This is a genomic window from Micromonospora chokoriensis (assembly GCF_000718555.1).
GTDB classification, from domain to species: domain Bacteria; phylum Actinomycetota; class Actinomycetes; order Mycobacteriales; family Micromonosporaceae; genus Micromonospora; species Micromonospora chokoriensis_B.
In genome coordinates, this window is the sequence record NZ_JOAN01000021.1 from 57,339 (window position 1) to 111,134 (window position 53,796).

The following is a 53,796-nucleotide window of genomic DNA, read 5'->3' on the forward strand; positions in this document are numbered from 1 at the left end:
TGTTCGTCTCCAACTGCGCGACGCTGCTCGCCCCGATGATCAGGCTGGTCATCCGCGGGTCACGCAGCGCCCAGGCCAGCGCGAGCTGAGCGAGGGACTGGCCGCGCCGCTCGGCGACCGCGCCGAGCCCGCGGATGGTGGCCATCTTCTCCTCGCTGAGGTCGCTCTCGTTGAGGAAGACGCTGGTGCGGACCCGCGAGTCGGCCGGGATGCCACCCAGGTAACGGTCGGTCAGCAGGCCCTGGGCCAACGGGCTGTACGCGATGCAGCCCGCGCCGACCTGCTCCAGCGTGTCGAGCAGGCCGTCGGACTCGGTCCAGCGGTTGAGCATCGAGTACGACGGCTGGTTGATCAGCAGCGGCGTACCCAGCTCGCGCAGGATCGCGGCGGCCCTCGCGGTCTGCTCCGAGTTGTAGTTCGAGATGCCGACGTAGAGCGCCTTGCCGGAGCGGACGATGGCGTCGAGCGCCCCCATCGTCTCCTCCAACGGGGTGTCCGGGTCGAACCGGTGCGAGTAGAAGATGTCGACGTAATCCAGCCCCATCCGGCCCAGCGACTGGTCCAGCGACGAGATCAGGTTCTTGCGCGAGCCCCACTCGCCGTACGGGCCGGGCCACATCAGGTACCCGGCCTTGCTGGAGATGACCAGCTCGTCCCGGTACGGCTTAAGGTCGGTGGCGAGCATCCGGCCGAAGTTCTCCTCCGCCGAGCCGGGCGGCGGGCCGTAGTTGTTGGCCAGGTCGAAGTGGGTGACACCCAGGTCGAAGGCGCGTCGCACGATGTCGCGCTGCCGTTCGAACGGGCGGTCCGGGCCGAAGTTGTGCCACAGCCCGAGCGAGACGGCGGGCAGCCGCAAACCACTGCGCCCGCTGCGCCGGTAGGTCATGGTGTCGTAGCGGTCATCCGAGGCGAGATAGGTCACGATCATGAGCCTAGCCCCGGCCGGCGGTGCCGAGGATCGGGCGTGAAAACCAGGACATCGGGGTAGTTTCGACACCAAGCGTCACGTTCGCCACGCCGACCGGAGAGTGAGCACTGTGGACGACATCACCGCACTGATCCTGGACGACCACGCCGCCTTCCGGCGCGGCTTCGCCCGCCTCGACGACGCCCGCGACGAGCAGGAACTCCTCGCCATCTGGGACGCCCTGGCCCTGCACCTGGACATCCACGCCGAGGCCGAGGAAGCGATCCTCTACCCGCACCTGGTCAAGCACGGCGACGACGGCGAGGACGAGACCGCCGACGCGATCGGCGACCACAACAAGATCCGCGATGCGATCGCCGAGGCGAAGCTGCACCCGGTCGGCTCGACGCAGTGGTGGGAGGCGGTCGGCACGGCCCGCCGGGAGAACAGTGAGCACCTGGCCGAGGAGGAGGACGAGGCGCTGCCCGACTTCCGCCGGCACGCCAGCACCGAACTCCGCGCCGAGCTGGGCCAACGCTGGCTGACCTTCTACGGCGAGCACAAGTTCGGCCGCAACCTCCCGTTCCGCGACAAGGACCCGCAGCAGTACGTCGCCGACCACCGCTGAGAAGCCCGTCGATGCTCGGGGCACCCCTGCGAAGGTGAGCTAGCGTGGGTCGGGTGACTGCGCCTACCCCGGTAATCCCGGTTCCACCGGCCGACCTGCCCGGCACGCTCGGCGCGCTACGGGCGGCCGGTCACCAGTACCGCACCGTCAAGCAGGAACTCCGCGACAACCTCCTCGCCCGGATGCGCTCCGGCGAGACCCGTTTCCCCGGCATCGTCGGCTACGACGACACCGTGCTGCCCGAGGTCGAGCGGGCACTGCTCGCCGGGCACGACATGGTGCTGCTCGGCGAGCGCGGCCAGGGCAAGACCCGGCTGATCCGCTCGCTTGGCGCGTTGCTCGACGAGTGGACCCCCGTCCTGCCCGGCTCGGTGCTCAACGAGCACCCGCTGCACCCGCTCACCCCGGCGTCCCGCGCCGAGGTCGCCGAGGCCGGCGACGACCTGCCGATCGGCTGGCTGCACCGGTCGATGCGGTACGGCGAGAAGTTGGCCACCCCGGACACCAGCGTCGGCGACCTGATCGGTGACGTCGACCCGATCCGGATCGCCCAGGGTCGTACCCTCGGTGACCCGGAGACCATCCACTTCGGGTTGGTGCCGCGCACCAACCGGGGCATCTTCGCCGTCAACGAGCTGCCCGACCTTGCCGAACGCATCCAGGTGGCGCTGCTCAACGTGCTGGAGGAGCGGGACATCCAGGTGCGCGGCTACCAGCTGCGCCTGCCACTGGACCTGCTCCTGGTGGCCAGCGCCAACCCGGAGGACTACACCAACCGGGGCCGGATCATCACCCCTCTCAAGGACCGGTTCGGCGCGGAGATCCGCACCCACTACCCGGTCGACCTGGAGCTGGAGCTGGCGCTGATCCGCCAGGAGGCCGACCTGGTCGCCGAGGTGCCGGAGCACGTGCTGGAGGTGCTGGCCCGCTTCGCCCGCGCCGTGCGGGAGTCGCCGTCGGTGGACCCGCGCTCGGGTGTCTCCGCCCGCTTCGCCATCGCCGCCGCCGAGACGGTCGCCGGTGCCGCGCTGCGTCGCGCCGGCCTGCTCGCCGCCACCGACACCCCGGGGGTACGCCCCGAGGCCGCGGTCGCCCGCGTCGGCGACGCGGTGTCGGTGACCAGCACGTTGCGCGGCAAGGTCGAGTTCGAGAGCGGTGAGGAGGGTCGGGAGACCGAGATCCTCGCCCACCTGCTGCGTACCGCGACCGCCGAGACGTTCCGGGCTCACCTCGCCGGGCTGGACCTGTCCGGGTTCACCGCCCTGGTCGAGGATGGCGCGGCGATCGAGACCGGCGAGCTGGTCAGCGCCGCCGAGCTGCTCCGCCAGGTCGGCACCGTGCCCGGGTTGGCGAAGGTCCTCGACCGGCTCGACCTGGGCGACGCGCCGACGTCGGAGGAGGCCGCCGCGGCCGTCGAGTTCGTGCTGGAAGGGCTGCACCTGACCCGCCGGCTCGGCAAGGACGTCACCGACTCGGGGCGCACCGTCTACGGCGGCCGGGGCTGATCGTGGCCGGCAACCGGTTCCGGTACGGGCAGTGGAATGGCGGGCCCGACCCGCTCGCACCCCCGTACGACGTGCGTGAGGCGGTGGACGCGGTCGGCGCCGAGGTGCTGGCCGGCGGCAGCCTGCGGCAGGCGCTGCGCGACCTGCTGCGCCGTGGCCCGCAGGGGCGGGGTGGCCTGGACGACCTGGCCGCTCGGGCTCGGCGGTTGCGCCGGGAGGCGCTGCGCCGGGGTGACCTGGACGGCGCGGTGACCAGGGCGCAGGCCCTGCTCGACCAGGCCCTCGCCGCCGAGCGGGACGAGCTGCGGGGTCGCGACGACGACGACGCGCGGTTCGCCGAGTCGGTGCTGGACAATCTGCCCCGTTCGACCGCGCGGGCGGTGCAGGAGCTGTCCGGCTACCAGTGGGCCAGCGACGACGCCCGCCGCTCGTACCAGCAGATCCTCGACCAACTCCGCGACGACGTGCTCGGTCAGCGCTTCGCCGGGCTGCGCGACGCGGTGCGAGCCTCCGCCGACCCGGCCGCTCAGCGGCGGCTCGCCGAGATGATGGGCGACCTCAACGACCTGCTGGCCCGGCATGGTCGCGCGGAGGACACCACCGACGCGTTCGCCGAGTTCATGCGCCGACACGGCGATTTCTTCCCGGAGCAGCCGAAGAGCGTCGACGAGTTGATCGACGTGCTGGCCCGCCGTGCGGCGGCCGGTGAGCGGCTGATGAACTCGCTCTCCGAGCGGCAGCGCGCCGAGCTGGCCGGCCTCATGCAGCAGTCGCTCGGCGACCGTCTCGCGGGGGAGCTGTCCGCGCTCGACGCGAACCTGCGGGCGCTGCGACCCGACCTGCGCTGGGGGCGGGGCGAGCGGGTCCGCGGCGAACAACCGCTTGACTACGCCGATGCTGCCGGCGCGCTGGGTGAGATCGGCGAGCTGGACGACCTGCTGGACCAGCTCGACCAGGAACACCCCGGGGCGACCCTCGACGACGTGGACGTCGACGCGGTGGCCCGCACGCTGGGCCGGGACGCGGCCGACGACGTTCGCCGACTGCGCGATCTGGAGCGGGAGCTGCGCCGCCAGGGTTGGGTGAGCCGGGACGCGGAAGGGCTCACGCTGAGCCCGAAGGCGCTGCGCCGGCTCGGCGGGACCGCGCTGCGGCGGGTCTTCGCCGAGCTGACCGCTGGGCCGCGCGGCCAGCACGACCTGCGCTCAGCCGGCGCGGCGGGCGAGGTCAGCGGCGCGTCCAGACCCTGGGAGTACGGCGACGAGCAGCCGTTGGACGTGGTCCGGACACTCACTCGGGCGGTCAGTCGGGCCGGGCCGACGGTTCCGGTGCAGCTTGCGGTGGACGACTTCGAGGTGGTGGAGACCGAGAAGCGGGCCTCGGCCGCGGTGGTGCTCTGCGTCGACCTGTCGTACTCGATGATCTCTCAGGGTCGTTGGGGGCCGATGAAGCAGACGGCGCTGGCGCTGGCACACCTGATGGAGACGCGCTTCCCGCAGGACGCCTTGCAGATCGTGGGTTTCGGCCGGGAGGCGATGACGCTCACCCAGTTGGAGTTGGCGGCCGTGGAGCCGGACGGAGAGCAGGGCACCAACCTCCAGCACGCGCTGCGGTTGGCGGGCCGGCACCTGCGCCGGCACCCGGACGCCGAGCCGATCGTGCTTGTGGTCACCGACGGCGAGCCGACCGCCCACCTGGACCCGGACGACGGGGAGGCGCTGTTCCACTGGCCGCCGCTGCCGGAGACGATCGAGGCGACGGTCCGTGAGGTGGACCGGCTCAGCCGCTACGGCGCCACGCTCAACCTGTTCATGCTCGGCGACGACCCGGGCCTGCGGCGCTTCGTCGACGCGGTGGCCCGCCGCAGCCGGGGCCGGATGTTCACCCCCGACACCGACGACCTGGGCGAGTACGTGGTCAGCGACTACCTCCGCTCCCGCCAATCCCGCCGCTAACGTCCCGTCGGGCGGGTTGACTGGGGGGATGGAGAGCGGGGGATTGCTGCGGGAGGCTTACGGTGCCCTGTTCGCGGAGGTCGACGCTGGTGGGTTCGGTCCGGCTCCGCAGGGGCAGCTCACCGCCGAGCAGATCGTCGCGCACCTGGTGGCCAACGACGAGTTGATGATCCAGGCCACCGAGGCGTTGCTGGCCGGGTCGCCGTTCGCGTACTACGAGTTGGAAGAGGACATCCACCGTCCGCAGCTCGACGCGCTCGCCGCGGAGCAGGGCGGTCTTCGTGGCCTGACCGCGCTGCTGCACGACACCAGCGACCGGCTGTGCGGGCTGGTCGACCAGCTCGGCCTGGCGGCGGAGGCCCCGGTCGAGACGCACCTGCGCGAGGGTTTCGACCTCATCGTCGACGAGCCGCTGCCCTGGTCCCGCACCCTCGACCTGCACGCCCGGGTGCACCTGCCCAAGCACCAGGCCCAACTGCACGGCCTCCGGTCCTGAGCGACACCGATCGGCCGGTCGGCGCCGCAGGTCTTGCCCAATCGAGCGTGATGTCTGTGAGTCATCACGATGACCCACAGACATCACGCTCGCACTAGTGCTGCCCACCCCGCCCCAAGCCCTCCGCCGATCTTGCATTTTCTGTCCCGACAGAAGTGGCATAAGAGGGCAAGTCGGCAACAGTAAGTGCAAGATCGCGGGGCGGGGCGGCTGGGCGGGGGTGGAAGGTGCGGCGGTAGGTGGACGGGGCTACGCCGATGCGTTGGTGGAGTTGCTGGCGCAGGGCGGCGGTGGTGCCGAAACCACTGCGGTGGGCGATCTGGTCGACGGTGAGGTCGGTCGTCTCCAGCAGCAGCCTCGCGTGGTCGGTGCGCTGTTGCAGGAGCCACTGGGCCGGGCTCAGGCCGGTCTCCGACCGGAAGCGCCGGGTGAAGGTGCGCACGCTCATCCGGGCCTGCTCGGCCAGGTCGCGCAGCGCGATCGGCTCGTGCAGCCGCTGCCGTGCCCACTCCCGAGCGCCCGCGGTGCTGGTGTCGGTGGCCTTCGGCACCGGCTGCTCGATGTACTGCGCCTGGCCGCCGTCGCGCCACGGCGGCATCACGCAGCGGCGGGCCGCCCGGTTGGCCACCTCGCTGCCGTGGTCGAGACGGATGACGTGTAGGCAGAGATCGATGCCGGCGGCGACTCCGGCCGAGGTGAGCACCCGGTCGTCGGCGATGAAGAGCACACCCGGGTCGAGGTCCACCCGGGCGTGCAGGTGACGGAACCGCTCGGCGTACGCCCAGTGGGTGGTTGCCCGCCGCCCGTCGAGCAGCCCGGCGGCGGCCAGCACGAACGCGCCGGTGCAGATCGACATGATCCGGGCGCCCCGCTCGTACGCCGCGCGCAGCGCCTCGGTCACCTCCGGCTCGGCGGTGCCCGAGGTCAACGCAGTGCCGTCGTGGATGCCCGGCACGATCACCGTGTCGGCGGTGTCGAGCAGCTCCAGACCGTGGTCGGGGAGCACCTGGAAGCCGGCGGTGCTGCGGACTGGCTGCCCGCCCGGGGTGCACACCCGGACGTCGTAGAAGGGTGTGCCGTCGGCGGCCCGGGCGGTGCTGAAGACCTGGGACGGGGTGCCGAGGTCCAGGCCGACCACCTGGTGCAGGGCGAGTACGGCGATCCGGTGCGGGCCAGCGCTCATGGCCCGATTATTGCGCATGATGGCTTTCCGGCCACTCGTCGCCGCGATCGGCCCGGCCCAGACTTGTCGCGTGACCAAGAACCGCCGCCTGCATCCCGCCTGGCTGGTCGCCGCCGTCGCCTTCGTGGCGCTGGTCGGCGCGGCTGGCTTCCGCGCCACCCCGTCGGTGCTGCTGCACCCGCTGCACGAGGAGTTCGGCTGGCCGCTGGCCACGATCTCCGCGGCCGTCTCGGTCAACCTGCTGCTCTACGGGCTCACCGCGCCGTTCGCGGCCGCCCTGATGGACCGGTTCGGCATCCGTCGGGTGGTCTCGGTGGCGCTGCTGCTGGTCGCCGCGGGCAGCGGGTTGACGGTCTTCATGACCGCCAGCTGGCAGCTCCTGCTCTGCTGGGGTGTGCTGGTGGGGCTGGGCACCGGCTCGATGGCGCTGGCATTCGTGGCCACCGTCACCGGACGCTGGTTCGTCCACCGACGAGGCCTGGTCACCGGAGTGCTGACCGCTGGCGGCGCGGCCGGACAACTCGTGTTCCTGCCACTGATCGCCATCCTGGTACGCGATCACGGCTGGCGTACCGCCGCACTCGTCGTGGCGGTGGCGGCGCTGGCGGTCGTACCCCTGGTGGTGTGGCTGTTGCGCGAGCACCCGGCAGATCTCGGCCTGCCCGCCTACGGCGCGACCGAGGTCGTCGCGGCGCCGGCGGCGACCGGCGGCGCGGCGACCCGGGCGCTCGGCGCGCTGGCGACCGCGGCCCGGACCCGACCGTTCTGGCTGCTCGCCGGAGGGTTCGCGATCTGCGGGGCGACCACCAACGGCCTGGTCGGTACGCACTTCGTGCCGGCCGCGCACGACCACGGCATGGCACAGACCACCGCGGCCGGGCTGCTTGCCCTGGTGGGGCTCTTCGACATCGTCGGCACGATCGCCTCCGGCTGGCTCACCGACCGGGTGGACAGCCGGTTGCTGCTCGGCGTGTACTACGCGCTGCGCGGGTTGTCCCTGCTGGTGCTGCCGAGCCTGTTCGCCGGCACCGCTGAGCCGAGCATGCTGGTGTTCATCGTCTTCTACGGCCTGGACTGGGTGGCCACCGTGCCGCCCACGGTGGCGCTGTGCCGGGAGTACTTCGGTGCCGCCGGGGCGGTGGTGTTCGGTTGGGTGTTCGCCGCGCACCAACTCGGCGCGGCGGTCGCCGCCACCGGGGCGGGGCTGGTCCGGGACCGGCTGGGCGACTACGCGATGGCCTGGTACGTGGCCGGCGCGCTGTCGATCGGCGCCGCCGGGCTGTCGCTGCTGCTGCGTCGGCGGCCGGGCCGAGCAGTGCCGGAGGCCGTGCTGCTCGCCGCGACGGCGCCCAAGGCGTGGAGCTTCCGGGGCTGAACCGCGACGCGTCGGCCGGTCAGCCCAGCGTCCACTGTTGCGACGGCCGGCCGTCGCAGGGTCGCTGCCGGATGTCGTCGCCGGCCTCGACGCCGTCGTCGTCGACCTGGGCGCACTTGTTGCTGTGCGCGGCGACGAGCAGCGCCGCGCCGGTACCGGCCCCGCCGAGCCGCCACTGCTGGTTGACCTCGCCGTGGCAGGGGAACTGCTGCAACCGTGCGCCGTCGTCCCGACTGCCACCCTCGACGTCGAGGCACTGCCCGGACGCGGCGTTGGTCAACGACAGCACGTCCGCGCCGGCCGGGTTGAGCACCCACTGCTGCTCCGGGCCGCCGGTGCACACGGCCAACTCGGCCTCGGCCTTCTCGCCGTCGCCGTCGAGACCCAGGCAGAGGCCCGAGGCGGCACGCAGCGACCGGGGCCCGGTGGGCGGGGCGGCCGGCGTGCTGGCCGACGGGGTCGGCGACGGCTCGGCCGGTGCGCTCGGGCTCGGCTCGCCGACCGGGTCACTGGGCTGGGCCGCGCCCGACGGCGTCCCGACCGCCGCCGGCACGGCCGGCTCGTCGTCACCGTCGAGCAGCCCGGTGGCGAAGACGACCCCCAGGAGTACGCCGACGACCCCGACCGCCACCGCGACGCGCAGCAGCGGATCGGCCAGCGGGCCGGAGCGTGATGCCCGGTGACCGCCATAGACGGTGCCGGCGGAATCGGGGCGTTCCTCGGGCGGCATAGGCGTCATCCTCACCCACGACATCGCGTCGGAGCCAGTCCGGCCGTGCGCACCCGCCGTTGGGGAGCCGTCGGGCATGCCACCGCGCGGGAAACTGCCAGCGTCGACATCCCACGGTTTTCAAGAGGTGAGCGTAAGGTGATCACATGCGCGCTGAGCGTGTGGATCACCCGATTGGCCATGATCAAGCGGTGGACACGCTGCGGCGGTCGTACGCCGCGGTGCCCACGGGCGAGCCTGTCCGGCTCGCCAAACGCACCTCCAACCTGTTCCGCCCCCGGTCTGCTCCCCGGGCTCCGGGGCTCGACGTAAGTGGCCTGAACGGCGTGCTGTCGGTCGACCCGACCGGCCGCACTGCCGACGTGCAGGGCATGTGCACCTATGAGGACCTGGTCGACGCGGTGCTGCCGCACGGGCTGATGCCGCTCGTGGTGCCGCAGCTGCGCACCATCACGCTGGGCGGCGCGGTGACCGGCCTCGGCATCGAGTCGACCTCGTTCCGCAACGGCCTGCCGCACGAGTCGGTGCGGGAGTTGGACGTGCTCACCGGCTCCGGCGAGATCGTCACCGCCCGCCCCGACGGCGAGCATGCCGACCTGTTCACCGCGTTCCCCAACTCGCTGGGCAGCCTCGGTTACGCCACCCGGCTGCGCATCGAGCTGCAACCGGTCGGCCGGTACGTGGCGTTGCGCAACGTCCGGTTCACCCAACTGGAGGCGCTCACCGACGCGATCGCGGAGGTGACCGCGACCCGGTCCTGGGCCGGCGAGCGGGTCGACGCGATGGACGGGGTGATGTTCAGCCCTGGCGAGGCGTACCTGGTGTTCGCCACGTTCACCGACGGGGCCGACCCGCCCAGCGACTACACCGGTCAGGCGATCTACTACCGGTCGCTGCGCCAGCGCACCCGCGACGTGCTCACCGCGTACGACTATCTGTGGCGCTGGGACACCGACTGGTTCTGGTGTTCGGCGGCGTTCGGCGCGCAGCACCCGGTCGTGCGCAGGCTCTGGCCGGCGCGTTACCGGCGCAGCGACTTCTACCACCGACTGGTCCGGCTGGAGCACCGACACCAGGTGGCGGCCCGGATCGACCGGCTGCGTGGGCAACCGGCCCGGGAGCGGGTCGTGCAGGACGTGGAGATCCCGTTGAACCAGACCGCCGACTTCCTGCGCTGGTTCGCCGGCGCGGTGGGGATGAACCCGGTCTGGCTGTGCCCGCTGCGACTGCGTGAGCCGGCGGGCCCTGGTTCGGCACGGTCCTGGCCGCTGTATCCACTCCGGCCAGGGCAGGACTACGTCAACATTGGGTTCTGGGGGAGCGTGCCGATCGCGGCGGGCGCCGCCGACGGCGACGTCAACCGCATGATCGAACGCAGGGTGTCGGAGTCGGGCGGGCACAAGTCGCTCTACTCCGACGCGTACTACGACCGGGACGCCTTCGATCGCCTCTACGGCGGCGACACGTGGCGCGCGGTGAAAGACCGCTACGACCCGGACCACCGGCTGACGGGACTGTACGAAAAGGCGGTAGCACGAGCATGAGCCTGACCGACAGAGATCAGGGGGCGGCGAGCGTTCCCGCCACCCCGCCGGCGGGGGGCCGGCACACGGGTCCGACCGTCGCGGATGTCGTCCGCGCGGTCACCACGGGGCCGTTGCCGGTGCGGATCACCGGGTACGACGGCAGCGCCGTCGGCCCGTCCGACGCCGGCATCACCCTGGCGATCCGTTCCGAGCGTGGGCTGTCGTACCTCCTCACCGCACCCGGCGACCTGGGCATGGCCCGGGCGTACGTCAGTGGTGACCTGGCGTTGCAGGGGGTGCACCCGGGCGACCCGTACGAGGCGTTGCGGGTGCTCAAGGACGAGCTGCGGTTGCGCCCACCGTCGCTGGCCGAGGGGTTGGCGCTGGTCCGTGGGCTGGGCTGGGAACGGCTGATGCCGCCGCCGGCACCGCCGCAGGAGGCGCAGCCCCGGTGGAAGCGGGTGGTGAACGGGCTGCGGCACTCGCGGGTTCGGGACAGCACGGCCATCTCGCACCACTACGACGTCTCCAACGCCTTCTACGAGAAGGTGCTCGGCCCGTCGATGACGTACACCTGCGCGGTTTTCGGCTCTCCGGACGACACGCTGGAGCAGGCTCAGGCGGCGAAGTACGACCTGGTCGCCGGCAAGCTGGCGCTCAAGAAGGGGATGCGGCTGCTGGATGTCGGCTGCGGCTGGGGTGGCATGGTGCGGCACGCGGCGCGCGAGTACGGCGTAAAGGCGCTCGGGGTGACCCTGTCGAAGGCGCAGGCGCAGTGGGCGCAGGCCGCGATCGAGCGGGAGGGGTTGACCGAGCTGGCCGAGGTGCGACACCTGGACTACCGGGACGCGCCGGCCGAGCAGTTCGACGCCATCTCCTCGATCGGGTTGACCGAGCACATCGGGGTGCGCAACTACCCGGCGTACTTCGGGGCGTTGCGCAGTCGGCTGCGGCAGGGCGGGCGCCTGCTCAACCACTGCATCACCCGGGCGGACAATCGGGCGCCGCACCGCTCCGGCGCGTTCATCGACAGGTACGTCTTCCCGGACGGTGAGCTGGCCGGGCCGGGCCGGTTGATCAGCGAGGTGCACGATGCCGGGTTCGAGGTGCACCACGAGGAGAACCTGCGCCAGCACTACGCGCTGACGCTTGCCGCCTGGTGTCGCAACCTGGTCGAGCAGTGGGACTTCTGCGTCGCGGAGGTGGGTGCGGGCACCGCACGGGTGTGGGGGCTGTACATGGCCGGGTCGCGGATGGCGTTCGAGCGCAACGGCATCCAACTGCACCAGGTGTTGGCGACCCACAACGGCCCGGACGGCGTGAACGGCTACCCGTTGCGACCGGACTGGTTGCCCTGATCACTTGCTGACCGTCGCCTGAGGCCGCGTCGAGAAAGTCGGCGCGGCTTCTCGCGAAGCGATTGACAAACAAATTTTGTACGTACAAACTGGTTTTGCCATGAGAGACGTCCTGTACCTGGAGCAGATCGAGCAGGCCGAAGTCCTGCTCAAGCCGCAGCGCGTCGAGGTGCTGCGGCAACTGGCCGAACCGCGCACCTGCACCGAGGTCGCGGCCCGACTCGACCAGACGCCACAACGCGTCTACTACCACGTCAAGCAGCTCGTCGCGGCTGGCCTCGTCGAGCTGGTCAACGAACGCAAGGTCCGCGGCATCACCGAAGGCATCTACCAGGCCGCCGCCCGGTCCTACTGGCTGTCCCCGCGGCTCGTCGGCCGGATCGGGCTGCGCCGGGCCCGCGACGAGCTGAGCCTGGGCTACCTGCTCGACCTGATGGAGGAGGTCCAGGCCGACATCGCCGGCCTGGACCGGGCGGCGCCCGAGCTGCCCTCGATCGGGGTCTCCGGCGAGATCCGAGTGCCGGCCGAGCAGCGCCAACAGTTCCTGCACGACCTGCAAACCGCACTTCAGGACTTGTTCACCCGCTACGGCGGCAGCGAAGGCGATGCCTTCAAGCTGGCCGTCGCCTGCTATCCGAAAGGGAACGACAATGAGTGAACCGATGAAGGTGCAGGCCCGTCTCTCCGCGCCGGTCGGGCGGGTTCGCCAGGCCCTGACCGACCCGGCCGAGCTGCGTCTCTGGCTGGCCGAGCACGCCGAGGTCGAGCTGCCCCAGCGGTACGAGTTCTGGGGCCGCTACACGCCCGAGGGCGATGCCCCGCACCAGCGCCTGCTGCACGCCGACGACGACACGCTGCGCTTCGGCTGGCTGCTCGACGGGGTGGAGACCACCACCGAGTTCCAGCTCACCGCCGAGGGCACCGACAGCACCGTGCTGACGCTGACCCAGAGCCACTTCGACTTCGCCGAGGCGATGAGCGGCTCCAGCATCCGGGGCGTGCTCCAGACGTACTGGGCGCTGGCCATCGCCAACCTGGCCGCCCACCTGGAGGGCAAGCCGCTGCTGCCCCGCACCGACTTCACCTCCGCCGACCTGCGCGGTGAGCTGGTCATCGCCGCCCCCGCCGACAAGGTGTGGGAGTCACTGACCGACTCCGAGCAGGCCAGCGCCTGGTTCGGCTACCCGATCGGCATCGAGCCCTGGGTTGGCGGCCGGTACGCCATGGGCGGGTTCGACGCCGGCTACGCGGCCAAGGTCGTCGACCTGGAGCCCGGTCGGAAGATGTCCGTCGACTGGGGGCCGACCGGCGTGACGAGCTGGGAGCTGGCCGAATCCGGTGGCCGCACCACGCTGACCTTCGTGCAGAGCGGCTTCGACGAGGCCAACCCGCCGTACGCGGCCTGGAGTGGGTCGGTTGCCGGGCTGTTCGAGCTGCGCCGCTACCACGAGGTGGCGAACTGGCAGCCGATCTGGCTCCCCGCCGAGATCCCCGGCCTGGAGCCCGCACCGACGAGCTGAGGTCGCCATCCTCGCGTTGATCGTCTCGCCTTGATCGTGCTCGATCATGGATGTAGTGGCCTCGTTCGCCCCGGAGGCCACTACATCCGGATCGAGCACGATCTTGCGGTTGCGGGACGGGCCGCAGTGATTCGCTGGTGGGATCTGGTGACTTTTCGCGGTTGAGTGGGTACTGGCGGGCGATGTTCTTCATCTTTGGTCTGCGCACCAAGGTCGACCGGTCCGGTGTCGTGCAGCAGGTCTGCCGCCACTGCGGCAACCAGGCCGCACAGGTGATCACCCGCCGCTCGACGAAATTCACCCTCTTCTTCATCCCCCTCATACCGATCCGCACCAGGTACGCGCAGCAGTGCACGTTCTGCGCGGCGGAGTATGAGATCTCCAAGTCCGACGCCGAGCGCCTCCCGGTCGGCTGATCCGACGATGGAACGCTTCCTCTGCTGGCTGATCCGCCGACCAGCGTCCTCGGTCGACGTGGCCGTGCACACCGTTGCCCGCCCACCCTGCACCCCCGGACGGCGCAGACGCCGCCGCGCACGCCGCCCCCTGGCCGGCACCACACTGCCCCGCTCACCCTGGAACCGCTCCGCCGGCCGCTGACCCGAGCCGCGAGCCGGGGTAGGCCGGGAGCCGGATCCGGCGTGCACTTTCGGCCCTGGCGGCGTTTCTGGGCGCTGGTTAGGCTTTCGGGGCTTGCCGTGGACCGGTCCTCCCGAGGGTGCACGCACGACGAAAGAGCCGGAGCGACCGTGTCCCGACAGGACGGAAAGCAGGCTGCGGGGTCGCTCAACCCCGTTGGTGCCTTCCTCGCGGCTGCGGTCATCCTGCTGGAGGCGGGTTGGCTGGTCGCCGGCTTGCCCGGCGCCGCGCTGGTAAGTGATCTCGGCGCGATGCTTGTCGCCGGCTGGGCGACGCTCGCGTGCATCGGGGCGGCCCGCCGGCATCCGGCGCCGCTGCGCCGGTTCTGGACGCTGCTCGCCGTCACCATGGCGCTCGCCGCGTTCGGTCGGTCGATCTGGACGGTGCAGCGGCTCGTCGGCGGGGACCTGCCGCACACGCCGGTGGTCGGGGTGGTCTTCACCGCCGGCATCCTCACCGGCACTGCCGCGCTGCTCAGCTCGCCGTCCGCACCACGCAGCGCGGTCGGGCGGGCCCGTACGTTGCTGGACGGGGTGATCGTCGCCCTGGCCCTGGTGCCGATCGGTTGGGTGCTGGTCTTCCGTGGGGTCGCCGCCGCCGAGCTGGCCGACCCGGCGCGCACGTTGGGGCTGCTCTACCCGATGTTCGACCTGATGCAGCTCACCATCCTGGTCGCGGTGTCCGGCCCGGCCCGGCCGATGTGGCGGCCGATGAGCATCCTCGCGGCGAGCCTCACCCTGCGGGTCGTCGCCGACGTCGTCTACGTGTCGTTGGTGGCCCGCGCCGACTACACCGCCGGTCACCCGATCGACCTGTGTTGGCCGTTGAGCTACCTGTTGATCGGGCTGGCCACCCGGAACCCGCCGCCGTCGGCCTGCGACGGCACCGACGACATCGCCGAGTCGCCGTTGCCGCCCTGGTGGCGGGTGGCGCTGCCGTACCTGCCGGTGGGTGGGGCGATCATCGCGGTGGTGCTGGCCCGCCGGCCCACCGGGCAGACTCCGCACCTGGTGTTCGTGACCATGATGGCGTTGCTCGCGGCCCTCGCCGTGCGTCAGGGGTTGGCCGCCAACGAGAACCTCCGGTTGGTGGCCCGGCTGCGCCGGCTCGCGTACGGCGACCAGCTCACCGGGCTGCCCAACCGGCTGCTGTTCAACCGGCGGTTGCGGGTGGCCCTGCGCGACGGGCGACCGGTGGCGGTGCTGCTGCTCGACCTGGACGGGTTCAAGCAGGTCAACGACCGCTTCGGGCATGCCACCGGGGACGCCCTGCTGACCGGGCTCGCGGCCCGGATGCGGGTTGCCGTGGACGGCGACGGCACCATCGCCCGGCTCGGCGGCGACGAGTTCGCGGTGCTTGTCGACGGTGAGCGGCCGGTGGCGCCCGAGCGGCTCGCCGAGCGGTTGCTGGACGCGTTGCGGCCCTCCGACGACGAGGAGGACGTGGGCGTGCACCCGTCGGCGAGCATCGGCATCGCCGAGTTCGGCCCGCAGCACGCCACCCACTCCGATCTGCTGCGCGACGCCGACATCGCCATGTACGCGGCGAAGGCGGCCGGGAAGTCCGCGTACCGGACGTGCACGCCGACGCTGCGCGAGTCGGCCGTCTCCCGCGCTGAGTTGATCGCCGATCTGCGTCGGGCGGTCGACGAGGACCAGCTGCGCCTGGAGTTCCAACCCATCGTCGACCTGGCCACCGGCGCGGTACGCAGCGCCGAGGCGTTGGTGCGCTGGCGGCACCCCCGGCTGGGGATGTTGCCGCCGGCGAAGTTCCTGCCGCTGGCCGAGGAGACCGGGCTGATCCTGCCGATCGACCGGTGGGTGATCCATGAGGCGTGCCGGGCGGCGGCGACCTGGCGGTGCCGGGTGCCGGAGGCGACCGTCGCGGTGAACATCGCCGCCGCGCACCTGCGTCGGCCGGACCTGATCGCCACGGTCACCGCGGCGACCAGCGCGGCCGGGCTGGCACCGCGAGCGTTGACCCTGGAGTTGACCGAGTCGGCGCTGATCGAGGGCACCGAGGCGGTGCTGGAGCGGCTGCACCAGCTCCGGGAGCTGGGCATCCGGATCGCCATCGACGACTTCGGCACCGGCTACTCGTCGCTGAGCTACCTGCACCGCATCCCGGCCACCGAGCTGAAGATCGACAGGTCGTTCGTGTCCCGACTGGGCACCGACGACCGGGCGTACGCCACCGTGGAGATGGTCACCCGACTGGCCGGCGCGTTCGACCTGGCGGTGGTCGCCGAGGGCGTGGAGACCGAGCGCCAGCACCAGGCGGTCACTGCGATCGGCTGCCCACGCGGCCAGGGCTATCTGTACGGGCGGCCGGACGGCCCCGCCATGGTGGGCCAGAATCGGAGTTGACTCTCACGTAGCGGCAGGCGGGAGCCTGGTTCCCGGAAGGGAGGGGAACCATGGCGTACACGGTGGGTCAGGTGGCGAAGGTGGCCGGCGTGACGGTGCGGACGCTGCACCACTACGACGAGATCGGGCTGCTCTCGCCCAGCGGGCGGACCTCGGCCGGTTACCGCCGCTACGACGACGCGGACCTGCAACGGCTGCAACTCGTCCTGTACTACCGGGAGCTGGGTTTCCCGCTTGAGGAGATCACCGCGATCATCGACGACCCGGCGGCCGATCCGGCCGCGCACCTGCGCCGCCAGCACGATCTGCTGACGGTACGGCTGAAGCGGTTGCAGGAGATGGTCACGGCGATCGAGTTCGCGATGGAGGCGAGCAAGATGAACATCCAACTCACGCCGGAGGAGCGGTTCGAGGTCTTCGGTGACTTCGACCCGGAGGAGCACCAGGCCGAGGCCGAGCAGCGGTGGGGCGACACCGACGCGTACCGGGAGTCGAACCGGCGGGTCGCCCGCTACAGCAAGGAAGACTGGCTGCGTAACAAGGCGGAGAACGAGGAGTGGGGTCGGCGGATGGTCGCCGTCATGGCCTCGGGGGCGTCGGCGGACAGCCCGGAGGCGATGGAGTTGGCCGAGGAGCACCGGCAGCTGATCAGCCGCTGGTTCTACGAGTGCTCGTACGAGATGCAGACCGGGTTGGCCGACATGTACCTGGCCGACGAGCGGTTCACCGCGTACTTCGAGAACATCGCCGAAGGGCTCGCCGCGTATCTACACGAGGCGATCCACGCCAACGCGATCAGCCGCGCGTGAGTCGGTGCGGTCCGGCTACTCTGGCCGGACCGCACCGCCCCCGGGGAGATGACCGTGCAGAAACCGAAGCTGATCGTCACTGGTGCCGTCCTCGCCGTGGCGGTCGCCGCCGGGGTGTGGGCGTTCGTGGCCTTCGGGGACGAGCCCGAGCCGGGTCGTCCGGCGGCGTCGGCGGGCCCGACCGACCCGGTCGGTGTGCTGAAGGCCGCCGCCGGGAAGGTCGACCAGCAGACCTACAAGCTGACGTTGAGCAGCGGCGGGACGACGGGCGGGGACGGCACTGTGGTGCTCTGGGACCCGAGGGCGAAGCGTGGTGTGGAGACCACCTCCCTGAAGGTCCCGAGCGGCGAGGTGAAGATCGAACGGCTCACCACCGGGCCGGACGTCTACGTGCGGATCAGCGCACCGGACCGGCGCGTCCCGGTCTGGGACGGCAAGACCTGGTGGCATGTCGGCGCTCCGGGTGCACCGCCGGCCAAGCAGGGCCTGGACAACACCAAGCTGGCCGGCACGCTCAGCACGGCGACCGCCGTCCGGCAGACCGCCACCCGGGAGTACGCGGGCACGCTGGACCTGCGCCAGAGCAGCGCGGTGTTGGGCAGCGGGGTCGGCAATGTGCTCGGTGACCGGGCCGGCGCGGTGCCGTTCACCGCTGCCGTCGACGAGCAGGGTCGGCTGGTCCGCTACCGCATCGAGTTGGCCAGCGAGCAGTCGCAGACCGCACAGCTCGACCTGACGTACTCGGATTTCGGGCTGTCGGTGTCGGCGGACCCGCCGGCGGCCGACCTGGTCGGCGAGGACCCGCCGGCGAACATCCCGGGCGCCTGACGTCGGCTCACTCCTCGACCGCCCCGTCGACGGGGGTGACCAGGAAGTCGTAGACCGTACGGGCCATCCGTCGGACCGTCTCGTCGCCGGTGGCCATCGGCCCGGCGGTGAGGAACGCGACGGCGGTCTCGGTGCCGGGGATCAGGTAGTAGCCGACGTCGTGGGAGGCGTCCGGCAGGTCGCCGGTCTTGTGGGCCACCGGCACCCCGGGGGGCAACGCCGCCGGGATCTTCGTGTTCAGGGTCTGCTCCCGCATGAACCCGATCATCAGGTCGCGGGAGGCGGGGGTGAGGATCTCGCCGTCCCAGACCGCGCCGAGCAGGGACACCACGTCGTCCGGGCTGGTGTAGTTCTCCTCGCCGCGTTGCGCCGCCGCGCTGTCGAGCATCCGGCGGGCCAGGATGGTGGAGCGCTGGTTCATCGAGTCGATCAGCGCGTTGACCGGGGCGAACCCACCCAGGTAGGTGATCAGCACGTTCGCGGCCACGTTGTCGCTGTACTTGATCAGGTACTGGGCGAGCCGGTGCAGGGTGACCACCTGCGGGAACGTCTCGAACTGCAGTTGACCGGTGCCGCCGACCACGTCCTGGGGCGTGACCAGCACCCCGTCGTCGAGGGCGACCTGTCCACAGTCGACCCGGCGCAGCAGCTCGACCAGGATCCATAGTTTGATCACGCTGGCCGCCTTGGGACGCAGCGAGCCGTTGACGGCGATCTGCTGGTCGCCGTAGCGGCCGGACAGGTCGCGGACGGTGACACCGGCCGGGTTGAGGCTCGCGTCGGCGACCACCCGGGCGAGCTGCCCGCTGAGTGGGAAGAGCCGGGCCCCGGCGACCGGGTCGGTGGGCGGCTGCGGGCTGGTGACCACCACACCGGTAAGGGTCGTCGGCGGGCGGTGCCGTTGGATCACCTCAAGCGTGCCCTCGCTGCGCCCGACCAGCGGCACCCGGTAGCGGTAGGCCGTGCCTCCGACGACGACAGCACCGCTGGCCACCCCGGCGGCTACCTGCATGTTCGGGTCGGCGACCCGACCGGTGTCGCCGTCGCAGGCGCGGTAGCGCACGGTGTGCCCGAGCGAGTCCACCGCGAACGCCCCACCGGGGAACGACAGCCAGGAGACCTCGCTCGTCGGCGGGCGCTCCGGCGTCGGTTCCACCCCGGGCTCGTGGCTCTCCGCGGCGGGCTCGCGGCCCGGGCCGTCCGCGGTGGCCGGCCCGGTCGTCGCGACCACCGCGAGCGCGACCGCCGCCGACAGCCACTTCAGGGGTACGCGGGCAGAGTTCCCCAGCAGGGAAGATGAGCGCCTCTTGTCGCTTTTTCTCACGTTTGCACGATATGAAGCGCTGGTGGCGGGTGAGGCCGGCGGGAACCGTGTCACCCGTCTGGGCGGGGATGTCCTGACGAGCGTGATGACACACAGGCATCACGATGACTCACAGACATCATGCTCATCAGCAACCTCGACGCTAGGAGGTCCACCATGTTGATCATCGCAGGCAGCTTGCGTGTCGAACCGGCCACCCGCGACGCCTACCTGTCCGACTGCGGCCCGGTCATCGCGCGGGCCCGCGCCACCGCCGGCTGCCTCGACTTCCTGCTGGCGGCGGACCCGTTGGAGCCCGACCGGATCCACGTCTACGAACGCTGGGAGTCCGCCGAGCAGTTGGCCGCGTTCCGTGGCTCCGGGCCGGACGACGTGCAGGAAGCGGCCATCCTCGACGCCGACGTGCAGCGCTACCTGATCGCCAGCGTCGAGGCGCCCTGACCCGGCACGATCCGGCAGCGGTCACTGACCCGGCGCGAGCCGGCAGCGGTCACGCCGGTGGTTCCGGGCCGGTGGGCAGGCCGGGCGCCATCCGGCGGATCGAGGCGAAGGTGGGTGTCAGGGCGTCGTACAGCTCGGCGAAGAGCGGCAGCAGCGCCGCGTAGGTGGCGGCGGCGGCCGGGTCCGGGCGGACCGTCTCCTCGATCCGCACCAGGTCGGCGGCGACGTCGATGCTGGGGATCAGCCCGAGCGCCTGCATGCCGAGCAGCGCCGCGCCGAAGCTCGACCCCTCGTGCGCGGCCGGGAAGCTGACCGGCAGGCCGAGGGCGTCGGCGAGCATCTGCCGCCACAGGCCGCTGCGGGCGAAGCCGCCACCGGCGCGGACCTCGCGGACCTCGTTGCCGGCGGCGCGCACCGAGCTGAGCACCAGCGCGAGCTGCTGGCAGACGCCCTCCAGCGCGGCCCGCACCAGATGCTCGCGGCGGTGCCCGTGGGTCAACCCCACGTACGCGCCGCGCGGCAGGGCGCTCCAGTGCGGTGCCCGTTCACTGTGCAGGTACGGCAGCATGATGAGCCCGCCCGAGCCGACCGGCGCGCGGGCCGCCAGGGCGACCAGGTCCTCCTCGGCGTGCTCGCCCAGATCCGGGGCGAGCGCCGCGCCGGCCCACTTGAGGACGATCCCGCCGTTGTTGATCGCGCCACCGACCGCCCAGCGCTGCTCGGTCAGCGCGTAGCAGAACACCCCTCCGAGCGGGTCCACGCCGGGCCGCTCGACCATCACCCGCATCGCGCCGCTGGTGCCGATCGAGCAGGCCACCATGCCGGGGTGCACCGCGCCGAGGCCGAGGTTCGCCAGCGGCCCGTCGCCCGCGCCGACCACCACCGGGGTGCGCTCCGGCAGGCCGGTCTCGGCAGCGACCTGCGGGGTGAGGCCGGGCAGCACGGCGGTGGTGGCGACCAGTTGTGGAAGCTGCTCCTCGGTGATGCCGGCGATGGTCAGCGCCTCGTGGTCCCACTCCAGCTTGTGGATGTCGAGCAGGCCGGTGGCCGAGGCGATCGAGTGGTCGACGACAAGCGCGTCGCAGAGCCGCAGCAGCACCCAGTCCTTGATGCCCACCCAGTGCGCCACCCGCTCGAAGAGCATCGGCTCCTGCTCGGCGAACCAGAGCAGCTTGGGCAGCGGCGACATCGGGTGCATCGGCGTGCCGGTACGCCGGTGCAGGGCCAGCCCCGACGGCACCGCCCGCAACCGCTCGGCCTGTCGGGTCGACCGCGAGTCGGCCCAGGTCACCGAGGGGGTGAGCGGATTACCGTCCCGATCCAGCCCGATCAGGCTGTGCATGGCGGAGCTGAACGACAGCCCGGCCACCGGCTGCACCAGCTCGGCCACGACCACGCTGATCGTCTTGAGCACCGCCTGGAGGATGAGGTGCGGGTCCTGCTCGGCGTAGCCGGGTTGCGGGTTGTCCAGCGGGTAGCCGACCGCGTGGCTGCCGAGCTGCCGCCCCTCGGTGTCGTACGCGATGGCTTTGGTGCTTGTGGTGCCGATGTCGACCCCGATCACGACCCCATGCAGGGTGACTGCCGGCACGACCGCCACCCCCTCGGAGAACATGAACCGCCGCGATCAGTATCCCCCTATCGTGCTGGTTGCTCCACCGATCGGACAGTTCGCCCGATTCGGCGTGTCCGGCCGCCGCGCCGCGACTGTTAAACCGTGTGACACCCCCAGATTGGTGGCCTGCGCGGCGAAGGAGTCGGCGTGGCAAAGACTGAATCGACGGGTTCCACTTGGCGGTACCGGTGGGCGCACCGGCAGAACGTGCGGCGGGTCAGCACCTACCGCGGCGCTGAGGCGGCGTGGCAGCGACGCGACGACGAGTTACGGCGGCTACGTGCCCTGGCCGCCGACTTCCAGGGCTCGGCGGCGGCCGGTGCCGGCCTGCCGTTGGAGTTGGCCGCCGACGAGGTGGTGCTCTGGGCGCTGCCCGCCGCGCAGTTGGTCGAGGTACGGCACACCACTGTGCTGCCCGCACCGGACCTCACGGTCGCCCCGCGCACTGGTCCGCTGCGCCCGCGCCGCCCGGACGGCGTACGCGTCACCGACGCCGGCATGGCCCTGATCACCAGCCGTCGGCTCGTGCTGCTCGGCGGGCGGGGCCGGCGCGACTGGGCGTACGGCCGAATGACCGGCCTGGCCCACGACCCGGCGGCGCCGGTCACCCTGATCCAGGTGCTGGACCGGCGGCGTACCTCCGGGTTGTTGCTGCCCACCGACGCCGCGCCGGATTTCCGGTTCAAGCTGACGCTGGCCTTCGCCGACGCGATCGAGCAGCGCGCCGCGGTCCTCGCCCAGCTCGACGAGCTGATCGCCGAGCACGCCCAGCTCAAGCCGTTCCGGCCGGCCGCAGCCACCCCCGGGCAGGCCCGGCTGTCGTCGTTCGTGCCCGGTGGCCGGCGGACCATCGCGGTAGCGGCGGCCATCGCGCTGCTGGTGCCGGCGGCGCTTATCGAGTCGAACCCGTCCGACCCGACGGGCGGCGCGGAGGTCGCCGCCGCCGCCACCCCGGCACCCACCGCCAGCGTGGCGCCCGCGCTGATCCGCCCGGCCGGCCCACCGCTCGGGCCGAAGACCTCGCCGTCGAAACCGGCGAAGTCACCACGGCCGTCGCCCAGCACGACCCAGGGCCCGCGCTGCGGGGCGCCGGAGAACCCGCTGGGGTACGACTTCTGTGGCGGTACGCGGATCCGCAAGCCGGCTGCCGAGGTGTGCGACTGGTTCGACTGCGTACCGCAGTTCTGGGCGGGTCGCGGTTACCTCGTGCAGTGCCGCGACGGGTCGATAAGCCTGGCCGGCGGCCGGTCCGACGCGTGCGTCGAACACGAGGGCGTGCGGCGGACCGTCACGAAGTGACCGATTCGGGGGCTAAAGTCCGCTTTGATCGGCCAGAATGATCGAGTGGAGATCCGGTCTGACGATGGCGCTCGGGTGCGGATACGCCCCGTCGGCTACCAGCCCGGCATCGACCCGCCCGACGACCCCGACGGCGTGGTGCCCGGCTGGCACGACTGGCTGCTCATCGAGGTGGACGCCCGCACCGCCGACGGTCAGACCTGGTCGCACCATTACCCGAGCCTGATGGTGGAGGAGGCCCGCGCGCTCGGCGGCTGGCTGCACGGGCAGGCCAACGCCGCCCTCGGGCTGAGCGCGCCGCCGGCCATGGTCCGGTTCACCGAACCCAACCTGGCCCTGCGCAGCCGGGTGCTGCGCCGCCGCCGGCTGGAGCTGATCGTGGAGTTCTCCGCCGAGTCGCTGCCACCGTGGATGCGCCGCCCGTCCAGCGCGATCTACCCGCTCATCCTCACCGTCTCGGCGGACGCCCTGGCCACCGCCGCCGAACACTGGGCCGAGCACTGCGAGGCGTACCCACCGCGTACCCAATCGCGGTTTCCGGTCCGGGATCCGATGACGGACCGCCGCCGGGCCGGCTGACCATCTGCAACTCTCTCCTTCCGGGCACAACGGGACACATCGATCGCGGTCGCGTTGCCTGTCACGTACGTGAGCGGTTGTACCGCGTGTGACCGTGACCTCTGTGGCCTGTGCCCCCTGGCGGATCGCCTGGGCCGAACGCGAGAACGAGCGCCGGCAGCGCGCGTACCGCGACGCCACCGACGCCTGGCAACGCCGCAACGACCACCTGGCCCGGCTCCGCATCGAAGCCGCCAGCTTCCTCGGGTGTACGCAGCCCCGCACCGGCCTGCCCGTGCAGCTCGACGACGACGAACTCGTCTTCCGCGTCCTCCCCGTCGCCCAGCTCGTCGAGGCCGAGGCGCGGCACATCCCCGGGCTGCCCACCCCCGGCCTATCTGACTTCGCCGAGACCGCGGATCCGGTGTTGCCGACGGGCCTGCGGGTCGTCGACACCGGGATGGCCGTCGTGACCAGCCGACGAGTGGCCTTCGGCGGCGGTGAGCACCGGCGCGAGTGGCGGTACGCGGACCTGGTCGGCCCCGCCCACCACCCCGACGTGCCGGTCACCCTGCTGCCCGACCGTGGTCGACTTGCTGGGCTGCTCGTCCCGGCCGGCGCGGTGGTGAACTTCCGGTTCTACCTCACCCTCGCGGTTGCCGGGGATCGTGCTGCCGTTGTCGCCCAGGTCGACGCCCTGCTGGACGCTCATCGGGGTGCTCGGCCTGCTTTGCTGCCGCTGGTGGAACCCGACGAGGCGCCGCTGACGGCGGTACGCCCCGACCGGCGGGCGCTCGGCGCTGCCGCCGCCGCTGCCGTGGTGTTCGTGACGCTGGGCCCGGGCGCTCTGGGGCCCGGCGCTCTGGGGCCCGGTGCGTGGGGTCCTCGCGGGCCGGTGCCCTCGGCGGAGATCGTCGCCATGGACGTGCCGAGGGTTGTCCTCGTTCCGGTGCCTCCCGTCGGGCCGGTGGCACCCAAGTCGCGGGCCAGAGCGGTCGACCGTGCCGCAGCGAGCTGGCCGTATGCGCCGCCTGTGCAGCGGTCGGCTCCGGCAGCTTCTACAGTGGTGGAAGCTGCTGTTGCGGTGGCCCTGCCGCCGGCCGCAACGCCGTCGGTTGCCCCGGCACCGTCGGTCAGTTCGGTGCCGACGCCGGGGCCGGTCCCCAGCACCGACCCCCCTGCGTCAGCCGTCCCGACGCCGCCTGTCGCGTCGGCTTCGCCGACCCCGACCCCGACTGCGACCTCTACGCCTTCGCCTGATCCGGGGCTGCTGGCGGTCTGCCTGGATCCTCTTCAGCTTCCGTTGCTGGACCCGCTGCTCTGCCCGTCGCCGACACCCTGATCGGCGTCTGTGTCGGCGCGGCGTCTGTGCCGGCTCCTCAGTTCGTGGCGCTGAGCCTTAGTTCGTGGCGCTGAAGTTGGGGACGGTCAGGGTGCCGTCCTCGGCGAGGGTGAAGCCCGGGTTCCAGGCGATCTCCCAGAGGTGACCGTCCGGGTCGGCGAAGTAGCCGGCGTAGCCGCCGTAGAAGGTCTCCCGGGCAGGCGTGGTTACCTCGCCGCCGGCCTTGATTGCCGTGGCGATTACCTCGTCTACCTCCGCTCGCGAGCGGACGTTCTGGGCCAAAGTCATCGCGCCGGAACCCGGACCTTCGATGCCGGCGTCGGCGGCGAGCTTGTCGCGGCCCCAGAGGACGAGGGCCAGGCCGCCGGCCTGGAAGAAGACCGTCTCCTCGACCTCCTGGCCTTGCCAGCCGAGCTGCTCGTAGAACGCCTTCGCGCGGGCTACGTCCGCGACTCCCAGAGTGATCAGGCTGATCCGCTGCTCCATGGCCTTCAACCTAACGCCAGGAGCTCGTTTGCACCCGTCACCCCATAGCATTGATGCTATGTGGCGGAGGTGGAGCGATGAGTGATCGCCTGGACTGGAACGACCTGCGTGAGCGCCGGATGGCGGAGCCGGGAGCGGCCGAGACCTACGAGGCCACCCGCATCGCCTTCGAGCTTGGTCAGGAGGTTCGTCACCTACGCGAGGGGCACGGTTGGAGTCAGAGCCAGTTGGCCCGAGCCGCCGGCATGACTCAGTCCGCGGTGGCTCGCTTCGAGGCAGGCGGGACAGTGCCGACCCTGCCGGTGCTGGAGCGCCTAGCCCGAGCCCTGGACCGAAGGCTGGACGTCAGGTTCGCTTCGAACGAAGTTGTGGTGCTGCCGTGAGCCCGCCTCGTTAGGCCCCGCAGAAGAATTGTCCGGCCTTCAGCCATCGCCCGCCCGCCGAGCAGATGGCTACCGCGTCGAGGACCCAGATGCCGGACCCTGCGGTTGCTGGTAAACGTGTCTGTAATGCCAATCAAGGTAGCGCCTGCTGGGCGGAACGGAGCCGGCCGGAAGTAAAAGGTGTTGCGACAGTGGGGGCCGTCCGAATGATGAACGCATCGGAGAGTCGATTTCTGCAGCTGCCTGCACCTCAGGATGAACGTGGATTCGCAGGTGGTGATCCACTGTAAGAAGCCCTGTGTCGAAGGCGACGTCATGGGTAGGGCAGGCTGCGATTCCGTTCCGCGGGTCAAGTCGCTCACGCGGGCTGCTCACTCGCCATGGCTTGATATGGCTAGCCACTAGCATCCGGTGGGCAATTAATTCGCCGGCTCGTGCACCTAGCCCACACAAGGTGCAGCGGTGACCATTATTCTTAAGTACATTCCGCGCGAATCGGTGTTGCCCAACTCGGGCAACAGCAGTTAGAAGCCTCTCGGTCAACGGCTCATCAATATCGGGGTACTTCTGTGCCCACCTAGTGGCCTGGCCGTGAACGGCCGCCTCTAGGTCCGACTGCGCCAGTTCCTCCTGGCCCATCAGCGTGAGCTGGTCGTCGCCTTCGAGCCCGAGAAAGTCGGGCAATTTATCCTGTCCTATGCCCACCCGGCGTGCGGCTTCGAGCATCAGCCGGTAGATCGCCCCGAGTTGAACGGGCGAGGAGAGGAGCTGCGCAGCTACGAGAACCTCGTGCTTGGCCCCGTGCGCGAGACTGCCATCAAGATTCGACATCTTTGCGATCAAGCTGCCATTAGGTCGCGAAAAAAGCTTGGCCAGGGTGGGAATCGGCTCCGCAGCTAGATGGCTCGTCGATCCACCGTACCTGCGGCGGTCGAAGACAAAGCTTGCGGCAAGGCAGAGTAGCGTCTCCACTGGCGTGAAGGGAACTTGCTTACGTCCAGGACGTGGACTCCGAGTCAGAACAGCCCGCCACTGGCTCGTTGCCTGCGCCTGGGTGAGATCCAGGTAGTCCCGCTCGGAGGGCATCAACGCCTACCCTTGATAGTTCGATAAACAGATGAGCACCACACAGTCGTCGGTCTGGTTCTTCGCACTATTCAGCCCTCCACGATCGTAGCCGAACTCACTAAAATTAGACCCTGGAGAAGTCGCCTGTATCCATGCAGTGATTCGCGTTAGCCCTTGTTTAAGCAAAGCTAGAGGTGTTGGCCGGACAGGCCCGGCAGGGTTACGTCGGCGACTGCGTATGGTGCCGATCGCCATGCTGAGGGAGGCGGCGCGATCACCGCCGAGTCGGTCCAGATGAATTCTGTGGTGTCTGGGGGCACGGCTAGCGCAATGTCGTGAGCGCTGACCTCGAATATACCGATTATGTGCGATGGCTTGATGTGGGGCGCGACGAAAGCCTCGTTCGCAAAAACAACCTGCGTGAGCAGCCATTCGTCGCGGTGAAACCGGCTCTTGTCGTACTCGTTGCGGCTCAGATGGAATGTGCCGCGGTTGTTCGCGCTGCACCCCTTGACCTCGATGCGAAGCCTGGGAGGGCCGGCGAGCTCAATGTCATAGCCGAAAGCGTCTGAAATCGACGCGACATGAGTTGGGTGACAGCCGTGTGCTCGCAGCGCCTCCAGGATCACCGCCTCGGCGGCGTCCCCGATGCGCTTGCGGAAGTCGGTGTCGCGCGGGCGACTCACCGCACTGCATATGTCGATGAGGATGTCGTCGAGCCCGGGGTCGAGCCATTCAAGCGCGCGCAGATCGGCGGTTGGGATGTATTGGCGGGCGACCCCTCGGGGCGACACTGCGATTCGTAACCAGGCGGGAGGGTCGGTGGTTAGCAGCACCCGGGCGATGTGGCGCAGTGTGGTGTCGTCGGCGGTGCCGGCAATTCCGGCTAGTGGGGTTGCCAGCATTATGGCCTCGGCCTGCCTAGCAAGGCCAGAAGCCAGCAGGTACTCGGCGGGGGTGGTCAGGTCGGTGGCGGCCGCGACGAAGGTGCCGTGGGTACGCGCGGCGCGGACCCAATCGGCGATGTCGCGGCGCGCCGCAAGGCGGGCGGCATAGCAGAGCAGCAGTACAGCGTACGCCGCACCGCGCCTAGGCAGCATCGAGCCGTGCCTTGATATGAGACACGACGGCCTGCATATCGTCTGATACCACCGGTTTTTCGGGCGCACCCTCGTCTGGCTCGGGGAGTGAGACGCGAACTAGACCTCGGTCGTTCATCAGCGCGGACAATGCGAGGATTTTCTCGCGTAGTCGTGCGTTGACGGTATCGTCGATGCTTTCCTCGCTTAAAAGCAGCGTGAAGCGCGTCATGACTTCCTCGCTGAGACCGAGCCGGTGAATGCGGTCCTGGCTTTGCAAGAAGTGGCCGGCGTTGAAGGTCCGGTCGAGATAAATGGCATGGTGGCACCAGTGGTGCAAGCTGACGCCCTCGCCGCAAGCGGCCGGGTTGGCGAGCAGAACGTGACAGCTAGGATCGTGCCGGAAGCGCTCCAGCTCGGATTCTCGGGTTAATGCCCCGGCCGGCGCCCCATCCTGCGTCGGCACTCCTCCGTGCACGATGGCTGGCTGGAAGCCGTTAAGGTGCGTGGCGAGCGACCGGATATTGCGCACGAATGTTGACCAGACGATGATCTTCTCGCCGCGGTCGCGCGCCTGTTCGGCCATCTCCCTGACGTGTTCGTACTTCCAGGGTGTCTCGTAGTCGCGATAGCGGGTCAACAGCTCGGTGAGTGGCTCGTTGCCATCAAGGGCGAGCGGAGGGTGCATGAAGCCGCGCTGGTCGGCGTCGTCAGAGCCGGCTACCAGCAGCATGGGGTTGGTTGCGGCTTCGAGCAGGTACATAACGACCCGGCCGAGCCGGTCGAACTGCCGTCGGGCCGGACGGTCCAGCCCAAAGTCGCCGCGATAGCGGCCTAGTAGAGCGTCGTAAATTGCCTGCTGGATCGGGCTCATCGCGCGGGTGACCACGTCGAAGGTGGTGCCAGGCAGCCCGAGGCGAGACTTCGGTGTTCGGACGAAGTAGCGTTGGATCGCCCGGCTGGTCTCGCTCAGCACGTCGTCGTCGCGGCCAGCGCGCTCGTTGTAGGCGCTGGCTGGCAAGATCTTCTGATCCTGCCCTGGGTACAGGAAACGCATCAGGGCGATCAGGTCGAAGGCGCCTTGGGGCGCGGGAGTGCCAGTCAGGATGTCGCGGCGCTTGGCGGCATAGGCGAGATCGAGCACCGCGCGGCCGTGCACACCCTGCGCGCCGCGTTTGACCCGGTGTGCCTCGTCGAGGATGACATGGGTCGAGCGACGGCCGACGTAATCCCGGATGCGGTCGTAGTCGGAAGCGACTCGGTTGTAGTTGGTGAGCAATACCTCGACATCGCTGTAGATCGAGTTTGGACCGGTGTGGACCGTGATGGTCGGCGGGTGCTCGAAGCAAGCAGCGGCATCCTCCCGCCATGCCTCGAAGGCGGCGAGGGGTGCGATGACAAGGAGCTGCTCAACCTCGCCGCGCGTGCGAGCCAGGGTGTAGTTGGCCAGCGCGACTGTGGTCTTGCCGGCACCCGGCACGGAGAAGTCGGCACCATGTGGCAGCTGCTGGATCAGCGCGAGGTTCTCTAACTGGAAATCCCGTAACTTGCGCCGGAAGCCGGCGGCGGCGAGCTCGGCGGCGAGCGCTTCGGAGCTCGTTGGCCGGATGCCAGCGGCGACGTGCTCACGGCGCTTCTGGTCAGCAATCAACGAGCGGACCTGCTCGCGAAGCGTCGGGCCTAGGTCGAGCTGCTCATGGAAGATCGTCCGGACCTCGCGTAGCGCCGGCAACTCGGCGAGAAAGACGTCCACGCGTACGTCCATGCGGTTGGGTGAGCCGCCGACGATGCCGCGAGACATGGCAGCCTGTAGGCGGGCCCAGGCGCCGGTGACGGCCGAAGCCTGGCGGGTAACGACGACTAGGGGGCGGCCTTGCTGGTAGAGCTCGGCGACGATCACGCCTTTCGGCCCTCGGTCTCGTTCAACAGCCCTTGGATTTCGATCATTTTGAGGTTGAAGGCATGCTCGTCCCACTCGGCTTGGGCTCGTGCCTTCGGGAGATCTTTACGGATCCGTTTCAAGCCGTTGATCACTTTATCGGCGTGAATGAGCGGTGCCTTGGCCGCCGACTGGTCGGCAGCCTCGTCTGCGGCCTCGTCGGCGACGGCGGTAATCGCGCTGCGCAGCGAGCTGAGCACCTGGCGGGTGGAGACCTTGTCGCCATCACCGAGCGGCAGGCTTTCATCAGGCGTCCGAGCGGCGACTAGGCCCAGTAGCTCGTTCAACGGCTGCCCGGGCGGGTCCTCGCCGAGCAGGTCATCCAGCAGGTCGTCTTCTGAACCAAAGGCCGCTGCAGACTGAGCAGCATCGAGCACCGGCTTCAGCGAGGGGTCGCGTTCGACCTCCCTTCGGATGAGCTCAGCCGCGTCGGCACGTTGTAGGTGCCGTAGCTTGCGATACTCCACGTTAGCCAAAGTTCCAAGGAAGTATGCGGACCGTACGCTGTCGGCCTCCGCCGGCGGCTTGTTTCGAATGTGCCGGGCGAGCTCCGTGAAGGCCGACTCGTTGTCGGTGAAGTCGACGTGCAGGCGCGCGCCCTTTGCCAGATCGACCAGCTGGTGCACCTGCTGGAGCTTCTCATGCAAATCCCGCACCTTCGCGACGTCGCTGTGCATGCGCTTGGCGACCCGTGCGAAGTCTTTGCCCTCACGATCGTAAAGCTCCTCAATAAGGAATGCCTCGTTGATCCAGGAGTACCCCTGCTTGAAGTCGCGCGCAATCTGCAGCTCGGCTTCAAGGTCGACCAGCTCGTCGGGCTGGGCGTCGTCCGGCAAGACCAGGCACTGGACGTAGCGGGCCTTCAGCCAGTCGTCTTCCTGATAGAGGGATCGCAGAGCGGCGGTGCGCCGGTTGCCGTTGATCAGGACGCCTTCGGCGGTGATGATGGCTGGGTCCTGCTGGCCCCGATCCTTCAGGTCCTCCTTGAGCTCCTTGAAGCCCTCCTGGCCGATGAGGATGCGGTACTGCGCCTCCTGGGCGGCTGGTCCCAAAGGGTCGGCGGTGAACAGGTCTGGCTGTCCGGCCAAATGGATCTCACGGCGCTGTTCGGCCTGGGTGCGGTGGTTCAGCGTGGAAAAGTGCACCCACGTGACCTCGACCTCGACCTGCGGAAGCTCCTTCTGCTCGCGCGGCCAGGCCGGAACTAACACGTGCCGGACGGGATTGCGGGCCTGCAGCATCGCCACACGATCCTGGTCCAGAATCGGGTTGGGCATGCGAATCATCTCCTGTACGTGGTGGAACGGCCGACGCCGAATCTGGACGAGATGGTAGTTCGGACTTCGCCGTTCTTGCGCTGGAAGCCGACGTGGCCGATGTAAGCCGGGAGGGCCTGGTCATCGATGCCGAAGAGACTGAGCAGAATGCCAGGGAAAACGCGTTGCTGCATGCCATCCCAGTTCAGGTCAGCTGTCGGAGCATCAACCCTAGGCGTCACGTAGACGCAGGGTGGCGGCACCATTTGTGCGCCGATCTGCACGGCTCGCTCCTGTTTCGGGCAAAGCCGCGTGGGCGTACCGCAGAGTTGATTGTGGAAGATGACGCCATCAACCGTCCGGTCATCTGGGTCGAGGATGCGGTTGCGCATACGTTGGACACCATCGGCGACGTACTGGCCGGGCTCGGCGTTCAGGCTGTCACAGAGCCACCAGACGTATGTCTCCCGAGCCCAGACCGGTGCCGACCAACGGATGCCATGTGTCCCATTAGGGCAGCCTTTCTGAATGATTGCAACGAGGCCGAAGTCGGGAACCGTGAGTCGGTATACGGTGCTCTTCCCGTGCTGAGGCTTGGTGACGCCATCCACCAGGCCCGCGTGCTGCAACGCCTCAAGGATGTCGAGTAGGAATCGGCGGCGTCCGCCGGTGCTCGCGCTCATGCTGCCGCGCGCAGCCTCGATCGCAGCCGGCAAGGCATCGCGATACTCCTCGCCGGTCAAGCCGTACCGTGCGAGGAGCTCGGTCTCCATGACAAGCTTCTGGAAAAGGTTATCCACCTTACTGACGACCTCCGGTAGGGGTGCCCCCGCATGGCGGCAAGGCGCAGCGTCGTCAGGCAACACCGTCTCCGATCCTCCCCTTGTGTCCGGTCAGGTTGGTCCAACAGTGGCCGTTGGGCGACTTCGGATCGCGTTGGTCCAATTTAAACAGGTAGCTTTGCTGGACCCGGCGGCGGAATCTATTGACGCTGGGCGCACTTGACGTTGTTTGCACGAACGCTTGCCCGGGAGGCCGTGGCGGGTGTCGCAGGATGAAACGCTGTCGGCGGCCTGAATGAGCGAGCTCGGCAAGCCACTCGACCTCGTCGTGCCGTATACCAGGGCCATCCCGACGTAGCGGTGCAATGCGGCCACCGCGGAGGACGGCTTGAGTGCGGCGTCCAAGCGGGTCGGCCAGATGCGGAGCATGTTCCGGAACAGCTCGACGTGCTATCGATGCTGGTTGGCCTAGGACTGCTGGAGGAGGAGCGCCGCAATGATTGCTAGCCGCGGCGGTGATATCGCCGTCCATCCGCTTCGGGGACATGGCGATGAGAGCGAGGAGTCTCAGTGTAGGCGCGGCCAGTAGGGCCGTCTGCTCGCCGCCGCGACCTACCGCCACCGACGCAGCCATTCGGTGCCGCGCTGCAGGCACGGGCCGAAGATGCCGCTGTAGCGCGTCCGCAGCGGTAGCACGCCGGTGACCGGGCCTGTCGGCTGGTCCCACAACCTTCCTTGGGGCACTCTCGGCGGGTGCCTGGGGCAAGGGGCGAGGGGCGAGGGCGTCCTCACCGTAATCCGGAAGGCCTGTCACAACCTGGGTGGAGAACTTTTCGGCAACGGCTCGGTTGATGCCTATGCTGTAGCTTTTCCATCTATCTACTGGCTGACTTTGCATGCACTGACCAGCTGTCACGTCGTTTCGGCGGAATCAGGCCTCGAAGTGTAGGTGAAGAGACATGCTCCGAACAATGGTCATCATGGGCAATTGGCTGAGAAGCGGGTAGTGACATTGGCCAGCTCCCTCGGCTACGGAATCGGGCATCCGTGTTCGGCCACGCTTCGGATGAGACCCTAGCCATACCATCGGCCCGGATGGTTGCCCGACTCGGCTCGGTTCCTCCGCCGCTAGGTTGTCTGACTCGGCAGAACGGATGATCGACTCTCCCGCCGGGGTGTCGCACAGGGTCTTCCACGTACCCCTATAGTCTGCCCAGCGACGATCGACCGAGGAGGTAGCGTGGACGGCACGGCCATCCATGCGGCGGAGTTCTTCGCTGGCATCGGGCTGGTGCGGACCGCCCTTGAGCCGTTGGGTGTCCAGTTTGTCTGGGCCAACGACATCAAGCAGGCCAAGTTCAACGCCTACCGCGAGAACTACCCGGACGCCGACAAGCACTTCAAGGTCGGCGACGTCCGCGAGATCAACTCGATGGATCTACCTTCCGGGTTGGATCTGGCGACTAGTAGTTTTCCCTGCATCGACCTGTCGCTCGCTGGCAATCGGCTTGGCTTGGACGGTGCTCAGTCGGGAATGTTCTTCGAATTTGCGCGAATCTTGGAGGGTATGCCGCGGCGGCCACCTGTTGTGCTGTTGGAGAACGTGCGTGGATTCGCGACCAGTCACGGTGGCAGAGATATCGAACGCGCCTTAGCTAAGCTTTCTCAGCTGGATTATTCGCTCGATGTACTCGCGATCGACGCCAAGCATTTCGTCCCACAGTCGCGGCCCCGCATGTTTATTATCGGAATTGCGAAAGATAAGCTGCCGAAAAATTCTCATGTCGGCGTCCCCGGCCCTAGCGACGTACGTCCGACCTGGGTGACCGCCCTGCACGCTCGGCATGGCGGTACCTACAACATGCACTACTTCGATCTGCCGCCGCTCCCGGAAGGCCCAAAGGACCTTAGTGGGGTGGTGGACCATGACGTCCCGGCGAGCGAATGGTGGGGCGTGACGCAGGTGAAGGCCTTCATTGATTCGCTTAGCCCTGGTCAACGCGTCCGCTTCGAGGCGCTGCGAAACGGGGACGACATTTCCTATCGCTCTGCTTATCGTCGAACCCGACAGGGAATATCCATGTGGGAGCTGCGCCGTGACGCCATTGCGGGATGCTTGCGCACGACGGGCGGCGGCTCCAGCAAGCAGGCGCTCGTCGAGGTTGGCATGCGTCGTGAGCCTCGGGTGCGGTGGATGACCCCCATGGAATATGCGCGGTTAATGGGTGCGGGGGATTACAAATTGGTTGCGGGCACCCCGAATCAGCAGCTCTTCGGTTTTGGTGACGCGGTTGTTGTCGATGTTGTCCGGTGGATTGGCCAGCACTACCTCGTTCCCGTCCTTACCTCGGAAACCACCGACAAGGGCTAGTTTCCGTTGCCGCTGCCGCCGACCCCGCCGCCTTCATCGGCCAGCAGGACGATGAAGGCCAACCGCAGTACCGGAACGAAGCCAGAGCTTGCGCTGCGGCGGGCGCTTTTTAGGGCCGGACTGCGCTATCGCGTGAATCTGAAGGTGATGACTCCGGGCCGGGTCGTCCGCCCGGATGTCGTATTCACCCGGACGCGCGTGGCGGTGTTCGTTGACGGGTGTTTCTGGCACGGGTGTCCCTTGCATGGACGTATGCCCAGCGATCCAAGCGGCTACTGGCGTCAGAAGATTTCCCGGAATCAAGAGCGTGACCGTGCGGTTGACCAGGCACTCCACGATGCGGGCTGGCGGGTGATCCGGCTCTGGGAGCACGCGGCCACCGAGGAAGCAGTGATGCTGGTACGGGTTGCTGTAGCTGAGCGGTCCGATGCTTAAGAGCGTCAAAATCCTCTGGCAACGCCTACCTGTCTTGCCCAACTTAGCCCAAGTTCCGGCTAGCAAGATCAGTTCAGGTGCCCTGCCTGCGATGCTGTTGGTCTCGGATAATTGGCCCCGGCTGATCTGGAATGCCAGCGAATGGCCGCCAGCGGGTTGTCAGGTTCTTTTGTCGTATGGACCGCAGGCGGTTTGTGAACTCGGCGGCGATGAGCGGCGAGGTATTTAAGAGCGGCACGGCGGCTGAAATCATCTTTAGCTCGCGGGCCTCCCGTAAGTATGCCCACGACGGGTCCGAGCTGACATCGAAGCCGTAGGCGAGGGTTAAAGCGCGATGCGACCCTTTACTTCCGAATCGGATTTCGCCTACTGCTAACGCTGCTAGATCAACTTGCCACGGACCGACGCAGGTGGCATCGAAGTCACATAGGATGGCCCGGCCCGACAGATCTCGTAGGAGGTTGCCGACATGGGCATCTCCATGGATGAGCTTCGGCTCACCTCTCCGGCCGAGTGCAATAAGTTGCGGCTCCAAGCGATCGCACCACTCCACGAGGAACTTGCGGTCATTCGCGTCGAGGCCTTCGGCATCGGCCAGGCGTCGCCGTGCGTCACCGACCGGATCCCAGGCTGGGAGCCCAAAGGAAGGTACGTCGAGTGCGTGGAACTCGCGCAGCACCAGGCCGAGGTCTTCCACGGTTGGAGCGGGTGATTGCGGCGGCACGTACCTCCAAACTGACGCGGCCAGGCTGCCGAACTGGACAGGTTGTTCGACATCGTGCACCAGCCGAATCGTTGGTGCGTCGATTTCGGCGAACCATTGCCCAAGCTGGACTACCTTGGTAACCCGATCTAGAAGCTGATGGGTCCGTGCGATCCGGATGATGATCCCGGGTTGCGGCAGGGCGAAGACGGCGTTGTTAGTCAACTGCAGCAGCCGAGCGCCTTCTGCAGAGACGTCTAGGGCGGCGGCGACATCCCTCATGGCCGCTGTCATTGCCTCCTCGGAGAACCGCCCGCTCATGCGGATATCGCAGCCTGAGCGGTGAGGACGCGCTCGAATGCGGCGACCTCCGGAAACTCTCGATGCCGAACGAGATCACGGCGCAGATTGATCACCCGATCGATCACCCGCCGGGAACTCATCGCCTGTGCCTGCTTCAGCACCCGCGCCCCGACGGCGAGCGCCTGTTCGGGCTCATCGGCCAGAAACAGCGCGCTGCACAGCCCGACCTCGTTGAGCACGGTGCTGCGTACGTTCGCCGCGCCGATAGCCGCGGTGGAATCCCTGCCCCAGCGCACCGCCTCGGAGGCGTGTCTGCGGTCTCGTCGTGCCATGTCCCGGTACACCCGCCCGTACTGAGCGAACAGCTCGCCGCGGTCGTAGAAGCCCATCCAGGCCGGCTCGCGGTCCCTGTTGATGCGCTCGAACTGGTCGCTCGCCTTGCCGAGTGTTCCTACGGCGGCCTGGTCGTCGCCGAGTGCAGCGATCGAGGCTGCCTGTGCGCCCCAGAGCAGGGCCTTGGTCGCCGGGGTGGTGTGTGACCCGAGTTGTGCGTACGTGAGTTGCAGTGTCGCGAGAGCATCCCGGTTGTGCCGAAGGTGTTGAAGCTGCTTGGCCTGCGCGTACCGAATCATTGCGACCAGCGGCACATTCTCAGCAGCCAGCGCAGCGCGTTCCCCAGCGACGAAGTGCCGCTGCGCGTCGTCATGCCTGCCCGCGTCGAGCGCAGTCCAGCCAGCCAGTTGCCTCGCTGTCGCCACCGCCGCGATGAGGGGCGGTGTGAGCCCGGCCGGGTGCGACCAATCAAGCATGCGATATACCGACTCCGCGAACCGGGCCACCTCCCGATACAGCAGGCCACCGCCAGTTTCGCGGTCCACCGACCGATACAGCTCAAGCACCGCGTTCAGCCGGGCGATATCCGCAGTGCCGATTCGCCGAGGCTGGACAAGTTCGCTGCCGCCGAGCAGGCCCGCGCCTGCAGCGACTGCGGCGATGCCGGCCAACAGGGCCCGCCGACCCTCGTCCGGCCCAGCACCCGGTGGATCGGTCGAGGCGCGGACGTTCTCGGCTTTCTCGACCGGCCGTTGAGGCTGTCCCGGGAGGGCGAACCAGAGGCAAGACGCAGGTATCCGGAAAAGCTGCGCCCAGTGCGCCAGCCGGTCCAGGTGTACCAGCGGCGGCCCGTTCTCCACCCGACTGAGCTGCGCCTGCGTGATGCCCAGCCACCCCGCCACCACGGTCTGCGGCAACGCGACCCGCCCGTGGTACGGATGGCATCGGTACGCCCTGATCACCCGCCCCAGATGCCGCTTGGCCAGTGCCTGCCGCACCGGCTCGTGATCCCAGAAGCTCGCCGGCACCACCGGTGGCGCGCTCAGCCGGTCCCGCTCGGCGGCCTGGCATGGCGTACACCGTCCGCTGTCGTTGTCGCGGGCCAGCCGTCCGCCGCACCGAGGGCAGTTTGAGTGGGTCACGGCGGCTCCGTCCATCCAGCTTCATCGAGCCTATCCATTGAACCCGCTGCGTGGAGGCGCGGTATACGCAGCGCGCATATCGATGATGCTCGGGCCGTCATCCGCTGTCAGGCAGCCCGGCCGCACGGTCGGTGAAAGCCACCGAAAGGAGCGCCATGCTGCTGACCACGTCTCAACGGAGCCCGGGGAGGGCACTCGTCTCCGACGAACTCTTCGCCCGACTGTCCGCCCGCATCGCCCACGACCATCCCGAGCTGTCCCCCGACCTGCCACCCAGGATCGTGGATCAGGCTCTCGCCTTCCTCGGGGCCTGCGCCGTCACCGCCGAGCCAATCGGCCCGAGCACCATGGTCGACATCGGCTGGCACACGTTCATCCTGCACACCCACGACTACGCGGAGTTCTGCCACCGCATCGCCGGCCGCTTCATCCACCACGAGCCCGAGCCCACACCCGACGATGACGTCCCGCAGCCGATCGGCACCCCGATCTCGCGGACAGTCGACGCGATCCGAGCCGCCGGCTTCACCGTCGACGCTGCGCTCTGGACGAATGAGGGCGTGGCCGAGTGCACCCAGTGCCACGCCGGGTGCACCGACAGCCCGACCGGATAGGGCGGCTGACCAGCGGTCCCGGGCATAGACTGCCCGGGACCGCTCGCCGTTCGGAGGGCCGCCGCATGCCACGCCGTCGCCACTGGCACGAGCTTCCCGAGCCGGTACGGGCAGAAGTCGAGCGGCACACCGGCCCGATCCGTTCGGCCGAGACGATCCCCACCGGGGCCTCCTGCGAGGTGGCCCTGACCCTCGACACCGCCACCGGTCGAGTCTTCTGCAAGGGCGGGGAGTCGAGCAGCCCGGCCGCGTGGCTCTACCGCAACGAGGCTCGCGTCAACCCGTGGCTGCCGGAGGCGGCACCCCGCCTGCTATGGACCGTTGAGCGCGACGGTTTGCTACTTCTCGGCTTCGAGCACGTCGCGGGGCGGCACGCCGACCTAGCCCCCGGATCACCCGACCTGCCACTGTTGGCGGCACTGCTTACCGAGTTGAGCGGCCAACCGACGCCCTGCCCGCCGGTCGCAGTGCGGCCTTTCGCCGACCGCTGGCACACCCTCGTCGACCCCGAGTTGGTCGACGGCGACACCCTCCTGCATACCGACATGACGCCCCGGAACTTCCTGGTGCCGGAAGGCCAAGCTGAATCGGCGACGAGACTCGTCGACTGGTCCGCCCCTGCCCGGGGCGCCGCCTGGATCGACACCGCGTTTCTCCTGCTCCGACTCGTTCGCGCTGGTCACACGCCGGCCGCCGCCGAGGATTGGGCGACGCAAATCCCCGCGTACGCCTGCGCACCCGAACAGTCGGTGACCGCCTTCGCTGATGCTCTTGCTCGGCTCTGGCGACGCAAGCAGCTCGCCGCGTCGGCACCCCATCACGGGCCGCTCCTCGACGCGGCTCAGCGGTGGGCGGCCTACCGGGGACCTGGTGGCTCGACAACGCCGACAGGGGACACCCTCAAGAGCGCAGCGCCTCGATGACCACGCCCCACCGCTCCGGCCCGTGCATCGGGTTCAGCGGCTTCCCGTCCGCGACGATGACGCCGGCAGCGCGCAGCACCGCCAGGTGACCCGCGTACGCCGGATGCGCCGCCAACTCCGCCTTGACGTGCGGAAACGCGATGATCGGCAGCCCCGCCCCCAACGACTCGTTGAGGACGCCGAGCGCCAGCGTGTCGTTGATGCCCAACGCCCACTTCGTCACCGTGTTGAACGTGACCGGGGCGGCCACCACCACATCGGCCGGTGGGTGCGGCTCGGGGTCGCCGGGCATCCGCCACTCCACGCGTACCAGATAGCCGGTTTTTTCTTGCAACGCTGCTCGGTCGAGCCACGGCCCGGCGGTAGGGCTGACGATCATGCAGACCCGCCAGCCGTCGGCGATCAGGAGGTCGACCAGCTCGTCGATGTGTTCCGCCGGACCGGCGGCGCAGACGACCAGATACAACACCGGGCGTTCCGTCATGCCCGCAGTCTGCCCGATTTGAACGACACGTAGTCGGGCACATACCGGACGTGCATCGCCTCGACGATCATCGTGACATGCCGTTTCACCTGCTCAGGCGCCAAAGTCGACGCATGGCCCGGGGCGGGTGCTCGGCCCCGGAGTTGCGCCGGCCCTCAACGGCGCAGCTCCGTCCCGCCCCGGTGCCAGCCCATGAACCAACGTCATTGGAGCCGGCATGTCCACCGTGATCGACGACGACCACCCGGCTCGGGTGAGCCTGGCCGCCGCCTGGGAGTCGGTAGACGTGCGGGCCGCCGGCGACTTCTGGTGCACCCTCGAAGATCGCCGTTCCGGGCTGCTCCCACACCGCGACGCGCCGATCTTCTTCACCGCGCTGGGTCGCCTCCTGGTCGACGGTGACGACCCGGCGAGCCGGGCGGCGCTGCTCCTGGTGCTCGGCCGCGCGTACCGTCACTTCGACCTACTCCCGCACTCCACCACCATCGGCGACGCGCTGCTCGCCACCGTGGCCCGCCACGCGCACCCACTGTGGACCCCGCAGCTCACCATCGCCGCCGAGCGCGCGCTGTGCCGCGCCACGCGCGCCATCCGCCCCGCCGCCGCGCAGGCCGGCGACGGCCCGGCCTGGTGGCACGTCCAGGTGATCGGCCACGAACGGCCGTCGCCAGACCTCGCCATTCTCACGGTACGTCCCTGGCGGCGGCTGCCCTTCCAGCCAGGTCAAGCGGTCCCGGTCTGCACACCGCGCCTACCCGGGCACTGGCGCTGGCTCTCACCGGCCAACACCCCACGCGCGGACGGCACCGTCGAGCTGCACGTCCGCGCCGTACCCGCCGGCACCGTCTCCCACCACCTGGTCCACGAGGTACGCCCCAGCGAGCTGCTCTGGCTCGGCCCGCCCGCCGCCATCGGCCTGAGCCTCGACCCGGCGAACACGAACGATCTGCTGCTCGTCGCCGGTGGCACCGGCCTGGCGCCGCTGCGTGCCCTGGTCGAGCAGGTCGCCGCCGCACCGGACGGCCGGCGGGTGACGCTTGTCGTCGGCGCGCGCACCTTCACCGACCTGTACGACTCGGTCGTCCTCGACAAGCTGCAGTGCGCGCATGATTGGCTGACCATCGTGCCGGCCTTCTCCGCCGACCCGTGCGCCGAGCCGGCCGAGCAGGGTGACGCCCTGACCATTGCCCTCGACCACCATCAGCCCGGTCAGGAGATCTACCTCTGCGGCCCGCCCGCGATGCTGGCCGGCGCGCGGGCACGGCTACTCGCCCTCGGCGTCCCCGCCGGCCGCATCCACCTGCCCCGCAGCTTCACCCGCTGACGGCTTTCCACGCGGCGGTGGGGGCGGCCGGGAGCAGTCGCAGCAAAGAGTGCGATGACTGGTAGTCATCAAGATGACTACCAGTCATCACGCTCATCAGGGCAAGGCCGTCCGGACGCGAATCGGGCTTCGGCCCGGGCGTCCGGCCTGCCGGCCGACAACCCGGTTATGGCCAGCGCCGCCGCTTCCCGACGAGATGATGGAGGCCGCAGCGGACCAGGTCGGGGTGCCCGAGTGCCGAAGGAGGAGCGGACGTGGAGTTGCTCATCCTCGCCGGCGTCTTCGCCACCGCGACCATCGCCGTGACGACCGCGTTCGGCCCCCGCTGGGGAGTGGCGGCACCGCTGCTGCTGGTGCTGATCGGGATCGTCGTCTCCACCATTCCCGGCGTTCCGCCGATCGAGGTGGACCCGGAACTCGTACTCGCCGGTGTCCTGCCTCCGCTGCTCTACTCATCGGCGGTCTCCATGCCGGCGATGAACTTCCGACGTGAGTTCAATGCGATCGGCGGCCTGGCCGTACTCCTGGTGGTGGTCAGCTCCCTGCTGCTGGGTGCCGTCTTCGACTGGATCTTTCCGGACCTCGGCTTCGCCTGGGGTGTCGCGCTCGGCGCCATCCTCTCGCCGACCGACGCCGTCGCGATCACCATCGCCCGCCGCGTCGGGGTCTCCCACCGCATCACCACCATCCTCGAAGGCGAGTCCCTGCTCAACGACGCGACGGCTCTGGTCGTGCTGCGGACCGCCGTGGCAGCCGCCGCGCTGACCTTCTCGTTCTGGGAGGCGGTCGGCCAGTTCCTCTGGTCGGTGCTGGTCGCCGTCGTCGTCGGCGGTCTGGTGGGTGCGCTCGTGGTGCGCCTACGCGCCGGATTCCCCGACGTCACCGCCTCCACGCTGATCTCGTTCACCGTGCCGTTCCTGGCGGCCGTACCCGCGACCCTGCTGCACGGCTCCGGCCTCGTCGCCGCCGTGATGGCGGGCATCGTCACCGGACGTTCGGGCCCGCACCACCTGCCCGCGGACCAACGGCTGTCGGACTACAACAACTGGCGTACCGTCACCGTCTTCCTGGAAGGCGCGATCTTCCTGCTGATGGGGCTGGAGATGTCCGCGCTCGTCGCCGACGCTAGCGTCGGGACGACCGGCCTACCCCTGGTCGCCCTGCTCGCGATACTCGCGGTCGTGGTGCTGCTGGCCGTGCGCTCGGCGTACGTCTTCCCCCTCATCGGCGTACTCCGGTGGGACGCCCACCGGGCGCGCAAGTCCCAGTCCCACCTGCGCGACACGGTCCAGGCGATCGCGGCGCGCAACGCGGAAGCGGTGCTGCGCAGCCTGCGGCGCGCGCGGGGCGCTGGCCCGTCCGTAGCTCGGCGGGCCGCACCCCGCTTCTCGGAGGGCCGGTGGCATCGCCTGGGACAGCGGGCCCGGCTGATGCTCAACGACATCGACTACGTGTTGCGGCAGCCGCTCTCCTGGCGGGACGGCGTCGTCATGGTCGTCGCCGGGATGCGCGGCGCGGTCACCGTGGCCGCGGCGCAGACGCTGCCCGAGGAAACTCCCCACCGCGCCGAACTCATCCTGCTCGCCTTCACCGTCGCGCTGCTGTCCCTGCTCGTCCAGGGCGGCTCGCTCGTGCCGGTGGTGCGCTGGGTCCGGCCGAGCACCCCGGACGTCGCCGACCAGCGTCGGCAGCAGGTCGCGCTCGAAGCCGCGCTGGCCGAGGTGACGACCCCACCGGAGCAGGAGAGTGGGGGCGAGCTTAGACACCGCCTGGCGCTGATCCAGCTACGGCGTGAGCGCCTGCTTGACCTCCAGGACGAGGGGGTCTACGACGCGACCGTCCTAGAGAAGACGCTCACCTCACTCGACACCGCAGAGGTCGGCCTCCGACTGAAGCTGCGCAACCAGCCAGATTGGTAGCTTGCCCGCTCGGCCTTGCAGATCCACTTCCTCCTATCCGAAAACACCAGTAATTCGGTCCGGGCCTTGGCCCTTGCCTTGTTAGCCTGACCGCCAGTCCACCAAGGTGGGAGATGAACATGGCCGGACGTTGGGCAGCAGATCGCACCGCGACCTTCTCTCGGAGACTCGGTAAGTCCGCCGCAGAGCTGGGGGAGAGCGGGGGGACAACCACCTGCCCCGACGTCTGGGAGTTGTCCAACGGCGATGTCGCGGTTATCGGCCGCGACCTGACCGACGTCCTCGCCGCGCGATTGCCCGACGGCGTCAGTGTGGGTGCCGACGAACGGGTAGTCGTCATTCCGCGAAGCATGCTCGTGGCGGCCAAGCCGGACATCCCGGATGCGTGACCTGTTGGAATCGGCCACCCGGCAGCGGCTCAGCCTTGCCGAGTACGACGCCGACTTCTACGCGACGATCGAGTCGACGAACGGCCCCATCCTCAAGACCGAGCGGATCCAGACCTTCCGCGAACCAGGCAGCCCGAGCTGGGAGGCGTACGCCGATGGTCGTTGGGAGGACGCTCTTCAGATTGCTGCCGAGCCGAACCCGGAGCTGGTGGCGTTCTTCGAGCACCTTGACCAGCTCGGCTCCGGGCTTCGGCGCCTGCGGATCGTTGAGCTGCCACTGACGCCCTACCTGGTCTGGGAGCTACATTTCCTGCGCCACCGGGCGGATGCGGGCGAGCAGATCAGTGTGCTTGATGCCCAATCAGTGGCCGAGATCGAAGCGGCGGCCGGCCCGATCCCTGAGCTGATGGTGGTGGGCCGTCAGGCTGTCTACGAGGTCTTGTACGACAGCTCAGGCACCCCCATCGGTGCGGAGAAGTCGGTCGAACCGGCGGTCGTGCAGGGCTGTCGAAGCCAGGTCCTGACGCTACTTGACCGGGCCGAGCCCTTCGACTCCTTCTTCCACCGAGAGGTCGACGGGACAAGCCCAGCAGTGCCCCACCTGTAGTAGCCTGCCTCCACCAGCGAGCGTGGAGGCACTGTGCCCCGACTCCGGATGGTCTCCGATCTGGCCCGTCGATCCGCTACGCCAACGATGCTGCTCGTTGCCGTCCTGGCCATGCTCGCCGCCGTGCTGTTCTCGCCCGCCGTGCTGCTCTGGATCGGAAGGCGTCCAGGGTACGACTGGCCGCTGTTGGGCAACGTCGGTGAGACGTACGGTGCCGCGTCGGCGATCCTCGCGGCCCTGGCACTCATCGGTGTCGTGTCGTCGTTGGTGCTGCAGTCCCGGGAGGCCAAGGCAGCACGGGAGCAGGCAGTACGCGCACTGCACACCGACCTGCTCAAGATGGCGATCGACGATCCAACCCTCCTCGAATGCTGGGGGCCGATCGAAGACGCCGCCGACGTCGAATGGTTCCGTAAGCACGTCTACGCGAACCTGATCGTGACCCACTGGCAGTCGATGTGGGAGGTGGACGTACTGGCCGCGCGACACCTGGAGGTGCTCGCCGACCAGTTCTTCAAGGGGCAGGTTGGCCGCCGATTCTGGGCGGAGGCGCGAGGCCCTCGTACGACGGCCGAGACATCACGACGTGCGCGGCGCTTCACCGCGATTGTCGATCGCCGGTACCTGCTGGCAGTCGCGGCAGGTCCAGCGGAGAACGAGCCCCGTGTGCCTGTGCGGACGACCGGCCCCGGGGTAGTGCCCGAGCGAGCGGCCGGAAAGGAACGCTCCACCGTGCTCGCGGTCGGAGTTGTGCTGGGTGCCGCTGCCGTCATTGCCGGCCGCCGTCGCCGCCCTGGTGCCCAGGCTCGGCGTGACAGGTGAGTGGGTCAGGTGTTCGTGTCGCCGAACTCGCGTACGCCGTCGACGTCGAGCGTGATCCGCGCGTTCTCGGTCCACTGGCCGGTGGCGGCGAGCCAACTCGGGTCGTCGCGCTCGTCGATGTCGCTCCAACTGTGCCGGTGGTGCCGTAGCTGGATCGGCCCGGTCGACTGGCCCGGCGCAAGCGTGCCGTCGGTGAAGGTCAGCTCGACCCAGCCGGGGACCGGCGTTCCCGGGACCGGGTAACCCGGCGGCGCTGGCGTCGTCAACACGGTCGGCCCGCCCGGCCCGCCTGGGCCGCCCGGCCCACCCGGCGGGACGAAGAACTGCACGGTCTGTTGGATCCGAGCGCAGCCGAGTGCGGCCCAGTCACAGTTCGGCACCAGCGAGGTGTTGCCGCCCTCGAAGCGCAGGTGGTAGCGCACCTGCACGGTGCTCAGGTCGAGCGGCCCGGTGCCGGTGTTGGTGACCTTCAGCAGGTGCTGGATCTGGTTGTTCGTCGGGGACCAGTCGAGGTTGAGGTAGCTGACCGTCGCGCGGCCGCTGGCGGTGCGAACGGTGGTGGTGGGCGAGGTGTCGGAGTAGCCGCCGAGCGCGCGGGCGGCAACCGCGATCCGGTACGTCGTGCCGGGTGCGAGATCGGTCAGGGTGATCGTGGTGTCGGTCGTGGCACCGAGGAAGCGGTAGGTGTTCGGCCCCAGCGGCACCTGAATCTCGTAGTTGATCGGCTGCTCGGCGCCGCTCTCGTCGAGCCAGGCCGAGGGTGCCCAGCTGAGGGTGAGCTGATGTGGTTGGTTGACCAGCACCGTCGGGCTGCCAGGGGTGCTGATCGCCGGGCCGTCGGCACGGGCGGCGTTGACGGCGAGCAGGCTCGCCAGCGAGGCGAGGGCGATGGCTGCGGTGACGCGGCGAGCACGCATGCCCGAATGGTAAGCATGGACATCGATGTCTATGCATCGTCCGTCAGTTCAGATGCAGCAGCCGGTCAGGTCGGCGGCGGTCGGCGAGTCGAAGGGTCCGTTACGCGACGTAGTCGGCTTGGAGATAATGCCTGGTCAGGTGGCTACCTAGCGTGAACCCGTCATCAGGAACGGCCCAGAGGTCGGCGGCTCAACTGCCGGCCACCCGGGCCTCAGACGGGAGATACATATGCGTACCAAGAATCAAGCCCGAGCGTCCGTACTCGTGCTCGGTCTCGTCGCGACCGCGGCGGTGCTCGTCCCGGCGAGCCCGGCGTCCGCCGCGGTCCCCGGCCTGGTCCGGATCGCCGCGACCAGCGTCAGCAACTCGGCCGACTACCACAGCGTCACCGCCACCTGCCCGGTCGGCAAGGTGCTCACCGGCACCGGCTACGAGCTGAACGGCGTCACAGGTGAAGGCGTCGTCGACGACCTGCGCCCCAACGGCGGCGTCGCCACGGCACCGACCGCGGTCACCGTCGGCGCGTACGAGACCGAGGCGTTCGCGGGGAACTGGTCGGTGACGGCGTACGCGATCTGCGCCAACCCGCTGCCCGGCCTGGTGCGGGTCGCCACGGCCAGCGTCAGCAACTCGGCCGATTACCGCAGCGTCACGGCCACCTGCCCAGCGGGGAAGGTGCTCACCGGCACGGGCTACGAGCTGAACGGCGTCACAGGTGAAGGCGTCGTCGACGACTTCCGCCCCAACGGCGGCGTCGCCACGGCACCGACCGCGGTCACCGTCGGCGCGTACGAGTCGGACGCCACGGCCCTGAACTGGTCCGCGACCGCGTACGCCATCTGCGCCAACCCTCTCGCGGGCCTGGTGCGCGCCTCCGCCGTGGGGGCCAGCAACTCCCTCGACTTCCGCAGCGTCACGGCCACCTGCCCGGTCGGGAAGGTGCTGACCGGCGCCGGCTACGAGCTGAACGGGGTGACCGGCGAGGGCATCGTCGACGACTTCCGCCCCAACGGCGGGCCGGCAACAGCGCCGACGTCCGCCGCATCCGGCGCGTACGAGGAGGATGCGTTCGCCGGCAACTGGTCTGACACGGCGTACGCCATCTGCGCCACGCCGTAACAAAAGCCCATCAGGCGTGGCCGCCCCGCAATCGTGCGAGGCGGCCACACCCGTGGCTAGTCACGCGCCCGGGCTGGCGGACCTGTCGACGGTCGCGCCGGGCTCGGAATATGTGCGGAAGCAAGCGGGAGCAGGCCGGCCTTCCGGGCGTACGAGGGGAACTCAGCCCCGGTGCACGGCAGTCGATGCTTCGTCTGCCTTAGGGCATCGACGATTGCGCCCGCGTTGACCTCGGTGAGTCTGCCGGACCGGCATCTATCGGCGAGTAGCCAGATCGTGCCGTGCACCTTTAGACCGTAGGTACGGCCCACCTTGGTTGCCGTGCGGTCATCCGTGACGGCCGTACCGCCGTGCATCTCCGCTGCGGCGAAGACCGTCGCCTCGCCCAGGTCCCGTCTGCCCGCGCCGATCCGGCGAACCCACTCGGAGAAGCAGTGAATCTCCGGCATCGTGTTGAGCGCGAGGACGTCGACCCAGTCAAGATTCAGCGCCGCGATGAGAGCGGGCTCCCGCTCGGAGTTGACGCGAAGTTCGTCGAGTACGACGGCCGTCGTAGCCACGCGCTGTTCCGCGACCAGGTCGGCCAGCACGTCGAGCCGGTCGGCAAGGGCGAAGTGGTGCAGCACGGTCGTGTCGAAGACGAGAAGGGGCTCGCGGACCGCAGCTGTGGAGGTCACAGTGCCAGATCTGTCTCGTCGCGTGTTGGTAGATCTTCCAAGCGGATCTGGCCATGCAGCAGCTCGACTGCGCGGGCGTCCGATATGAGATAGCGGCGCCAGGCCTCCATGACAGCGTGCGAATAACCCGGTGGTACGCGGATGGCGTCGAGATCAGGCTGCGGAGCCCAGCCAACCGCATCCATGATCTCTGCCCGGGTCGGCGTGGTTCGGCTCCAGCGTGCCGATGACACGTCGAGCCACCCGGCACATTCCGCCTGGCGCACCGCGAGAGACCACGACGTGCGGTAGCGTGCGGTGAACCGGATCAGATCTTCCCGAGAGGCTGGGCGGATGGTGACATCGCCGAACGCGGCGATCGGGAGGAGGAGTTCGGCGGCGAAGGCGTTGATCAGACTTTCCCGGTCGGCGCGGGACGCGTGTACCGCGAGATCGCTGGAATATTCGTCGCCCAACACCAGGTGGCCCAGCTCATGGGCTGCGGTAGCTCGCCGCCGGCCCGGGTCTCCCTCGACACTGACGACCGACACCGCCAGGTCACCGTCCACCATCGAGGCGCCTTCCCCCGGCAGATCACTGATGAGGACGTACTGACCGCTGCGTTCACAGAAGTCCATCAGGGTGTCGATCGGCTCGGTGCCGATGCCCCGCACGTCACGCAACCACCGTGCGGCAGTGCGGGCATCATCGTCGGAGGTGACATTCCCTTCGTACCGGACCGGGGGTTGAAGAATCAGAGTGCCCGCGTCGAGAAGTTGACGGACGTCCCTGAGCCAGGACGCGAGCGTGATCTCCAGTCGTTGAGAACGTCTCGCGACATCCGTGTCGTTGTCCTGAGGGATGACTTCCGAGCGGCGCGAGATGACAGCTGGTCGTCGCTGCAGCAGGTGATCAATGGGTACGTTGAGCGCGGTCGCGAGCCGAATCAGCTCCAGCGCGTCCACCCGTCGTACACCTGACTCGATCTTGGCGATCATCGTGCGGTCGAGCCCGAGGTGAGCGCCCAGTTCGGCCTGAGAAAGGCCAGCCCCCAGCCGTGTCTGGCGCACCTGCTCGCCGACCGTCGTCCAGTCGCCGGTTTCGGTCATGGTGCGATAATCGCACGCTCCCATGCTCTATGTCTCGGCCGTAGCGAATCGACGTGCCGAAATCGGTTGGTGGTTTCCGCGCTGTCAATACCCCGACATGGCGGCACCGGGCAGCCGACACAAACACCGGGCCCTAGCGTTCGGGCTACGGAGACTCCCAAGCGTGCCGGGGCCACTCCACGACCTGAGGGAGGCCAGCCATGCGTAGCCCGATACCGGGGGAGCGGACCCCGGTCACTGTGCGGGTGGACCGGTGGCGGGCGGGGCTGCCGCCGGATGCCTGGCCTGACACCCTTGCGGCGAGCGGCGGGCTCTGGCGGCGCGACGTCTTCGCGGTGGCGGAGGCGTACCGCGCCGGCGCCGCGAGCCCACGGCAACTGCTGACCGCAGTGCTGGCCTGGGGTTACGGGCCCATCGGGTACGGCCCGTGGCGCGCAGCCAAGTCGCTCGACGCCGATCCGGACGGCAAACGCCTGACGTACGCGCTGGAGGAGGTGTCCGCCTCGACGCCCGACGAGGCCGCGCTGCGCACGGCGTACCGCCGCTTCCGCGACCCTGATCACGCTCGTCTGCCCTGGTTGGGGCCGGGGTTGTTCACGAAGGTTCTCTACTTCGTCGGTTATCGGCGCGGGGTGGGCGGTGTGCAGCCCCTGATCCTCGACCGTGTCGTGGCCAGCCAGCTCCCCGCCGAGGCGGGCGTCGGCCGCCGCAACGGGTGGTCATCCGAGGAGTGGCTGACCTACCTGCGTTGGGCAGCCGAGCAGGCTCGGGTCAGGGGAGTGGAGCCGGACGAGGTGGAGATGGCGGTTAGGTCGCCGTAGACCTGAAGGCGTCCGCGACCGGGCGACGAGCGGCGGCTAAGGCCGGGATGGCGGTGAGCGCGGCGACCGCGATCAGGATCCCAACGGCTGTGGTGAGCGTCCAGGAGACGGGCGGATATCGCTCCCCGTCAAAGAACAGGTAGAGCCCGATGCCGAAGGGGATCCCGGCGGCCACGCCGGGTACGGCCGGCAGGAGCTGCGCCACGGCCAGTCCCAGGCCGGTCTGGGCGGGGGTCGCACCGAGCGCACGGGCGACCGCCAGCGGGTGCCGGGTGTCGAGGACCGCCGTCCAGGTGCTCACGATGGTGTTGAGCAGCGCGAGGAAGCAGGCCACCCCGGCGACGATGAGCATGGCCTGGAGGGTTCGCTCGTTGCGGGGGTCGGGGAGTTCGGAGTAGCCCAGGTTCAGTGGATCGTCGTCCTGCGCCAGGATCGTCAGGACGGCGGCGAGCGCGGTCGTGGTGATCAGGGTGTTCACGGTGACGAGCCGGGCGCGGTGTGGCCGGCGGGCGTTGATGCGTACGCCGATCAGGAGGGCGGTGGGCAGCCGGCGCGACAGCCAGATGGCCCAGCGCCGACGGCGCGGTGGCGTGGGGGCGTCGGCCAACGCGCGGATGGCGACCAGCAGCAGTATGTTCTCGGCCCGGTGTCGACGCAGCCCCCGGACCAGCAGTCGGCACATGAGCAGCAGGCGGCCTGCCACGTCAGCGCACCCCGCCGTAGACGGTGCCGGTGGCAGTCTCGGCGAGCAGGCTGTCGTCGGCGAACGCGCCATCCCGCATCGAGATCACCCGGTCGGCGACCGCCGCGATCCGGGGATCGTGCGTGACCACCACGAGGGTCTGCCCGGTGTTGCGCAGCTCCTCGAAGAGTCGCAGCACCTCCAGGGTGGCGGCGCTGTCCAGGTTGCCGGTTGGTTCGTCGGCCAACACCACCTGCGGCTCGTTGCTCATCGCCCGGGCGATGGCGACGCGCTGGCGCTGGCCGCCGGACAGGGCCGAGGGCAGGTGCGTGGCACGGTCGGCCAGCCCGACCTGGTCGAGCAGGTGCAGGGCCCGGCGGCGGGCTCGGCCCGGCGACCGACCGGCCAGCAGCGCGGCCATCTCGACGTTCTCCACGGCGGTGAGTTCGTCCATGAGATGGAAGGACTGGAAGACGAGACCGACGGTGTCCCGCCGCAGCCGCGACAGGGCCCGCTCGCTCAGCGTGTCGATCCGACGGCCGGCCAGCCACACCTCGCCGTCGCTGGGGCGCTGTAGCCCGCCGAGCAGGTGCAGCAGGGTGGACTTGCCGCACCCGCTGGGGCCCATGATGGCCAACGTCTGACCCGACGGCACCTCCAGGTCGACCTCGTCGACTGCGCGTACCAGCGTGTTGTCCCAGCCGTACCACTTGGACAACCGCCGCGTCCGCAGCGCCGTCGACCCGTTCATGCCCCCGCCTTCCGTCCCGCTCGACCACTCTCGGACCACGTGCGCTCGCACGCCTCCAGCCACTCCAGATCAGCCCGCAGTCGCAGCACGACGCCCTCCAACAGCAACCCGGCGACCGGATCCACCGACCGCTCCAACGCCGCACGTTGCGCGTCGCGCAGACGACGCAGCACCTCACGGCGCTGCGCGTCCACCAACGCCACCGGATCGGCCAACCGGGCAGCCGCGGCGGCGACCAGCTTCAGGTGAAACTCGGTGAGGTCCGGCTTCGGCCAGCTCACCTCGGTCAGCCAGCCGGTGACCCGCTGCTGCCCGGCCGGGGTCAACGCGTAGACCCGTCGGTCGGGCCGGTCCGGCAGGCCCTCGGCCCGTTCCGAGGTCACCAGCCCGGCCTTCGCCAACCGGGCCAACGTCACGTAGACCTGCCCCGCGTTCATCGCCTCGCCGAGCGGGCCGAGCGCGTTGCGCATCCGGCTGCGCAGCTCGTACCCGTGTGCCGGCTCTTTGGCCAGCATGGCCAGCACCACGTCCTGCACCCCGGCACACTCCTCGAATCGACCGCTAATAGATAACCGCTAGCTATGGCACTGTCAAATCTCGACGCCCGCCGTCGGTGGGGTCCAGTACGGTCTGGAAACCATGGACGCGCTCGGCGACGCCATCATCGGGCGGGATCACCCCGCGGGCCTGCTGCGCGCCGAGCTGGATCGCGCCACCACCAGCCACGGCGGTCTCGTGCTGGTCACCGGCGAGCCGGGCATCGGCAAGACGACCCTCGTCACGTCGGCAGCCCGGGAGGCCCGGCAGCGAGGCGCGTTGGTGCTCGGTGCCGCCTGCTGGGATTCCGACAGCGCCCCCGGCTACTGGCCGTGGGTGCAGGTGCTGCGCGGCCTGCGGCGCTCCGCCGACGACTGGGCGGTGGCGCGGCAGTCCGCCGAGCCGGCCCTCGCCGCCCTGCTCGGCCAGCCCGACACCAGCGGCGAGCAGCCCGGTCGCCTTGTCGGTTGGGCCGGCGTCGACCCGGGTGAGGACGTCGCCGACCAGGAGGCGTTCGCGCTGTACGACGCGGTGACCGCTGCGTTGGTCGCCGTCTCGCAGCACCGGCCGGTCGTGGTCGTCCTCGACGACCTGCACTGGGCCGACCCGGCCTCACTGCGGTTGCTGAGCTTCACCGCGCAGCACACCTGGTTCGAGCGGCTCCTGCTGATCGGCACCTACCGCGACGCCGAGGTCGAGTCGGGGGAGCACCCGCTGCGCCCCCTGCTGATGCCGCTGGTCGCGAAGGCCACCACGATCACCCTCACCGGCCTCTCCCGCGACGAGGTGGCCGCGCTGATGGCCCGTACCGCCGGGCGGGAGCCCGAGGCCGCCCTGGTCGACGAGGTGCATCGGCGTACCGGCGGCAACCCGTTCTTCGTCGAGCAGACCGCGCGGCTGTGGCACGCCGACGACGCGGTCGGCGCGATCGCACCCGGCGTACGGGAAGCGGTGCGCCGCCGCCTGGCCCAACTGCCCGCCGCCGTGGTCGAGGCGCTGACCGTCGCCGCCGTGCTGGGTCGAGAATTCCACCGTCAGGTCCTCGCGGCGTGCGTGGCCGCCCCGGCGGCGCAGGTCGACCGGCTGCTCGACCGGGCGGTGACCGCCCGACTGGTGAACGCCCGGGGCGGCGGGCGCTTCGCCTTCGCCCACGACCTGGTCCGCGAGACCCTCTACGACGGCCTGACCGACGACGACCGGCGGGCCCGGCACGGCGCTGTCGTCCGGGCGGTCGACGACCTGCGAGAGCTCACCGATCGACTGATCCCGGCCGACCTCGCCCGGCACGCCTATCTCGCCGGTCCCGCGCTCGACCCGGCCCGGGTGGCCACGCTGCTGGTCGCCGCCGGGCGGGACGCGTTCGCCCGGCTGGCCGGCGACGAGGCCGCTGTGCACTTTCGACGAGCCCTCGAAGTCGTCGAGGACCGGGCTCAACGGGTGCGGATCCTCGTCGAGTTCGCCGAGGCGCACTACCACCACGCCGGCCGGGAAGAGGTCGTGCGACTGCTGGCCGAGGCCGCCCGGCTGGCCCGTTCACTCGATGACCCGGTGTTGCTGGCCCGGGTCGCGCTCACCGTGAACCGGGCCCGCCAGGTGGAGACCGCCCACTCGATCGAGGCGGCCGAGCTGGTGCGCGAGGCGTACCGGCGGTTGATCGGCGAACCGGACGCCACCGCGACGGTCGGGGCCCTGGTCGCCGACCTGATCACCGCCACCGAGACGATCGCCCGTCGAGGGCAGGACGACGAGGCGCTCACCTTCAGCCTCTGGGCCCGCCACGACACAACCTGGGGGCTCGGCACCGCCGCGACCCGAGCCGCGCTCACCGCCGAGATCCGGGACGTGGCCCGCCGCACGGGCGACCGGGAGACCGAGCTGTGGGCGACCTCGCTGCGCTGGGTGGCGCTGCTGGAGTTGGGTGATCCGCGCTTCGCCGAGGAGTTCACCATCTTCGTCGACGCCGACGGGCAGGGCGACTTCGCCCGACACCGGATGGCCGCGGCCGTCGACAGCGGGATCATCGCGGCGTTCCGGGGTGACTTCGCCAAGGCCGACGAGCGGTTCGCCGTGCTCAGCGATCATGCCGACCCGGGCCACGCCGAGTTCGGGTTCATGGGCCACCACCTGCGCTGGTCCCGGCTGCTGCTGCAGGGTCGGTTCGCCGAGGCCGACACACTCCTGGACGGGTTGGCCCCGATCGACTACCCCTACCGGGAGCTGCTGCGGGCGATCACCGCGGCGGAGCGTGGCGACGGTGCGACGACGATCCAGCTGATCACCGGCATCGAGGCTGCCGCCATCCGGTACCCGCGTCCGGTGTCGCCACTCTGGCTACGGCTACGGGCGCAGGCCGCCGCCGCGTCCGCCGACCCCAGGCGCTGCGACGACGCGCGGGCCGCGCTCGCCGCGCACCGTGGCGAGTGGACGGTGGGTCTCTTCGGCTGCGACATCAGTGGCCCGGTCGACCACTGGCTGGCGCTGATCGACGCCGCCCAGGCACGCTGGGACGACGCCATCGCCGGCTTCACCGCCGCTCGGGACTCCGCCGATCGGCTGGGCTCCCGGCCCTGGTCGCTGCTCGCCCGTACCGGGTTGGCGAACGCCCTCGCCAGTCGAGGTCACCCAGCCGACACCGCGACGTCGACCGCGCTGCGCGCCGCCGCCGTCCAGGAGGCGACCGCCCTCGGCATGACGCAGGTGCTCCACCGCCTCGATGCCCGCACGACCGCCGACGCCGACCGCCCAGCCCAGGCCACCGCGCCAGCGCAGGCAGATGTGCCTGGTCAGGCCGTCGCGTTCGGCCAGGCTGCTCGGCCTGGCCAGGTGGTCGCGCCCGGCCAGGCCGTGCCGGTCGCGCCTGCCACCGAGGGGTACGAGTTTCGGCGCGACGGGCCGGTCTGGCAGCTCACGTACGCCGGTGTGGTGGTGCACCTGCCCGACGCCAAGGGGCTGCACGATCTGCACCTGCTGCTCAGTCGGCCGGGCAGCGACGTGCCGGCGGTCGAGTTGCTCGACCCGGCCGCCGGGCCGGAGCTGGTCGCCGCCCGTCGGTTGGGTGCCGACCCGGTCCTCGACGACGAGGCGAAGGCCCGCTACCGGCGGCACCTGGCCCGCCTCGACGAGGAGATCGACCGGGCCGCCGCCCGCGACGACGACCGCAAGGTGTCCATGCTGGACGCCGAGCGGGGTGCGTTGCTCGACGAGTTGCGTACCGCAGCGGGGCTTGCCGGTCGGAGCCGCCGGCTGGGCGACGAGGCCGAGCGGGCCCGCAAGACGGTGACCGCGCGAATCCGCGACACGCTACGCAAGCTCGACGACCGACACCCACCCCTGGCGAGCCACCTACGCGCCTGCGTCTCCACCGGCACCACCTGCCGCTACCTACCCCCCGAGCCCCCGCCCTGGCAGCTCTAACCCCACCCCACCCCACCCCCCTC

General features: G+C 69.6%; 50 protein-coding genes (1 of these 50 cut by a window edge). 30 read left to right on the forward strand and 20 right to left on the reverse strand.

The window, feature by feature from the left end:
• Positions 1–928, reverse strand: partial view of an L-glyceraldehyde 3-phosphate reductase gene (gene mgrA / locus IF46_RS0125250; RefSeq protein WP_030490866.1) — the 5' portion only. Its footprint begins 68 nt before the window's first position; 928 of the gene's 996 nt are visible here — the first part of the coding sequence; the start codon lies at positions 926–928; its stop codon lies beyond the left edge, outside the window.
• A 109-nt stretch (positions 929–1,037) separates the two neighbouring features.
• On the opposite strand from mgrA, the gene IF46_RS0125255 reads away from it, so the two are divergent.
• The 4 genes from IF46_RS0125255 to IF46_RS0125270 are packed head-to-tail and all read left to right on the forward strand — an operon-like array spanning position 1,038 to position 5,491.
• Complete coding sequence (locus IF46_RS0125255) at positions 1,038–1,535, forward strand: hemerythrin domain-containing protein (protein ID WP_030490867.1); 498 nt, start codon at positions 1,038–1,040, stop codon at positions 1,533–1,535.
• A 44-nt stretch (positions 1,536–1,579) separates the two neighbouring features.
• Positions 1,580–3,040, forward strand: coding sequence for a sigma 54-interacting transcriptional regulator (locus IF46_RS0125260; protein ID WP_030490868.1), 1,461 nt, complete (start codon positions 1,580–1,582; stop codon positions 3,038–3,040).
• Positions 3,040–4,995 (forward strand): VWA domain-containing protein, encoded by a 1,956-nt coding sequence (locus IF46_RS0125265; RefSeq protein WP_157563456.1) that lies wholly within the window; start codon positions 3,040–3,042, stop codon positions 4,993–4,995. The genes IF46_RS0125260 and IF46_RS0125265 overlap by 1 nt, the downstream gene beginning before the upstream one ends.
• 28 nt (positions 4,996–5,023) lie before the next feature.
• Positions 5,024–5,491, forward strand: a complete 468-nt coding sequence (locus IF46_RS0125270) for a hypothetical protein (protein ID WP_030490870.1) — start codon at positions 5,024–5,026, stop codon at positions 5,489–5,491.
• Between the two features lie 94 nt (positions 5,492–5,585).
• Here IF46_RS0125270 and IF46_RS0125275 read toward each other — a convergent pair whose 3' ends face one another.
• Entirely contained in the window at positions 5,586–6,692 is a 1,107-nt protein-coding gene (locus IF46_RS0125275; RefSeq protein WP_232234159.1) for a GlxA family transcriptional regulator, read from the reverse strand.
• Position 6,693: 1 nt separating this feature from the next.
• Between IF46_RS0125275 and IF46_RS0125280 the strand changes: the two genes are divergently transcribed.
• A complete protein-coding gene (locus IF46_RS0125280; RefSeq protein WP_420063590.1) occupies positions 6,694–8,049 on the forward strand; it encodes an MFS transporter in 1,356 nt (451 codons plus the stop codon).
• A 19-nt stretch (positions 8,050–8,068) separates the two neighbouring features.
• Here IF46_RS0125280 and IF46_RS0125285 read toward each other — a convergent pair whose 3' ends face one another.
• On the reverse strand, positions 8,069–8,779 hold the full coding sequence (locus IF46_RS0125285) for an RICIN domain-containing protein (protein ID WP_030490873.1): 711 nt from the start codon (positions 8,777–8,779) through the stop codon (positions 8,069–8,071).
• 146 nt (positions 8,780–8,925) lie between these two features.
• Between IF46_RS0125285 and IF46_RS0125290 the strand changes: the two genes are divergently transcribed.
• The 8 genes from IF46_RS0125290 to IF46_RS33420 all read left to right on the forward strand — a co-directional run bounded on the left by IF46_RS0125290 (position 8,926) and on the right by IF46_RS33420 (position 17,825).
• Positions 8,926–10,323, forward strand: a complete 1,398-nt coding sequence (locus tag IF46_RS0125290; protein ID WP_030490874.1) for an FAD-binding oxidoreductase — start codon at positions 8,926–8,928, stop codon at positions 10,321–10,323.
• Positions 10,320–11,663, forward strand: coding sequence for a class I SAM-dependent methyltransferase (locus IF46_RS0125295; RefSeq protein WP_030490875.1), 1,344 nt, complete (start codon positions 10,320–10,322; stop codon positions 11,661–11,663). The genes IF46_RS0125290 and IF46_RS0125295 overlap by 4 nt, the downstream gene beginning before the upstream one ends.
• Before the next feature lie 100 nt (positions 11,664–11,763).
• Positions 11,764–12,321, forward strand: a complete 558-nt coding sequence (locus tag IF46_RS0125300) for a winged helix-turn-helix domain-containing protein (RefSeq protein ID WP_030490876.1) — start codon at positions 11,764–11,766, stop codon at positions 12,319–12,321.
• On the forward strand, positions 12,314–13,183 hold the full coding sequence (locus IF46_RS0125305; RefSeq protein WP_030490877.1) for an SRPBCC family protein: 870 nt from the start codon (positions 12,314–12,316) through the stop codon (positions 13,181–13,183). The genes IF46_RS0125300 and IF46_RS0125305 overlap by 8 nt, the downstream gene beginning before the upstream one ends.
• A gap of 182 nt (positions 13,184–13,365) precedes the next feature.
• Positions 13,366–13,599, forward strand: a complete 234-nt coding sequence (locus tag IF46_RS0125310) for a zinc-ribbon domain-containing protein (RefSeq protein ID WP_030490878.1) — start codon at positions 13,366–13,368, stop codon at positions 13,597–13,599.
• A 333-nt stretch (positions 13,600–13,932) separates the two neighbouring features.
• On the forward strand, positions 13,933–16,188 hold the full coding sequence (locus IF46_RS0125315; RefSeq protein ID WP_030490879.1) for a putative bifunctional diguanylate cyclase/phosphodiesterase: 2,256 nt from the start codon (positions 13,933–13,935) through the stop codon (positions 16,186–16,188).
• A 50-nt stretch (positions 16,189–16,238) separates the two neighbouring features.
• Positions 16,239–16,997, forward strand: coding sequence for a MerR family transcriptional regulator (locus IF46_RS0125320; RefSeq protein WP_030490880.1), 759 nt, complete (start codon positions 16,239–16,241; stop codon positions 16,995–16,997).
• 54 nt (positions 16,998–17,051) lie between these two features.
• Positions 17,052–17,825: a hypothetical protein gene (locus IF46_RS33420; protein WP_157563459.1), complete on the forward strand. Its 774-nt coding sequence runs from the start codon at positions 17,052–17,054 to the stop codon at positions 17,823–17,825.
• 7 nt (positions 17,826–17,832) lie between these two features.
• On the opposite strand, the gene IF46_RS0125330 is transcribed toward IF46_RS33420, so the two are convergent.
• Positions 17,833–19,149 carry a serine hydrolase gene (locus tag IF46_RS0125330; protein WP_157563462.1) on the reverse strand — a complete coding sequence of 439 codons (1,317 nt, stop codon included), beginning with the start codon at positions 19,147–19,149 and terminating at the stop codon, positions 17,833–17,835.
• Positions 19,150–19,305: 156 nt separating this feature from the next.
• Between IF46_RS0125330 and IF46_RS0125335 the strand changes: the two genes are divergently transcribed.
• Positions 19,306–19,590, forward strand: coding sequence for a putative quinol monooxygenase (locus tag IF46_RS0125335; RefSeq protein WP_030490883.1), 285 nt, complete (start codon positions 19,306–19,308; stop codon positions 19,588–19,590).
• Positions 19,591–19,639: 49 nt separating this feature from the next.
• On the opposite strand, the gene IF46_RS0125340 is transcribed toward IF46_RS0125335, so the two are convergent.
• On the reverse strand, positions 19,640–21,181 hold the full coding sequence (locus IF46_RS0125340; protein ID WP_030490884.1) for a gluconokinase: 1,542 nt from the start codon (positions 21,179–21,181) through the stop codon (positions 19,640–19,642).
• A 171-nt stretch (positions 21,182–21,352) separates the two neighbouring features.
• Between IF46_RS0125340 and IF46_RS0125345 the strand changes: the two genes are divergently transcribed.
• The 3 genes from IF46_RS0125345 to IF46_RS33425 all read left to right on the forward strand — a co-directional run bounded on the left by IF46_RS0125345 (position 21,353) and on the right by IF46_RS33425 (position 24,404).
• Complete coding sequence (locus IF46_RS0125345) at positions 21,353–22,504, forward strand: hypothetical protein (RefSeq protein WP_030490885.1); 1,152 nt, start codon at positions 21,353–21,355, stop codon at positions 22,502–22,504.
• 45 nt (positions 22,505–22,549) lie between these two features.
• Positions 22,550–23,083: a hypothetical protein gene (locus IF46_RS0125350; protein WP_030490886.1), complete on the forward strand. Its 534-nt coding sequence runs from the start codon at positions 22,550–22,552 to the stop codon at positions 23,081–23,083.
• Positions 23,084–23,186: 103 nt separating this feature from the next.
• The gene (locus IF46_RS33425) at positions 23,187–24,404 is read left to right on the forward strand and encodes a hypothetical protein (RefSeq protein ID WP_157563466.1); all 1,218 of its coding nucleotides are present in this window, start codon (positions 23,187–23,189) and stop codon (positions 24,402–24,404) included.
• A 57-nt stretch (positions 24,405–24,461) separates the two neighbouring features.
• Here IF46_RS33425 and IF46_RS0125360 read toward each other — a convergent pair whose 3' ends face one another.
• Positions 24,462–24,890, reverse strand: a complete 429-nt coding sequence (locus IF46_RS0125360; protein WP_030490887.1) for a VOC family protein — start codon at positions 24,888–24,890, stop codon at positions 24,462–24,464.
• Positions 24,891–24,967: 77 nt separating this feature from the next.
• On the opposite strand from IF46_RS0125360, the gene IF46_RS0125365 reads away from it, so the two are divergent.
• Positions 24,968–25,273, forward strand: a complete 306-nt coding sequence (locus IF46_RS0125365) for a helix-turn-helix domain-containing protein (protein WP_030490888.1) — start codon at positions 24,968–24,970, stop codon at positions 25,271–25,273.
• A 69-nt stretch (positions 25,274–25,342) separates the two neighbouring features.
• Here the strand turns inward: IF46_RS0125365 and IF46_RS35660 are convergent, their stop codons facing one another.
• The 5 genes from IF46_RS35660 to IF46_RS0125385 form a co-directional block, all read right to left on the reverse strand.
• Entirely contained in the window at positions 25,343–26,359 is a 1,017-nt protein-coding gene (locus IF46_RS35660) for an HNH endonuclease (RefSeq protein ID WP_084598039.1), read from the reverse strand.
• Positions 26,360–26,529: 170 nt separating this feature from the next.
• A complete protein-coding gene (locus IF46_RS0125370) occupies positions 26,530–27,441 on the reverse strand; it encodes a DUF3883 domain-containing protein (protein ID WP_030490889.1) in 912 nt (303 codons plus the stop codon).
• Positions 27,431–29,320, reverse strand: coding sequence for a DEAD/DEAH box helicase (locus IF46_RS0125375; RefSeq protein ID WP_051724167.1), 1,890 nt, complete (start codon positions 29,318–29,320; stop codon positions 27,431–27,433). Before IF46_RS0125375 ends, IF46_RS0125370 begins: the two co-directional genes overlap by 11 nt.
• The gene (locus IF46_RS0125380) at positions 29,317–30,636 is read right to left on the reverse strand and encodes a ParB N-terminal domain-containing protein (RefSeq protein WP_030490891.1); all 1,320 of its coding nucleotides are present in this window, start codon (positions 30,634–30,636) and stop codon (positions 29,317–29,319) included. Before IF46_RS0125380 ends, IF46_RS0125375 begins: the two co-directional genes overlap by 4 nt.
• Before the next feature lie 5 nt (positions 30,637–30,641).
• Complete coding sequence (locus IF46_RS0125385; protein ID WP_157563471.1) at positions 30,642–31,388, reverse strand: hypothetical protein; 747 nt, start codon at positions 31,386–31,388, stop codon at positions 30,642–30,644.
• A gap of 1,249 nt (positions 31,389–32,637) precedes the next feature.
• On the opposite strand from IF46_RS0125385, the gene IF46_RS0125390 reads away from it, so the two are divergent.
• On the forward strand, positions 32,638–33,768 hold the full coding sequence (locus tag IF46_RS0125390) for a DNA cytosine methyltransferase (RefSeq protein ID WP_030490893.1): 1,131 nt from the start codon (positions 32,638–32,640) through the stop codon (positions 33,766–33,768).
• 6 nt (positions 33,769–33,774) lie between these two features.
• Positions 33,775–34,203 carry a very short patch repair endonuclease gene (locus IF46_RS33985; RefSeq protein WP_269640001.1) on the forward strand — a complete coding sequence of 143 codons (429 nt, stop codon included), beginning with the start codon at positions 33,775–33,777 and terminating at the stop codon, positions 34,201–34,203.
• A 73-nt stretch (positions 34,204–34,276) separates the two neighbouring features.
• On the opposite strand, the gene IF46_RS33990 is transcribed toward IF46_RS33985, so the two are convergent.
• Together IF46_RS33990 and IF46_RS0125405 are read right to left on the reverse strand one after the other, a co-directional pair.
• Positions 34,277–35,227 (reverse strand): aminoglycoside phosphotransferase family protein, encoded by a 951-nt coding sequence (locus tag IF46_RS33990; protein ID WP_232234160.1) that lies wholly within the window; start codon positions 35,225–35,227, stop codon positions 34,277–34,279.
• Entirely contained in the window at positions 35,224–36,459 is a 1,236-nt protein-coding gene (locus IF46_RS0125405) for an XRE family transcriptional regulator (RefSeq protein WP_232234161.1), read from the reverse strand. The genes IF46_RS33990 and IF46_RS0125405 overlap by 4 nt, the downstream gene beginning before the upstream one ends.
• Positions 36,460–36,839: 380 nt before the next feature.
• Between IF46_RS0125405 and IF46_RS0125410 the strand changes: the two genes are divergently transcribed.
• Positions 36,840–37,298 (forward strand): glycine-rich domain-containing protein, encoded by a 459-nt coding sequence (locus IF46_RS0125410; RefSeq protein ID WP_030490896.1) that lies wholly within the window; start codon positions 36,840–36,842, stop codon positions 37,296–37,298.
• A gap of 65 nt (positions 37,299–37,363) precedes the next feature.
• On the forward strand, positions 37,364–38,221 hold the full coding sequence (locus tag IF46_RS0125415; protein ID WP_051724168.1) for a hypothetical protein: 858 nt from the start codon (positions 37,364–37,366) through the stop codon (positions 38,219–38,221).
• On the opposite strand, the gene IF46_RS0125420 is transcribed toward IF46_RS0125415, so the two are convergent.
• Positions 38,199–38,705, reverse strand: a complete 507-nt coding sequence (locus tag IF46_RS0125420) for a flavoprotein (RefSeq protein ID WP_030490898.1) — start codon at positions 38,703–38,705, stop codon at positions 38,199–38,201. The genes IF46_RS0125415 and IF46_RS0125420 overlap by 23 nt on opposite strands.
• Positions 38,706–38,922: 217 nt before the next feature.
• Here IF46_RS0125420 and IF46_RS0125425 point away from each other — a divergent pair, with 217 nt between their 5' ends.
• From IF46_RS0125425 to IF46_RS0125445, 5 genes are all read left to right on the forward strand, one after another.
• Positions 38,923–40,029, forward strand: coding sequence for an FAD-binding oxidoreductase (locus IF46_RS0125425; protein WP_030490899.1), 1,107 nt, complete (start codon positions 38,923–38,925; stop codon positions 40,027–40,029).
• 254 nt (positions 40,030–40,283) lie between these two features.
• Complete coding sequence (locus tag IF46_RS0125430) at positions 40,284–41,948, forward strand: cation:proton antiporter (RefSeq protein ID WP_030490900.1); 1,665 nt, start codon at positions 40,284–40,286, stop codon at positions 41,946–41,948.
• Between the two features lie 119 nt (positions 41,949–42,067).
• Positions 42,068–42,337: a hypothetical protein gene (locus tag IF46_RS0125435; RefSeq protein ID WP_030490901.1), complete on the forward strand. Its 270-nt coding sequence runs from the start codon at positions 42,068–42,070 to the stop codon at positions 42,335–42,337.
• Positions 42,330–42,944 (forward strand): DUF6879 family protein, encoded by a 615-nt coding sequence (locus IF46_RS0125440; protein ID WP_030490902.1) that lies wholly within the window; start codon positions 42,330–42,332, stop codon positions 42,942–42,944. The genes IF46_RS0125435 and IF46_RS0125440 overlap by 8 nt, the downstream gene beginning before the upstream one ends.
• A gap of 33 nt (positions 42,945–42,977) precedes the next feature.
• On the forward strand, positions 42,978–43,766 hold the full coding sequence (locus IF46_RS0125445; protein WP_157563474.1) for a DUF6082 family protein: 789 nt from the start codon (positions 42,978–42,980) through the stop codon (positions 43,764–43,766).
• A gap of 5 nt (positions 43,767–43,771) precedes the next feature.
• Here the strand turns inward: IF46_RS0125445 and IF46_RS0125450 are convergent, their stop codons facing one another.
• A complete protein-coding gene (locus IF46_RS0125450; RefSeq protein ID WP_030490904.1) occupies positions 43,772–44,683 on the reverse strand; it encodes a cellulose binding domain-containing protein in 912 nt (303 codons plus the stop codon).
• A 229-nt stretch (positions 44,684–44,912) separates the two neighbouring features.
• Here IF46_RS0125450 and IF46_RS0125460 point away from each other — a divergent pair, with 229 nt between their 5' ends.
• A complete protein-coding gene (locus tag IF46_RS0125460; protein ID WP_030490905.1) occupies positions 44,913–45,803 on the forward strand; it encodes a hypothetical protein in 891 nt (296 codons plus the stop codon).
• Positions 45,804–45,859: 56 nt separating this feature from the next.
• Here IF46_RS0125460 and IF46_RS0125465 read toward each other — a convergent pair whose 3' ends face one another.
• Both IF46_RS0125465 and IF46_RS0125470 read right to left on the reverse strand, forming a co-directional pair.
• The gene (locus IF46_RS0125465) at positions 45,860–46,480 is read right to left on the reverse strand and encodes a hypothetical protein (protein ID WP_051724170.1); all 621 of its coding nucleotides are present in this window, start codon (positions 46,478–46,480) and stop codon (positions 45,860–45,862) included.
• Positions 46,477–47,568 (reverse strand): helix-turn-helix domain-containing protein, encoded by a 1,092-nt coding sequence (locus tag IF46_RS0125470; RefSeq protein WP_030490907.1) that lies wholly within the window; start codon positions 47,566–47,568, stop codon positions 46,477–46,479. The genes IF46_RS0125465 and IF46_RS0125470 overlap by 4 nt, the downstream gene beginning before the upstream one ends.
• A 200-nt stretch (positions 47,569–47,768) precedes the next feature.
• On the opposite strand from IF46_RS0125470, the gene IF46_RS0125475 reads away from it, so the two are divergent.
• Positions 47,769–48,389 carry a hypothetical protein gene (locus IF46_RS0125475; protein WP_157563477.1) on the forward strand — a complete coding sequence of 207 codons (621 nt, stop codon included), beginning with the start codon at positions 47,769–47,771 and terminating at the stop codon, positions 48,387–48,389.
• Here the strand turns inward: IF46_RS0125475 and IF46_RS0125480 are convergent.
• Genes IF46_RS0125480 through IF46_RS0125490 form a run of 3 tightly spaced genes read right to left on the reverse strand, consistent with a single transcriptional unit; the run spans position 48,376 to position 50,358 of the window.
• Positions 48,376–49,092, reverse strand: coding sequence for an FtsX-like permease family protein (locus IF46_RS0125480; protein WP_030490909.1), 717 nt, complete (start codon positions 49,090–49,092; stop codon positions 48,376–48,378). The genes IF46_RS0125475 and IF46_RS0125480 overlap by 14 nt on opposite strands.
• A gap of 1 nt (position 49,093) precedes the next feature.
• A complete protein-coding gene (locus IF46_RS0125485) occupies positions 49,094–49,822 on the reverse strand; it encodes an ABC transporter ATP-binding protein (protein WP_030490910.1) in 729 nt (242 codons plus the stop codon).
• Entirely contained in the window at positions 49,819–50,358 is a 540-nt protein-coding gene (locus IF46_RS0125490; protein ID WP_030490911.1) for a PadR family transcriptional regulator, read from the reverse strand. The genes IF46_RS0125485 and IF46_RS0125490 overlap by 4 nt, the downstream gene beginning before the upstream one ends.
• Positions 50,359–50,461: 103 nt before the next feature.
• Between IF46_RS0125490 and IF46_RS0125495 the strand changes: the two genes are divergently transcribed.
• Positions 50,462–53,773, forward strand: a complete 3,312-nt coding sequence (locus tag IF46_RS0125495) for an ATP-binding protein (RefSeq protein WP_030490912.1) — start codon at positions 50,462–50,464, stop codon at positions 53,771–53,773.
• Positions 53,774–53,796: the final 23 nt, after the last annotated feature.

What these genes read in the sequence shown, in the direction of transcription:
- IF46_RS0125450 (WP_030490904.1), bottom strand. Translation starts at nt 44,683, where the DNA reads ATGCGTGCTCGCCGCGTCACCGCAGCCATCGCCCTCGCCTCGCTGGCG.
- IF46_RS0125275 (WP_232234159.1), bottom strand. Translation starts at nt 6,692, where the DNA reads ATGCGCAATAATCGGGCCATGAGCGCTGGCCCGCACCGGATCGCCGTA.
- IF46_RS0125360 (WP_030490887.1), bottom strand. Translation starts at nt 24,890, where the DNA reads ATGGAGCAGCGGATCAGCCTGATCACTCTGGGAGTCGCGGACGTAGCC.
- IF46_RS0125310 (WP_030490878.1), top strand. Translation starts at nt 13,366, where the DNA reads ATGTTCTTCATCTTTGGTCTGCGCACCAAGGTCGACCGGTCCGGTGTC.
- IF46_RS0125410 (WP_030490896.1), top strand. Translation starts at nt 36,840, where the DNA reads ATGCTGCTGACCACGTCTCAACGGAGCCCGGGGAGGGCACTCGTCTCC.
- IF46_RS0125320 (WP_030490880.1), top strand. Translation starts at nt 16,239, where the DNA reads ATGGCGTACACGGTGGGTCAGGTGGCGAAGGTGGCCGGCGTGACGGTG.
- IF46_RS0125440 (WP_030490902.1), top strand. Translation starts at nt 42,330, where the DNA reads ATGCGTGACCTGTTGGAATCGGCCACCCGGCAGCGGCTCAGCCTTGCC.
- IF46_RS0125295 (WP_030490875.1), top strand. Translation starts at nt 10,320, where the DNA reads ATGAGCCTGACCGACAGAGATCAGGGGGCGGCGAGCGTTCCCGCCACC.
- IF46_RS0125435 (WP_030490901.1), top strand. Translation starts at nt 42,068, where the DNA reads ATGGCCGGACGTTGGGCAGCAGATCGCACCGCGACCTTCTCTCGGAGA.
- IF46_RS0125305 (WP_030490877.1), top strand. Translation starts at nt 12,314, where the DNA reads ATGAGTGAACCGATGAAGGTGCAGGCCCGTCTCTCCGCGCCGGTCGGG.
- IF46_RS0125270 (WP_030490870.1), top strand. Translation starts at nt 5,024, where the DNA reads ATGGAGAGCGGGGGATTGCTGCGGGAGGCTTACGGTGCCCTGTTCGCG.
- IF46_RS0125285 (WP_030490873.1), bottom strand. Translation starts at nt 8,779, where the DNA reads ATGCCGCCCGAGGAACGCCCCGATTCCGCCGGCACCGTCTATGGCGGT.
- IF46_RS0125420 (WP_030490898.1), bottom strand. Translation starts at nt 38,705, where the DNA reads ATGACGGAACGCCCGGTGTTGTATCTGGTCGTCTGCGCCGCCGGTCCG.
- IF46_RS0125380 (WP_030490891.1), bottom strand. Translation starts at nt 30,636, where the DNA reads ATGCCCAACCCGATTCTGGACCAGGATCGTGTGGCGATGCTGCAGGCC.
- IF46_RS35660 (WP_084598039.1), bottom strand. Translation starts at nt 26,359, where the DNA reads ATGCCCTCCGAGCGGGACTACCTGGATCTCACCCAGGCGCAGGCAACG.
- IF46_RS33990 (WP_232234160.1), bottom strand. Translation starts at nt 35,227, where the DNA reads ATGAGCGGGCGGTTCTCCGAGGAGGCAATGACAGCGGCCATGAGGGAT.
- IF46_RS0125470 (WP_030490907.1), bottom strand. Translation starts at nt 47,568, where the DNA reads ATGACCGAAACCGGCGACTGGACGACGGTCGGCGAGCAGGTGCGCCAG.
- IF46_RS0125370 (WP_030490889.1), bottom strand. Translation starts at nt 27,441, where the DNA reads ATGCTGCCTAGGCGCGGTGCGGCGTACGCTGTACTGCTGCTCTGCTAT.
- IF46_RS0125485 (WP_030490910.1), bottom strand. Translation starts at nt 49,822, where the DNA reads ATGAACGGGTCGACGGCGCTGCGGACGCGGCGGTTGTCCAAGTGGTAC.
- IF46_RS0125415 (WP_051724168.1), top strand. Translation starts at nt 37,364, where the DNA reads ATGCCACGCCGTCGCCACTGGCACGAGCTTCCCGAGCCGGTACGGGCA.
- IF46_RS0125495 (WP_030490912.1), top strand. Translation starts at nt 50,462, where the DNA reads ATGGACGCGCTCGGCGACGCCATCATCGGGCGGGATCACCCCGCGGGC.
- IF46_RS0125365 (WP_030490888.1), top strand. Translation starts at nt 24,968, where the DNA reads ATGAGTGATCGCCTGGACTGGAACGACCTGCGTGAGCGCCGGATGGCG.
- IF46_RS0125335 (WP_030490883.1), top strand. Translation starts at nt 19,306, where the DNA reads ATGTTGATCATCGCAGGCAGCTTGCGTGTCGAACCGGCCACCCGCGAC.
- IF46_RS0125385 (WP_157563471.1), bottom strand. Translation starts at nt 31,388, where the DNA reads ATGGAGACCGAGCTCCTCGCACGGTACGGCTTGACCGGCGAGGAGTAT.
- IF46_RS0125290 (WP_030490874.1), top strand. Translation starts at nt 8,926, where the DNA reads ATGCGCGCTGAGCGTGTGGATCACCCGATTGGCCATGATCAAGCGGTG.
- IF46_RS0125460 (WP_030490905.1), top strand. Translation starts at nt 44,913, where the DNA reads ATGCGTACCAAGAATCAAGCCCGAGCGTCCGTACTCGTGCTCGGTCTC.
- IF46_RS0125280 (WP_420063590.1), top strand. Translation starts at nt 6,694, where the DNA reads ATGGCTTTCCGGCCACTCGTCGCCGCGATCGGCCCGGCCCAGACTTGT.
- IF46_RS0125300 (WP_030490876.1), top strand. Translation starts at nt 11,764, where the DNA reads ATGAGAGACGTCCTGTACCTGGAGCAGATCGAGCAGGCCGAAGTCCTG.
- IF46_RS0125475 (WP_157563477.1), top strand. Translation starts at nt 47,769, where the DNA reads ATGCGTAGCCCGATACCGGGGGAGCGGACCCCGGTCACTGTGCGGGTG.
- IF46_RS0125425 (WP_030490899.1), top strand. Translation starts at nt 38,923, where the DNA reads ATGTCCACCGTGATCGACGACGACCACCCGGCTCGGGTGAGCCTGGCC.